The organism is Amycolatopsis acidicola, from assembly GCF_007713735.2.
Classification (GTDB): domain Bacteria; phylum Actinomycetota; class Actinomycetes; order Mycobacteriales; family Pseudonocardiaceae; genus Amycolatopsis_E; species Amycolatopsis_E acidicola.
This window is the reverse complement of the sequence record NZ_VMNW02000009.1, coordinates 113306-157983: the sequence shown is the minus strand read 5'-3', so window position 1 is coordinate 157983 and position 44678 is coordinate 113306. Positions and strand designations below refer to the sequence as shown.

The 44678-nt window shown below is 70.5% G+C and carries 43 protein-coding genes (1 of these 43 cut by a window edge); 20 read left to right on the top strand and 23 right to left on the bottom strand.

Translation table 11 applies throughout. The features are described from left to right. Positions 1-59: 59 nt before the first annotated feature. On the bottom strand, positions 60-1526 hold the full coding sequence (locus tag FPZ12_RS09320) for an aldehyde dehydrogenase family protein (RefSeq protein WP_144761221.1): 1467 nt from the start codon (positions 1524-1526) through the stop codon (positions 60-62). 239 nt (positions 1527-1765) lie between these two features. Here FPZ12_RS09320 and FPZ12_RS09315 point away from each other — a divergent pair, with 239 nt between their 5' ends. Next, positions 1766-2962: an IS110 family RNA-guided transposase gene (locus FPZ12_RS09315; protein ID WP_424923584.1), complete on the top strand. Its 1197-nt coding sequence runs from the start codon at positions 1766-1768 to the stop codon at positions 2960-2962. A 5-nt stretch (positions 2963-2967) separates the two neighbouring features. On the opposite strand, the gene FPZ12_RS09310 is transcribed toward FPZ12_RS09315, so the two are convergent. Together FPZ12_RS09310 and FPZ12_RS09305 are read right to left on the bottom strand one after the other, a co-directional pair. Next, positions 2968-3942, bottom strand: a complete 975-nt coding sequence (locus FPZ12_RS09310; RefSeq protein WP_144761215.1) for an LLM class flavin-dependent oxidoreductase — start codon at positions 3940-3942, stop codon at positions 2968-2970. 52 nt (positions 3943-3994) lie between these two features. Beyond that, complete coding sequence (locus FPZ12_RS09305; protein ID WP_144761212.1) at positions 3995-4774, bottom strand: enoyl-CoA hydratase/isomerase family protein; 780 nt, start codon at positions 4772-4774, stop codon at positions 3995-3997. 106 nt (positions 4775-4880) lie between these two features. Here FPZ12_RS09305 and FPZ12_RS09300 point away from each other — a divergent pair, with 106 nt between their 5' ends. Further along, positions 4881-6395 (top strand): class I adenylate-forming enzyme family protein, encoded by a 1515-nt coding sequence (locus FPZ12_RS09300; RefSeq protein WP_243769761.1) that lies wholly within the window; start codon positions 4881-4883, stop codon positions 6393-6395. 200 nt (positions 6396-6595) lie between these two features. Here the strand turns inward: FPZ12_RS09300 and FPZ12_RS09295 are convergent, their stop codons facing one another. Beyond that, positions 6596-7369 (bottom strand): SDR family NAD(P)-dependent oxidoreductase, encoded by a 774-nt coding sequence (locus FPZ12_RS09295; RefSeq protein WP_144761206.1) that lies wholly within the window; start codon positions 7367-7369, stop codon positions 6596-6598. Positions 7370-7496: 127 nt separating this feature from the next. On the opposite strand from FPZ12_RS09295, the gene FPZ12_RS09290 reads away from it, so the two are divergent. Both FPZ12_RS09290 and FPZ12_RS09285 read left to right on the top strand, forming a co-directional pair. Further along, positions 7497-8264: a crotonase/enoyl-CoA hydratase family protein gene (locus FPZ12_RS09290; protein ID WP_144761203.1), complete on the top strand. Its 768-nt coding sequence runs from the start codon at positions 7497-7499 to the stop codon at positions 8262-8264. Positions 8265-8313: 49 nt separating this feature from the next. Next, complete coding sequence (locus FPZ12_RS09285) at positions 8314-9456, top strand: thiolase family protein (protein ID WP_144761200.1); 1143 nt, start codon at positions 8314-8316, stop codon at positions 9454-9456. 48 nt (positions 9457-9504) lie between these two features. On the opposite strand, the gene FPZ12_RS09280 is transcribed toward FPZ12_RS09285, so the two are convergent. From FPZ12_RS09280 to FPZ12_RS09265, 4 genes are read right to left on the bottom strand one after another with little or no spacing between them, the layout of a single operon-like run. Beyond that, positions 9505-10362 (bottom strand): mycofactocin-coupled SDR family oxidoreductase, encoded by an 858-nt coding sequence (locus FPZ12_RS09280; RefSeq protein ID WP_150980236.1) that lies wholly within the window; start codon positions 10360-10362, stop codon positions 9505-9507. A gap of 49 nt (positions 10363-10411) precedes the next feature. After that, the gene (locus FPZ12_RS09275) at positions 10412-11593 is read right to left on the bottom strand and encodes an acyl-CoA dehydrogenase family protein (RefSeq protein WP_144756934.1); all 1182 of its coding nucleotides are present in this window, start codon (positions 11591-11593) and stop codon (positions 10412-10414) included. Then, positions 11583-12458, bottom strand: coding sequence for an alpha/beta fold hydrolase (locus FPZ12_RS09270; protein WP_243769760.1), 876 nt, complete (start codon positions 12456-12458; stop codon positions 11583-11585). Before FPZ12_RS09270 ends, FPZ12_RS09275 begins: the two co-directional genes overlap by 11 nt. Continuing rightward, positions 12455-13453, bottom strand: coding sequence for a VOC family protein (locus FPZ12_RS09265; RefSeq protein ID WP_144756930.1), 999 nt, complete (start codon positions 13451-13453; stop codon positions 12455-12457). The genes FPZ12_RS09270 and FPZ12_RS09265 overlap by 4 nt, the downstream gene beginning before the upstream one ends. Before the next feature lie 255 nt (positions 13454-13708). Here FPZ12_RS09265 and FPZ12_RS09260 point away from each other — a divergent pair, with 255 nt between their 5' ends. The 11 genes from FPZ12_RS09260 to FPZ12_RS09210 all read left to right on the top strand — a co-directional run bounded on the left by FPZ12_RS09260 (position 13709) and on the right by FPZ12_RS09210 (position 24925). Continuing rightward, positions 13709-15304, top strand: coding sequence for an FAD-binding protein (locus tag FPZ12_RS09260; protein WP_144756928.1), 1596 nt, complete (start codon positions 13709-13711; stop codon positions 15302-15304). 24 nt (positions 15305-15328) lie between these two features. After that, positions 15329-16063, top strand: coding sequence for a hypothetical protein (locus FPZ12_RS09255; protein WP_243769759.1), 735 nt, complete (start codon positions 15329-15331; stop codon positions 16061-16063). A gap of 34 nt (positions 16064-16097) precedes the next feature. Beyond that, positions 16098-17243, top strand: coding sequence for an amidohydrolase family protein (locus FPZ12_RS09250; protein WP_144756926.1), 1146 nt, complete (start codon positions 16098-16100; stop codon positions 17241-17243). Beyond that, the gene (locus FPZ12_RS09245; RefSeq protein WP_144756924.1) at positions 17240-17452 is read left to right on the top strand and encodes a hypothetical protein; all 213 of its coding nucleotides are present in this window, start codon (positions 17240-17242) and stop codon (positions 17450-17452) included. The genes FPZ12_RS09250 and FPZ12_RS09245 overlap by 4 nt, the downstream gene beginning before the upstream one ends. Beyond that, positions 17449-17637 carry a ferredoxin gene (locus FPZ12_RS09240; protein WP_144756922.1) on the top strand — a complete coding sequence of 63 codons (189 nt, stop codon included), beginning with the start codon at positions 17449-17451 and terminating at the stop codon, positions 17635-17637. The genes FPZ12_RS09245 and FPZ12_RS09240 overlap by 4 nt, the downstream gene beginning before the upstream one ends. Before the next feature lie 13 nt (positions 17638-17650). Then, entirely contained in the window at positions 17651-18883 is a 1233-nt protein-coding gene (locus FPZ12_RS09235; RefSeq protein WP_166462651.1) for a CaiB/BaiF CoA transferase family protein, read from the top strand. Positions 18884-18888: 5 nt separating this feature from the next. Continuing rightward, on the top strand, positions 18889-20202 hold the full coding sequence (locus tag FPZ12_RS09230) for a FadR/GntR family transcriptional regulator (RefSeq protein ID WP_144756920.1): 1314 nt from the start codon (positions 18889-18891) through the stop codon (positions 20200-20202). Between the two features lie 114 nt (positions 20203-20316). Then, positions 20317-21516, top strand: coding sequence for a cytochrome P450 (locus FPZ12_RS09225; protein WP_144756918.1), 1200 nt, complete (start codon positions 20317-20319; stop codon positions 21514-21516). Beyond that, positions 21513-22541, top strand: a complete 1029-nt coding sequence (locus FPZ12_RS09220) for an acyl-CoA dehydrogenase family protein (protein ID WP_424923582.1) — start codon at positions 21513-21515, stop codon at positions 22539-22541. Before FPZ12_RS09225 ends, FPZ12_RS09220 begins: the two co-directional genes overlap by 4 nt. Positions 22542-22550: 9 nt before the next feature. Then, the gene (locus FPZ12_RS09215) at positions 22551-23702 is read left to right on the top strand and encodes an acyl-CoA dehydrogenase family protein (protein ID WP_144756914.1); all 1152 of its coding nucleotides are present in this window, start codon (positions 22551-22553) and stop codon (positions 23700-23702) included. Beyond that, a complete protein-coding gene (locus tag FPZ12_RS09210; RefSeq protein WP_144756912.1) occupies positions 23699-24925 on the top strand; it encodes an FAS1-like dehydratase domain-containing protein in 1227 nt (408 codons plus the stop codon). The genes FPZ12_RS09215 and FPZ12_RS09210 overlap by 4 nt, the downstream gene beginning before the upstream one ends. A 475-nt stretch (positions 24926-25400) precedes the next feature. On the opposite strand, the gene FPZ12_RS09205 is transcribed toward FPZ12_RS09210, so the two are convergent. From FPZ12_RS09205 to FPZ12_RS09195, 3 genes are read right to left on the bottom strand one after another with little or no spacing between them, the layout of a single operon-like run. Continuing rightward, positions 25401-26876 carry a FadR/GntR family transcriptional regulator gene (locus tag FPZ12_RS09205; protein ID WP_144756910.1) on the bottom strand — a complete coding sequence of 492 codons (1476 nt, stop codon included), beginning with the start codon at positions 26874-26876 and terminating at the stop codon, positions 25401-25403. Positions 26877-26917: 41 nt separating this feature from the next. Beyond that, complete coding sequence (locus FPZ12_RS46320; RefSeq protein ID WP_243769758.1) at positions 26918-27172, bottom strand: hypothetical protein; 255 nt, start codon at positions 27170-27172, stop codon at positions 26918-26920. 24 nt (positions 27173-27196) lie between these two features. Next, positions 27197-28318, bottom strand: coding sequence for an acyl-CoA dehydrogenase family protein (locus FPZ12_RS09195; protein ID WP_243769757.1), 1122 nt, complete (start codon positions 28316-28318; stop codon positions 27197-27199). 51 nt (positions 28319-28369) lie between these two features. Between FPZ12_RS09195 and FPZ12_RS09190 the strand changes: the two genes are divergently transcribed. The 5 genes from FPZ12_RS09190 to FPZ12_RS09170 all read left to right on the top strand — a co-directional run bounded on the left by FPZ12_RS09190 (position 28370) and on the right by FPZ12_RS09170 (position 34230). Then, entirely contained in the window at positions 28370-29584 is a 1215-nt protein-coding gene (locus FPZ12_RS09190; RefSeq protein ID WP_243769756.1) for an acyl-CoA dehydrogenase family protein, read from the top strand. Between the two features lie 129 nt (positions 29585-29713). After that, the gene (locus FPZ12_RS09185) at positions 29714-32044 is read left to right on the top strand and encodes a xanthine dehydrogenase family protein molybdopterin-binding subunit (protein ID WP_144756908.1); all 2331 of its coding nucleotides are present in this window, start codon (positions 29714-29716) and stop codon (positions 32042-32044) included. Next, a complete protein-coding gene (locus FPZ12_RS09180) occupies positions 32041-32916 on the top strand; it encodes an FAD binding domain-containing protein (RefSeq protein WP_144756906.1) in 876 nt (291 codons plus the stop codon). The genes FPZ12_RS09185 and FPZ12_RS09180 overlap by 4 nt, the downstream gene beginning before the upstream one ends. After that, the gene (locus FPZ12_RS09175) at positions 32909-33385 is read left to right on the top strand and encodes a (2Fe-2S)-binding protein (RefSeq protein WP_144756904.1); all 477 of its coding nucleotides are present in this window, start codon (positions 32909-32911) and stop codon (positions 33383-33385) included. The genes FPZ12_RS09180 and FPZ12_RS09175 overlap by 8 nt, the downstream gene beginning before the upstream one ends. An 8-nt stretch (positions 33386-33393) precedes the next feature. Continuing rightward, on the top strand, positions 33394-34230 hold the full coding sequence (locus FPZ12_RS09170; RefSeq protein WP_144756902.1) for a mycofactocin-coupled SDR family oxidoreductase: 837 nt from the start codon (positions 33394-33396) through the stop codon (positions 34228-34230). Positions 34231-34495: 265 nt separating this feature from the next. Here FPZ12_RS09170 and FPZ12_RS09165 read toward each other — a convergent pair whose 3' ends face one another. The 12 genes in view from FPZ12_RS09165 to FPZ12_RS09110 are tightly spaced (at most 20 nt apart) and all read right to left on the bottom strand, a layout consistent with a single transcriptional unit that may run on beyond the window. Then, positions 34496-35074, bottom strand: coding sequence for a twin-arginine translocation pathway signal (locus FPZ12_RS09165; protein WP_144760577.1), 579 nt, complete (start codon positions 35072-35074; stop codon positions 34496-34498). Then, positions 35071-35607, bottom strand: coding sequence for a hypothetical protein (locus tag FPZ12_RS09160; RefSeq protein ID WP_144760580.1), 537 nt, complete (start codon positions 35605-35607; stop codon positions 35071-35073). Before FPZ12_RS09160 ends, FPZ12_RS09165 begins: the two co-directional genes overlap by 4 nt. Before the next feature lie 20 nt (positions 35608-35627). Next, positions 35628-36164 (bottom strand): hypothetical protein, encoded by a 537-nt coding sequence (locus FPZ12_RS09155; RefSeq protein WP_144760583.1) that lies wholly within the window; start codon positions 36162-36164, stop codon positions 35628-35630. A gap of 18 nt (positions 36165-36182) precedes the next feature. Continuing rightward, entirely contained in the window at positions 36183-36971 is a 789-nt protein-coding gene (locus FPZ12_RS09150; protein ID WP_243769755.1) for an MlaE family ABC transporter permease, read from the bottom strand. Then, positions 36968-37558 (bottom strand): hypothetical protein, encoded by a 591-nt coding sequence (locus FPZ12_RS09145; RefSeq protein WP_144760586.1) that lies wholly within the window; start codon positions 37556-37558, stop codon positions 36968-36970. Before FPZ12_RS09145 ends, FPZ12_RS09150 begins: the two co-directional genes overlap by 4 nt. A gap of 13 nt (positions 37559-37571) precedes the next feature. Then, the gene (locus FPZ12_RS09140) at positions 37572-39095 is read right to left on the bottom strand and encodes an MCE family protein (protein ID WP_144760589.1); all 1524 of its coding nucleotides are present in this window, start codon (positions 39093-39095) and stop codon (positions 37572-37574) included. Beyond that, positions 39095-40309 carry an MCE family protein gene (locus FPZ12_RS09135; RefSeq protein ID WP_144760592.1) on the bottom strand — a complete coding sequence of 405 codons (1215 nt, stop codon included), beginning with the start codon at positions 40307-40309 and terminating at the stop codon, positions 39095-39097. The genes FPZ12_RS09140 and FPZ12_RS09135 overlap by 1 nt, the downstream gene beginning before the upstream one ends. Beyond that, positions 40306-41430, bottom strand: a complete 1125-nt coding sequence (locus FPZ12_RS09130; RefSeq protein ID WP_166462650.1) for an MCE family protein — start codon at positions 41428-41430, stop codon at positions 40306-40308. Before FPZ12_RS09130 ends, FPZ12_RS09135 begins: the two co-directional genes overlap by 4 nt. A gap of 8 nt (positions 41431-41438) precedes the next feature. Beyond that, positions 41439-42446 carry an MCE family protein gene (locus FPZ12_RS09125; protein ID WP_144760598.1) on the bottom strand — a complete coding sequence of 336 codons (1008 nt, stop codon included), beginning with the start codon at positions 42444-42446 and terminating at the stop codon, positions 41439-41441. Further along, a complete protein-coding gene (locus FPZ12_RS09120; RefSeq protein WP_144760601.1) occupies positions 42440-43447 on the bottom strand; it encodes an MCE family protein in 1008 nt (335 codons plus the stop codon). Before FPZ12_RS09120 ends, FPZ12_RS09125 begins: the two co-directional genes overlap by 7 nt. Then, the gene (locus tag FPZ12_RS09115) at positions 43444-44625 is read right to left on the bottom strand and encodes an MCE family protein (protein WP_144760605.1); all 1182 of its coding nucleotides are present in this window, start codon (positions 44623-44625) and stop codon (positions 43444-43446) included. The genes FPZ12_RS09120 and FPZ12_RS09115 overlap by 4 nt, the downstream gene beginning before the upstream one ends. Before the next feature lie 4 nt (positions 44626-44629). Beyond that, positions 44630-44678: the end of an ABC transporter permease gene (locus tag FPZ12_RS09110; protein WP_243769754.1), read on the bottom strand. It continues 794 nt past the right edge of the window; 49 of the gene's 843 nt are visible here — the last part of the coding sequence; its start codon lies off the right edge, out of view; it ends in the stop codon at positions 44630-44632.

The window sequence follows — 44678 nt, the reverse complement described above, 5'->3', positions numbered from 1 at the left end:
GGTCCAGGGGCAGCCCAGCGCTGTTTCGGCGGCGGGCGGTCCTCCGCTGAGGCGACTCGTCAGCGGGCGGCCCAGCTGATGCTCTTCGTCTGCAGGAACTCGTCGAGCCCGAACTCGCCCCATTCGCGGCCCAGGCCGCTCTGCTTGTAGCCGCCGAAGGCCGCGCGCGGGTTCACCCCGCCGCCACCCCCGTTGATCGCCACGCTGCCCGTGCGCAGCCGTGTCGCGATCTCGTACGCCGCCGTCGTGTCGGCGCTCCACACGCCGCCGGACAATCCGTACGCGCTGTCGTTCGCCAGCCGGACGGCCTCGTCGTCCGTGCGGAACGGCACGATCACCCCGACCGGCCCGAAGAACTCCGTCTGCGCGATCGTCATCGCGTTGTCCACGCCCGTGAACAGTGTCGGCTCGACGAAGAAACCCTTGTCCAGCCCCGCGGGCCGCCCACCGCCGGCGACGATCCGGGCACCCTCCTCCTCGCCGGTGCGGATCAGCTTCTCCACCTTGTCGCGCTGCGCTTCGCTGATCAACGGGCCCATCGTGGTACTCGCGTCAGCCGGATCACCGACCCGTACGGCCGCCAACGCGGCCTGGATCCGCGAGACCAGTTCGTCGTGCACCGACTCGTGGACGATCGTGCGCGTCAGCAACGAACAACCCTGCCCGGCGTGCGTCGTGATGCCGAGCACCGCGGAGCGGGTGGCGCCGTCGAGGTCGGCGTCGGCGCGGACGATACTCGCGGATTTCCCGCCCAGCTCCAGCACCACCTTCTTCAGCGAGGCCGCCGCCTGGCCGTAGACCATCCGCCCCACCGTGTCCGAGCCGGTGAAGCTGACGAGGTCCACCAGCGGGCTCGTGGTGAGTTCGCGCCCGGCTTCGACGTCCCCGGTCACGACGTTCACCACGCCGGGCGGCAGCCCCGCGGCGTCGGCGAAATCCCCGATCAGCAGGGATTCCAGCGGGGTGAGCGGCGCCGGTTTGAGCACCGCCGTGCAACCGGCGGCGAGCGCCGGGATCAGCTTGATCATGCTGAGGAAGAACGGGAAGTTGTAGGCCGCGATGAGCGCGCACACGCCGAACGGCTCACGCCGCAGCTGGCCCTGCGACACGCCCAGCGGGCCGATCGCCGGGTCCATCGGGCGCTGCCACGGGAAGGCCGGGATCACCCGCTCGGCCATGTCCCGCAGATGCGCCACCGGCACCGCCGTCTGGATGCTTTCCGCCACCCACCGCACGGAACCGGCTTCGGCGATGTTGACGTCGACCAGGTCGGGCAGCCTGCGCTCCATCTCCTCCGCCATGCGGAGCAGGATCGCGGCACGTTCGGCGGGTTTCATCCGCGCCCACGGCCCTTCGTCGAAAGCCCTGCGTGCGGCCGAAATCGCGCGCCGGACATCGGCGAGTGAGGCTTGCGGGACTTCGGCGATCGTTTCCTCCGTCGCCGGGTTGCGCACGGCCACGTGCGTGTCGGAGTCGCCGTCGGTGTAGCGGCCGTCGATGTAGAGCTGCGAAGAGAAGGTGGTCATGGCGTCTCCATAAGGTTGTTGATGTTCAGGACGGGATGTTCTGAATGCCCAGGGCGGTGGGGTGTGGCTGATGACGTCTTGCCGTTGGGTGGCTTCGAAGGAGTAGCCGCCCCGCCGTTCTGGACGCCCTGGCCGCTGATTGAAATCTGCGCACGGTCGCTGTTTATGGAGCTGCTGACGGGTCGTCCACGGGGTTGAACTGCGGAAATGAGGGGACGGGCCGGGTGGCGGTGCGCACGATGTGGGTGGGGATCGACGTCGGCAAGGGCTTTCACCACGCCTGCGCGGTCGATGAGACCGGTCAGGTTGTGTTCTCCCGGAAGGTGGTCAACGGGCAGGCCGCGATCGAGCAGTTGATCGCTCGCACTCGGGCGAAGGCGGCCGAGGTGGTGTGGGCGGTGGACATGACCTCCGGGGCCGCGGGTCTGCTGCTGGCGCTGCTGCTCGGGACCGGGGCGCCGGTGGTGTATGTGCCGGGCCGGCTGGTCAACCGGATGGCCGGGGCGTTCGCCGGTGAGGGCAAGACCGATGCCAAAGACGCCAAGACCATCGCCGAAACCGCTCGCCTGCGCGGCGATCTCACGCCGGTGACGAGTCCGGATGAGATCGCGGCCGATCTGAAGATCCTCACCGCCCGGCGCGAGGACCTGATGGCCGACTGGGTGCGGGGAGTCAACCGGCTGCGTGAACTGCTCGCGAGCATTTTTCCCGCCCTGGAGCGGGCTTTCGACTACTCCGCGCGCTCGCCGCTGATCCTGCTCACCGGCTACCGCACCCCCGCCACCATCCGCGAGGCCGGCGCGCCCGGCCTGACCGCGCATCTGCGCGACAACGGTGCCTGGCCGAAAAGCACCTCGTCCATAGTGGACAAAGCGCTGGCCGCGGCAGGCGAGCAAAGTCTTGCCCTGCCCACAGAAGCCACCACCGCGCCCCTGATCACCAGGCTGGCCCGGCAACTGCTCGATCTCGAGCGGGAGATCAAAGACCTCGACAAGCACATCACCGAGCGTTTCGGGCAGCACCCGGCCGCCGGGCCGATTACCAGTGTCGACGGGTTCGGCCCGATCCTGGGTGCCCAGCTGCTCGCCGACACCGGCGGCGACCTGCAAGCGTCCTTCGGCAACTCCGGGCGCCTGGCCGCCTACGCAGGGCTGGCCCCCGTGCCACGTGACTCCGGCCGGGTGCGCGGCAACCTGCACCGACCCACCCGCTACCACCGCGGCCTGCGGCGCGTGTTCTACCTCGCCGCCCTGTCCGCCATCAAAGTCAAAAACGGCCCCTCCCGAACCTTCTACCAGAAGAAACGAGACGAAGGAAAGATCCACACCCAAGCCCTGATCGCCCTGGCCCGCCGCCTCGTCGACCTCATCTGGGCACTGATCCGCGACGGCCGCGAGTTCCACCACTCACCACCACCCACAGCCCAAACGGCTTGACAAATTCATTGAGACTCCCTCTCGATCAGGGCGAGGCTCGCCCGTGCGTAGGCGGCGCGGCGTCTCGCGCTCACCAGGAAGCTCGGCGGCGCGAAGTAGGCGACGTCGCGGGGGAGCGATCCGGCGCGACGGGCGAGCGCCGCTTTCGCGTCGGTTGTCCTGCCGCAGACGGCGATGTCGGCGAGCATCTCGTCCGTGACCGCGTCGGCCATCGCGTCGGTGTCCCCGGCGCGGAACGCCGCGCGCAGCCGCTCGACCGGGCCCTCCCAGCCGTGGTGCGCCACGTACGGGTCATAGGTCTTCACGGTGAGGTAGAAGGCGATCATCCGCCGGGCGTCCCTGATCGCGCGCTCGGGCGCGGCGTCGTCGACGGCCGTGATCACCCAGCCGTGTTCAGTACCCTCATCTCCCGCCGCGGGCCGGACGACGTCGCGCCACCAGGACGCGGTGAACAGCCCGTGCCCGATCACGCCGTCGGCGACCCGGCCGGCGGTGGCGGCCATCCGCCGGTTGAACGCCGCGAGCAGCACGGGGATGTCGAGCCTGCCCAGTACGGGGGCACGGACGTCGGCGTCGGCCGAGTAGAACTCGCCCGAGTACTGGACTTTCTCGCCGTTTTCCGCCCGCAGCCAGGCGCGGACGACGTCCACGGTCTCGGCGATCCGCGCCACCGGCCGGTCCGCGGGCACCCCGAACCAGTCCCGGTTGACGCGGAACGCCCCGCTGCCCAGCCCGAGGAAGAGCCGGCCCGGCGCTTTCGCGTGCAGCTGGCGCATCGCCGTCGCGTGGGCGTAGGGCGTGCGGCTGAAGGCATAGGCGATCGCGGGGCCCAGTAAGGCTCTCTCGGTGTTGGCGACCATTTCGACGAGCGTCGTGTACGGGTCGTGGTCGGCGAAATCTCCCGTGCAGAAGGCGGCGGCACCGGCCTGCTCGGCTTCGCGGGCGACCCCGGGACCAGGCCAGGGCATACCGAACCGCACCGGAAACCTCCCCGGGAAAGAGGGCACTCTTCTAAGGGAAGGTACGGCAGTTTCAGCGCAGCGTCCACTTCCCGCGGGCGACCTTGGAGCGGTCCACCTGTGCCTTGCCGATGGGGTTGCCGAGCTGCGTGTACGACAGCCCGGTGCGCAACGCCTGCGTGCGCGTGGAGTCCAGCGACTCCCAGATCGCCCGCACGGTGCCCTGGATCGCGGCGGGCGGTTTGGCCGCGATGATCGCCGCGATTTCGGCTGCCCTCGCCCAGAGCTTGCCGTCCGGCAGCACTTCGCTGACCAGCCCGATCTGCATCGCGCGCTCGGCCGACACGCGTTCGTCGAGCCCGAGCAGCGCGATGCGCAGCGTTTCGCCGAGCGGGATCCGGCGCGCCAGCCCGATCGGTTCCAGCGCCGCGGTGAGCCCGTAGCTGACGTGCGGGTCGAAGAAGGTCGCGTCCTCGGAGCAGATCACGATGTCGGCTTCGTTGAGCCAGTAGAACGCGCCGCCGGCCGTCATCCCGTGCACCGCGCACACCAGCGGTTTCCACACCTGGTTGAGCTTGGGAGAGAGGAATTCGCCGGGATCGGCCTGGCTCCAGACGTTGGGGTGGCGCTCGATTCTCTGTTTGACGTCCATCCCGGTGCAGAACGCGCGCTCGCCAGCGCCGCGCAGGACGATCACGTGCACGTCGTCGTCTTCCTTGACCAGACGCCAGATTCCGGCGAACTCGTCCAGCATCCGCTGGTTGAAGCCGTTCATCGCCTCGGGGCGGTTCAGGGTGATCGTCGCGATGTGCTCGGTGAGGTCGAAGAGGACGGTCTCGAACTCCGATCGCATGGCGGGGCCCTTCTGTCGGCGCCGGATGAGAGTACAACGAATTTCGCGGGCAGAAATACAGTACACTCTTCCCGGGAAGCCCATGCTCGACCGAAGGACTGAGGCCGTGTCGATCCCAGATCAACGCCCCCTCCCGGCCCGGCTGCGGCGGGTGCTCGCGGCCGACCCGGAGGCGATCGCCCTGACGTTCGAGGACCGCGGCTACCCGTGGGCTTTCCTCGGCAGCGCGGTGGACGAGGTCGACCGGCTGCTCACCGACGCCGGCGCCCCCGGCGCGCACCGGGTCGGCATCGTCCTGCGCAACCGGCCCGGTCACCTGGCCGCGCTGGTCGCCGTGATCGCCACCGGGCGGGAGGTGGTGACGCTGAGCCCTTTTCACGGTGACCTGGCCCTGGCCGAGGACATCACGGCGACGGCGCCGCAGATCCTCGTGGCCTCCGCCGGGGACTGGGCCCGCCCCGGAGTCGCGGAGGCCGCCGCGGAACTGGGCGCGATCCCGCTCGAGACCGGCGAGGACGACGTGCCGTTACTCCCACGCGCCGCGGCATGGCCGATCGCACCCTTTCCCGCCGACCGCAGCGATATCGCGGTCCTGATGCAGACCAGCGGGACGACCGGGCGGCCCAAGCGCGTCGCCCTGACCTACCGCAAGCTCACCGCCGCGTTCGAAGCCTCGGGCACGCCGGTCTCGTCCACGGAAGTGCGGCTGCGGCGGCATCCGTCGATCCTCTGGACGTCGCTGGTGCACATCGGCGGGCTGTACTTCGCGGTCGCCAACGTCGCCGCGGGCCTGCAAACCGCGCTGCTGGAACAGTTCGACGTGCACCGCTGGGCCGAGCTGGTACGCCGCACCCGGCCACGGCGCGTCCGGCTGGCACCGGCGGCACTGCGGATGGTGCTGCACTCGGACCTGCCCGCCGACACGTTCGAAGGCGTGGAGCAGGTTTCTTCGGGCACGGCCCCGCTGGCGCCTGAAGACGCGGACCGGTTCACGGCGCGGTTCGGCGTGCCCGTGTTGTCGGTGTACGGCGCGACGGAGTTCGCCGGGGCCATCGCGGGCTGGGATCTCGCGCTGTACCGCGAATGGTGGGAGGCGAAGCGGGGGAGCGTCGGCAGGCCGTTCTCCGGGATCGAGCTACGGATCGTGGACGGGGAAACCGGCGAGCCGGTGCCGGCAGGCGGCGTCGGCGCGCTCGAAGCGAAGGGCGCGCAGCTGCCCGGCAACGGTGGCTGGGTGCGCACCACGGATCTCGCGAGCCTGGACGCGGACGGTTTTCTGTTCATCCACGGGCGTGCGGACGACGCGATCAACCGGGGCGGGTTCAAGATCGTGCCGAGCGTGCTCGAAGACGCGCTGCGCACGCATCCGGTGGTGCAGGACGCCGCCGCGGTGGGAATTCCCGACGCGCGGCTCGGCGAAGTGCCGGTCGTCGCGGTGACGCTGCGGGACGGCGCCCGCCCGGCCGGTGGCGAGCTGCGAGCGTGGCTGGCGCAGCGGCTGGCCCGCTACCACCTGCCGACGGAGATCAGGATCGTCGACGAGCTGCCCCGCACCCCGTCGATGAAGGTGAGCCGCCCCGAGGTCCGCGCACTGTTCGAGGCGCCTGCCGTGGGGGAGTGAGGTTCATGGGGAAGCGGGCGACGGGCATGGTCCGATGCGCGCGGACGCATGCGGGGGCGTGGTGGCGTTCGAACGAGGTGCCGCGAACCTTCCGCCGCACAAGGTGAGCCGCCTCGGGGTGCGCGCGAGGTTCATGGCGGCGGGTCGCAGTGCGCGCCGTCGCGGTGCGAGCCGCCCCCGCGGCGCCCGGCGCCCGAGGGTCAGCGCGGCGCCATCCGAATCGCGCCGTCGAGGCGGATGGTTTGGCCGTTGAGATACGGGTTTTCCAGCATTTCCACGGCGAGGCGGGCGTAGTCGTCCGGAGCGCCGAGGCGTTTCGGGTGCGGTACGGACGCGGCGAGCCCGTCGCGGATGTCCTCGCGCAGCCTGCCGAGCATCGGCGTGTCCATGATGCCCGGGGCGATCGTGTTCACCCGGATCTGCCAACTCGCCAGGTCCCGCGCCGCCACCAGCGTGATGCCGTGCACCCCGGCTTTCGAGGCCGTGTAGGAGGTCTGCCCGATCTGCCCGTCGAACGCGGCCACGGACGCGGTGAGCACGATCGCGCCGCGGTCGCCCTCGTCGACGGGCTCGTTGCCCGAAATGACCGAAGCGGCCAGGCGCAGCACGTTGTAGGTGCCGATCAGGTTGACCCGCACGACTTCGGCGAACTTGTCCAGTTCGCCGGGCGTGCGGTCTTTCGCGATGATCCGCGTACGGTCACCGCCGCGGCCCGCGCAGTGCACGACGAACCGCAGCGGGCCCAGCTCCTGCGCGATTTCGAGCGCGGCCTTGACCTGGTCCTCGTCGGTGACGTCCGCCGGGACGAAGCGCGCGGCCTCGCCCAGTTCGGCGACGGCTTTCGCCCCCTGATCCTCGGAAATATCCGCGAGGACGACCGTGCCGCCCCGCTCGGCGATCCGGCGGGCGGTGGCGAGCCCGAGCCCGGAAGCGCCGCCGGTGACCACTGCCGAGGAACCGTCGTCGATCCGCATGCCGCTCCTTCGAGGCGGGGGATTGCACGTTGCCGCGGTGGCCCCGCGCGAATGGCCGTCGGCCTCTCGCTTCGGGGCGCCCGGTTAATTAGTATACGCAATAACAAGATCGCGGAGGAGGAACAAGGTGACGGACGAGGTCCTCGTCGAACGTCGCGGGTCGGTGCAGGTCATCACGATCAACCGGCCGTCGGCGAAGAACGCGCTCAACGCGGCGGTGGCGGCTCAAGTCGCCGCGGCCGTCGACGAGCTCGACGCATCGGACGAGCTGCGGGCGGCGGTGCTCACGGGCGCGGGCGGGACCTTCTCCGCGGGCATGGACCTGAAAGCGTTCCTGGCCGGGGAAAGCCCGTCGATCAAGGGGCGTGGCCTGTGCGGGATCACCGAAACGCCGCCCCGGAAACCGCTGATCGGCGCGGCCGAGGGCTGGGCGCTGGCGGGTGGGTTCGAGCTGCTGCTGGCCTGTGACCTGGTGGTCGCGGCGCGCACGGCGAAGTTCGGCGTGCCCGAGGTGAAGCGCTCCCTCGTCGCCCGCGCCGGCGCGGCTTTGCTGCTGCCCCGGCGGCTTCCGCAGGCCATCGCCCTGGAAATGCTGCTGACCGGCGAACCCATCAGCGCCGAGCGGGCCGCCGAAGTCGGGCTGGTCAACCGGCTCACCGACGAAGGCGGCGCGCTGGACGGCGCGGTGGCGCTGGCCGAGGTGATCGCGGCGAACGGCCCGCTCGCGGTCGCGGCCACGAAGGAGATCGCCCGCTCCAGCCCGGACTGGGTGCCGCTCGAAGAGGCCTGGGCGAAGCAGGCCGAGATCGCCGCGCCCGTGTTCACGTCCGAGGACGCCCGCGAGGGCGCGGCCGCGTTCAAGGAGAAGCGTCCCCCGGTCTGGAAAGGGCGCTGAGGGGAACAGTGGCAGGAATGACCGGGAACGCCGAGGGAGAGGACCCCCCATGAGAGACGCCGTCATCGTCGACGCCGTCCGCACGCCGATCGGTAAGCGGAACGGCACCCTGTCCGGCATCCACGCCGCCGACCTGTCCGCGCGGGTGCTGACCGCGCTGGTCGAGCGCACCGGCGTCGATCCGTCCACTGTGGACGACGTGATGTGGGGCTGCGTGACCCAGATCGGGGACCAGTCGAGCAACATCGGCCGGTTCGCCGTGCTCGCCGCGGGCTGGCCGGAGCACGTGCCGGGGGTGACGATCAACCGTGCCTGCGGGTCGAGCCAGCAGGCCGTGGACTCCGCCGCGCACGCCGTCATGGCCGGGCAGTACGACATCGTGATCGCGGGCGGCGTGGAGACGATGAGCCGTGTCCCGCTGGGCGCCGCGCGGGAATCCGGCCAGCCGTACGGGCCCGCGGTGCTCGACCGCTACGACGGGTTCCCGTTCAACCAGGGCAAGGGCGCCGAGCTGATCGCCGAACGCTGGGGCTTCAGCCGGCGGCAGCTGGACGAGTTCGCCGCCGCCTCGCACGAAAAGGCCGCGGCGGCGATCGACGGGGGCGCGTTCGACGACCACGTGGTGCCCGTCGAGGTCGACGGCGCCAAGTTCACCACCGACGAAGGCCTGCGGCGCGGCACGACGGCCGACAAGCTGGCGGGGCTCAAGCCCTCGTTCAAGGAGGACGGGGTCATCCACGCCGGCAACGCGTCCCAGATCTCCGACGGCGCGGGTGCCCTGCTCATCATGACCGGCGAGAAGGCGGGCGAACTCGGGCTCACGCCGATCGCCCGCTACCACTCGGGCGCGGTCAGCGGCGCGGACCCGATCACGATGCTGCTGGGCCCGATCCCCGCCACCGAGAAGGTGCTGCGCAGGTCCGGTCTGTCCATTGAGGACATCGGCGTGTTCGAGGTGAACGAGGCGTTCGCCCCGGTCCCGCTGGCGTGGCAGGCGGAAACGGGCGCGGACCCGGAGCGCCTCAACCCGCTGGGCGGCGCGATCGCCGTCGGCCACCCGCTCGGTGGCTCGGGCGCGATTCTGATGACGCGGCTGCTGGCCCGGATGCGGCAGGAGAACCTGCGCTACGGCCTGCAGACGATGTGCGAGGGCGGCGGCACGGCCAACGCCACGATCATCGAACGGCTCTGAAACGCCGGGGCCGGGCGGTTCGTGAGGACCGCCCGGCCCCGGCGCCGGTCAAAAGTCCGGCTGTGGCGGGCGCCGGGCGACGATGGCGCCGGCGTCGACCCGCAGCTGCAGGCCCGTGACGAACCGGGACGCGTCCGACACCAGGTACAGCACCGCTTCCGCGACGTCCTCCGGTTCCACGTACGGCACGTCCATCGCGCTCATCGACGTGAACGCGCCCAGCGCGTCCTCCCTGGTCGGGCTCGGCAGGTCCGGCCGGAACACCCGGTACATCGGGTCGCTGTTGAGCATGGGGGTGTTCGTGTTCGTCGGGTGCACCGCGTTGACGCGGATCTTCCGCGGTGCCAGCGCGAGCGCGAGGTCGTTCACGAACCCCGCCACCGAACGTTTCGCGAACGAGTACCCGAGTTTCCCGTTGTCCGGCTTGCCCCCGCCCGAGGGCGGCAGCAGCGCCGCGGCCGAGCCGGTCGCGACGATCGAGCCGCCGTCCGGCAGGTGCGGCAGCGCGGCCTCGACGGCGTGCACGACGCCGTTGAAGTCGACCGTCACCGCGTCGAGGAAGGCCTGCGCGTCCGGGTTGTCGATCGGCGCGATCCCGGCCTGCGCGATCACGGCGTCCAGCTTGCCCAGCTCCGCCACGCCGTCCGCGACGGCGGCGTGGAGCGCGTCGCGATCCCGGACGTCGGCCGTCCGCGTGACGATCCGGCGGCCCCGTTTTTCCACCTGGCGCGCGGTTTCCTCCAGATCTGCCAGGCTCGCGAGCGGGTAACCGACGCTGTCGATCCGCGCGCAGGCGTCGATGGCGATGACGTCCGCGCCCTCTTCGGCGAGCCGGACCGCGTGCGCGCGGCCCTGCCCCCTGGCGGCGCCGGTGATGACGACGACCTTGTCCTGCACCCGGCCCATCCGGTCTCTCCTTTGCTCCGGCAGCGAAGTACGTGTCCGGAAATCCCCGTCAGACCAGGACCGCCAGCTGCGGTGGCAGGTCCAGCCCCATCTGCGCGAGCGCGTTGCCGTGGTACGCCGTGCCCGGCACGTGGATCATGTGCTGCAACCCGGCATGCGCGTCCCGCCAGTACCGCTGCAGCGGGTTGTTGCGGCGGATCGCGTTGCCGCCCGAGCGCGCGAAGATCTCGTCGAGGGCGTGCACCGCGCGCCAGGCGCAGCGCACCTGGTTGCGCCGCACGTTCGACCTTTCCTCGACGCCGACCGGTTTCCCGGCGTCGATCAGGTCGTACAGCCTGCTGATGCCCTCGATCAGCTGGATCCGCGACGCCTCGATCTCCGCCGCGGCCTCACCGGTCGAGTACAGCACGTACGGGTCGTCGCGGATCTGCACGCCGGTGACCGCGACCCGGTCCCGCTGCTGCGCCACGTGCGCGGCCAGCCCGCCTTCGCAGATCCCGACCACGGCGGCGGTGATCCCGAGCGGGAACATCGCGCTGAACGGGAGCTTGTACAGGGTTTCGGTGGCGCCGTTGCGTTCGGCGGCCTGGCCTTCCATCACGTCGCCCTGGCCGACCGTGCGGTAGGAGGGGATGAACGCGCCCTGCACCACCACGTCCTTGCTGCCCGTGCCGCACAGGCCCATCACGTCCCACGAGTCCTCGACCAGCTCGTAGTCCGCGCGGGGCAGGATCACGTGCAGGACCTCCGGCGGGTTCACCGGGTTGCCCCCGCCGTCCCCGGCCAGCGCGCCGAGGAAGTCCCATTCGCAGTGGTCCGAGCCGGAGGAGAACGGCCACCGTCCATTGAGGACATAGCCGTCGCCGGAGGGTTCGGCGATCCCGCCCGGCATGTACGGCGAGGCGATCCACGTGTCCGGGTTCCCGCCCCAGATCTCGTCGCCCACCCGCGGGTCCATCTGCGCGACCTCCCACGGGTGCACGCCGGTCACGCCACACACCCAGCCCGCGGCGCCGTCGTGGCGGGCCACGGCCATCACCGCCTCGGCGAAGTCACGGGGATGCGCGACGTAGCCGCCGTGTTTCGCGGGCTGCAGCAGCCTGAGCACGCCGGCCGAGCGGAGCAGGGCGACGGTGTCCTCGCTGAGTTTGCCCAGCCTCTCGTTCTCGTCGGCGAGCGCCGCCAGCTTCGGCGCGGACTCTTCGATGCGGCGGAGCACCTCATGCGTCATGCCGCACACCTCCTGACGTCTTGCGGGTGAGGAACTCGAGCACGACGCGCTCGAACTCGGTCTTGCGTTCGATCTGCACCCAGTGCCCGCACCGGGCGAACGTGTGCAGTTCGACGTCGGGCATCGACCGGGTGGCGAAATGCGCCTGGTCGTAGGGGAGCATCCGGTCGTCCCTGCCCCACAACAGCAGGGTGGGCGTGGCCACCGTCCGCGCCTGTGTCCACAGTGGAACGTAGCGGGCCTGGTTCGCCGGGTTCGCCATCGAGCCGAAGATCGCCTTCGTGCGGTCGAGCACGCCGGGAGCGGTGGCGTTGCCCATGCGCTCCTCGATCAGGTCGTCGGTGATGAGGCTCCGGTCGGACACCATCGTCCGCAGCCAGCCGATCATCCGCGCCCGGCTCGGGTCGCCGAGGAACTCCGCCAGCCGCAGCATCCCTTCGCTCGGATCCGGCGCGAACGTGCTGGTGGACAAGCCACCCGAGCCCATCAGCGCCATCCGCCGCACGCGTTCCGGCGCGAGCCGCGCCAGTTCCGCGGCGACGGCGCCGCCCATCGAGTTGCCCACGAACACGGCGGCGGAAATGCCCAGCCCGTCCATGAACCGGGCGATCCAGCGCGCCGCGGCGAGCGGGTAGACCTCGTCCAGCTCCGGCAGCTCCGTGCCGCCGAACCCGGGGAGGTCCGGCATGATCACGCGGAACCGCTCGGCGAACACCGGCAGGATGCCGCGGAAGTTCGACCACGCGGACACGCCGGGCCCGGAGCCGTGCAGCATCAGCAGTGGCTCGCCCTCGCCCGCTTCGTGGTAGGCGAAGGTGAGCCCGTCGATTTCCCTTGTCCTGCGGGTGGATTCGGCGGAGGTCACGGCACCAGTCCCGCCGAGGGCGAGGTGGACAGGAACGAGCCGCCGGGGCCGACGTCGAGCACGTCGCCGTACCAGGTCTGCCCCCACTCCAGCTCCGGCAGCTTCCATTCGAGCGCTGCCCAGTCCGGGTCGAAGATCAGGTAGCCGCCGGAGTAGAGCTCGATCCGGTGACCGGACCCGGGATCGTGCACGTAGAGGTACATCGCCTGGCCGATCCCGTGCTTGCCGGGCCCGGCGCCGTAGGCGATGTCGAGGTCGCGGATCTCGTCGGCGGCGGTGAGCACGTCGTGGAAGTTCTCGACGTTGAACGCCACGTGGTGGAACTGGGCGGTGCTGTCCTCGGCGGCGACGCCGATCGCGAGGTCGTGCACCTGCGGGGTCACCGAAAGCCAGGACGCGAGGATGACGTCCGGCGCCTGCGGGACACGGGCGAACTCGCGGCGTTTGAACCCGAGCTCCTCGCGGAGCCAGGTTTCCGCCTCGTTCACGGTGCCGGCGCTGGTCTGCAGGTTGATGTGGTCGAGACGCCGCACGCCGAGCCCGCGCCGGCGCGAGCTGTTGCTGAGTACCTTGGAGCGCAAGGATTCCTCGGCGAGCGGCTTCTCGATGTCGTAGTAGAACTCGAAAGGGTGCTCGCTGCCCGGCACGAGGAAGCGGACCGCTTCGCCGCGCCCGCGTTCGTGGCCGGCGGGCAGTTCGAGCGCGCGCACGCCCGAGTTCTCGAACTGCTTGTGGAACAGTTCGACATCCTGCCTGCGTTTGACGCGGAAGCCGTAGGAGTTCACCTTCGCTTCCTCCTGCTGCGTCAGCACGAGGGAGTGGTGCGTCAGTTCCTGGTACGCCCGCAGGTAGGCGACTCCACCCACCTGCTCCACCAGCTCCATGCCGAGCAGGTCGCGGAAGAACCAGAGCGAGCGTTCGAGGTCGGGGGTGCCGAGGTTGATGCTGGCGGCGTGGGCGATCTGCGGCCCGGGATCATATTCGGGCTGGGTCATCTGCGCCTCTCCTTTGAGTCGGCAGGCTGCCGGGACGCGGCTAAAGAGTACACCAAATTAGCCGAGTTGCGAGCCGCTGTCCGAGCGGATCTGGCCAGGAAAGTCCGGCAGTGGGGTTCATGATGGACCGAGCGCGCCGGGATGAGTATCCCTAACCGGCATTGACACCGGTGGCGCGGGAAGCCACCATCCATCCAGGCGGCCCCTTCGCGCCGCGGCGAATTCCCGCGTTTCCCTCCCCACGAGGAGATGGTGATGAGTTCCGATCAGGACGCTTTCGACGTCATCGTGGCCGGGTCCGGGGGTGGGGGCCTCGTCGCGGCCTTTCTCGCCGCGTCACGCGGGCTGCGCACGCTCGTGCTGGAGAAGACCGCTCAGGTCGGTGGCACGACGGCGTATTCCGGCGCGGGCCTGTATTTCCCGGGCTCCGCCCCGATCCGGCGGGCGGGCGTCGAGGACGATGTGGAAGACGCGCGGAAGTATCTGCGGAACCTGATCGACGACCCGTCCCGCGAGGTCCTCCAGGACGCCTACCTCGACGCGGGCCCGCGCGTGATCGACGAGCTCGAACGCGACCCGTGGTTCTCGTCGTTCGTCTACGGCCCGGTGCCGGACTACTACCCGGGACATCCCGGCGCGACGGCCGCGGGCCGCACGATCTTCCCGCCGGAACTGCCGGTCGCGGAGCTCGGCGAGCGCGCGGCTCTGGTGCGCGGGCCGATCCCCACCGAGCGCTTCGGCGTGGACCAGGGCCCGGTGCTCGTCGGCGGCCGCGCGCTGATCGGCCGTGCGCTGTCGGCGTTCCTGGAAACCGGGCACGGTTCGCTCGAACTGAACACCGCGCTGGACGGGCTGATCGTCGAGAACGGGAAAGTGCTTGGCGTGGAAGCGATCCGTGACGGCGAACGAGTCACCTTCCGCGCGCGGCGCGGCGTGCTGCTGGCCGCGGGCGGGTTCGAGCGCAATGCCGAACTGCGTGCCAGATACCAGCCTCCGCTCACCGGCGAATGGTCCGACGGCGCGCCGGGAAACACCGGCGACGCCCTGCGCGCCGGGATCGCGGCCGGCGCGGCGACCGAGCTGCTCGACGAAGCCTGGTTCGTACCGGGCGTCGTGCAGCCGGACGGGTTGCCGTTGTTCCACACCGGGACGCGCGGCGGCATCTGGGTCAACGGCGCGGGGGAACGGTTCGTCAACGAGTCCCGCCCGTACGACCAGTCCGGGCACGAGATCGTCCGCCTGCACGCCACCAGCGGTGTCTCCCACATCCCCGCGCACTGGGTTTTCGACCAACGGCAGCTGGACCGCGACAGCTTCGGTGGCCCGCCGGATCAGCCCGTAGCCCCCGAGTGGTTCTCGTCGGGCGCGCTGAAGAAGGCGGACACGCTGGCGGAACTGGCCGCGCTGATCGACGTCCCGCTCGACGCGCTGCGCGCGAGCATCGAGCGGTTCAACTCGTTCGCCGAGAGCGGCGTCGACGAGGACTTCCACCGCGGCGAAACCCCGTGGGATTCGATGTTCCGGTACGTGGTCGGTTTCCCCGCGCGGCCGGAGCAGAACTACCCGGCCAAGCCCACGTCCGGCTGGCCCAACCCGCTCGTGATCCCCATCGACACCCCGCCCTACTACGCGGCGACCGTGCTGCCCTCGGACCTCGGCACGAAGGGCGGGCTCAAAACCGACGAGCACGCGCGCGTGCTGGACACCGGCGGCGCGCCGATCGGAGGGCTTTACGCGACCGGGAACACCGCGGCCGCGATGTCCGGCCACGTCTACCCGGGCGCGGGCACCCCGATCGGTTCGAGCATCGCCTTCGGCTATCTCGCGGTCCTCGACATCGCCGGTTCCTGAGTCCGCGGAGCAAAGGAGATCGCAGTGGACGACGCAGTGAAGTTCCGGCTCTACCGGCTTTCGGTGTGGTGCGGGGTGGTGGTGCTGGTCGCCTTCGTCGTCGCGTTCACCGTGCTGGGCAAGCTGACCCCGCCGGTCTCGCCCCAGGCGAGCGCGCAGTCGGTGGCCGACACGCTGGTCCGTAACCGCACCGGGATCCTCTGGGCGGTCGTGATCATGGGCGTGTTCGTGCCGCTGTTCTACCCGTTCGCCGTGGTGACGAGCCTGCAGATGCGCCGCATCGAAGGCGGCTGGGGGCTGCTGTCGATGGTGCAGCTGACCACGGCCGTCGTCGCGCCGACCGGCTGGCTCTACCCGCTCGCGGTGTACGCGACGGCGGCGTACCGGCCGGGCCGCGACCCGCAGCTGGTTTTGCTGTTGAGCGACCAGTTCTGGCTGACCTACGTCGGGGTCGCGGTGATCTTCGTGGTGAACGTGGCCGTGATCGGCCTGTCGGCGCTGCTGGACCGGCGCGCGAACCCGGTGTTCCCGCGCTGGTTCGCGTACCTGAACTTCGTCTGCGCGATCGCCCTGCTGCCCGGCGTGTTCGTCTACGCCTTCAGCAGCGGGCCCTTGGCGTGGAACGGGTTCTTCGCGATGATGCTGCCCGCGCTGGCTTTCCTGGTCTGGAAGGTCACCATGATCGTGGTGCTGCTGCGCGCGGTGAAGTCCGAGGAGCTGGAGGCCGCGGGACAACCGAAAGCGGTGCCCGCGATCTAGGTGCGGGAGCCCGCACCGGGAGGGAAGCGCGACCATGCCGTTGCAGTCGTGGATGAAGCTGATGTCGACCGATGACCACCTGATCGAACCGCCCCGGCTGTGGGCCGACCGGCTGCCGTCGAAGTACCGGGAGGCGGGCCCGCGGATCGTCGAGCAGGCCCGCGGCGAGGGCGACGCGCCGGCGGAGGTGTGGCGCTACGAAGGCCGGATCTACCCGTACATCGGGCTGAACGCGGTGGCGGGCAAGCGACCCGAGGAGTTCGGCATGGAGCCGACCCGCTACGACGAGATGATCCCGGGCTGCTACGACCCGAAGGCCCGGCTGCGCGACATGGACCTCGACGGGGTGTGGGGCGCGCTGAGCTTCCCGTCGTTCCCGCGTTTCGCCGGCACGGTGTTCCTCGACGGCGAGGACAAGGAACTCGCGCGGCTGTGTGTGCTGGCGTGGAACGACTTCGTGCTCGACGAATGGTCCGCGACCGCGCGGGACAGGCTGATCCCGCTGGTGATCCTGCCGCTGTGGGACGTCGGCGCGTGCGTGGCGGAGGTTCAGCGTACTGCCGCGAAGGGCGCGAAAGCCGTGTCGTTCCCGGAAAACCCGGTGCCGCTGGGGCTGCCGTCGTTCCACACCGGACACTGGGACCCGGTGTTCTCCGCGCTGGAGGAGACGGGGATGCCGATGTGCCTGCACTTCGGCACCTCGGGCAGCGCGCCGAAGACGGCCCCGGAGGCGCCGTTCGCGGTCACCATCGCGCTCTTCGGCTGCAACTCCATGTACTCCACGGCGGATCTGCTGTTCTCGCCGGTCTTCCACCGGCACCCGAAGCTCAAGGTCGGCCTGTCCGAGGGCGGCATCGGCTGGATCCCTTACCTGCTGGAGCGGATCGACTTCACGTGGGAGCGGCACCGGTTCTACCAGAACGTGAACCAGGACGTGCGCCCGTCCGAGCTGTTCTCCCGGCACATCCACGGCTGTTTCATCGACGACCGGTTCGGGGTCGAGGCGCGCCACCACATCGGCGTCGACCGCATCACGTGGGAGTGCGACTATCCGCATTCGGACTCGTACTGGCCGAAGAGCCGGGCGTACGCCGCGGAGGTGCTGGCCGACGTGCCGGATGAAGAGGTGCACAAGATCGTGGAGCTGAACACCCGCCGCCTGTACAACGTCCCGGCATGAGCAGGCGGCCGGAATCCGAGCGGTCCGACTGGACGGACCTCGACCTCCTGACGCGCGACGAGGCCGCGGGCAGGCTGCGCGAGGAGATCGCCGAAATCGAGCCCCGCGTCGCCGCGCTCGGTGCGGGCGCGGAGCGCGACCTGCTGGAGTCGCGCCTGCGTGCCCTCCGCGAGGCGGCCGACGACCTGGGCGGAAGGGAGTCCCGATGAAGGTCCGTGTGGACACGGCCAAATGCTCCGGGCACGCGCGTTGCGCCGCGGCGGCCCCGGACCTGTTCGAACTGGACGAAGACGGCTACGCCCTGCCCCTCGACGGAGAAGTCCCGGCAGGGCAGGAAGAAGACGCCCGCGAAGGCGCGATGTCCTGCCCCGAGCAGGCCATCACCATCGAGTAGGAAGGCAGCCGGAGTGCACCGACCGATGCAGGGCGTGCGGATCCTCGAGGTCGCCCAGTTCACCTTCGTGCCCGCGGCGGGCGCGGTGCTCGCGGACTGGGGCGCCGACGTGATCAAGATCGAACACGCCGAGCGGGGCGACGCGCAGCGCGGCCTCACTCGCGTGCTGGGCCTGCCGACGGCGAGCCCGGACTCGTCGTTCTTCCCGATCATGGAAGGCCCCAACCGCGGCAAACGCAGCGTCGGCCTGGCGCTGGAAAAGCCGTCCGCGCGCGAGGTGTTCGAGAAGCTCGTCGCCTCCAGCGACGTGTTCCTCACCAACTTCCTGCCCGAAGCGCGCGCCAAGCTGAAGATCGACCTCGAGGACATCAGGGCACTCAACCCGGACATCATCTACGTGCGGGGGAGCGGTTTCGGCGCGCGCGGCCCGGAGGACAACAAGGGCGGCTACGACAGCACGGCGTTCTGGGCGCGCGGCGGCAGCGCGGCCGGGGTGACCCCGCCCGGCTCCGAGCGGATGATGCGGATGCCGTCCGGCGCCTACGGCGACTCGATGGGCGGCATGACGATCGCGGGCGGCATAGCGGCGGCGTTGTACGCGCGCCAGACGACCGGGGAGCCTTCGGTGGTCGACGTTTCGCTGCTGGGCGTCGGCGCGTGGGCCACCCAGTACACGGTGAACCAGGCCCTGATGCTCGGCGGCCCCTTGCCCCCGCGCGAGACGCCCCAGCACGGGTCGGCGACCAACCCGCTGGTCGGCGCGTACAAGACGGCCGACGATCGCTGGCTGGAGTTCGCGATGCTGCAGCCCGGCCGGTACTGGCCCGAGTTCTGCCGCCTGGCCGGCCGGGAAGACCTCGCGACCGACGAACGCTTCGCCGACGTCGAGAAGATCATGGCGAACGCGGGTGCCGCGGCGGAACTCGTCGCCGGGATCATCGGCGAGCGGACCTACGCGGAGTGGCAGGAAATCCTGTCCCAGGGCGAAGGACAGTGGTCGGCGGTGCAGAACGCCTGGGAGGTCGGGCAGGACCCCTCGCTCCGGGCGAACGGCATGATCGCGCGGGTGGTGGACGCCGATGGCGAGGAGCGGGAGCTCGTCACGAACCCCGTCCAGTTCGGCGAAACCCCGGCGACCCTCACCCGCGCCCCGCAGTTCGCCGAGCACACCGACGAAATCCTGCGTGAGTGCGGCCTGTCCGACGAAGAGCTGCTGCGGCTGAAGATCGACGGCGCGGTGACCTGAACCCCGTGCTGGACGAGGCGGCGCCGGGCAAGACGGCGACCCAGATCGCCCGCCGGATCGAGGAAGAGATCCTCGCGCGCGGCTGGCCGGTCGGGGAGTTGCTGTGGTCGGAACCGGAGCTGCGCGCCCGCTCCGGGGTGAGCCGGACGGTGCTGCGGGAGGCCGTCCGGCTGGTGGAGCACCACCAGGTCGCGCGGATGCGTCGCGGCCCGCAGGGCGGTCTGCTGGTGACGGCGCCGGACACGGGTCCGTCGATCTGGGCGATGGCGGCGTACCTGGAGTTCACCGGTGTGCGGGTCGCCGACATCCTGCGCGTGCGCTCGCTGCTCGAACCGATGGCGGCCGCGCTGGCCGCGGAGCGGATCACCGAGGACGGGATTCTCGCTCTGCGCAAGGCTTTCGACCGTGAGCGCCCGGGCTACGCCGGGCCGATGCCGGAGGAACGGCTGCACGCCAGGCTCAGCGAGCTGTCCGGGAACCCGGTGCTGGAGCTGTTCGTCGATGCCCTCGACAGCCTCACCCGCCGTTACGTGCACCTGGCCGGGCGTACTGAAAACCTTGAAATCGGCCGTACTTCCCGGGAAGCGCACCTGCGGCACGGGCGGATTTTGGACTCGGTGATCGCGGGCCGGGCCGCGGAGGCCGAGATCGGGGTGCGCGACCACCTGGACGGGATCACCGCCTGGCTGGGTCGTCGCGGCGCGCTCGGCAGGCCCGCGCTCGGGCTTTCGTCCACGGCCGAACACCTCGGTTCGGCCTCGCTCGCGGTGTCGGTCGCCGCCCGGATGTACGACGACATCACCGGGGCGGGCTGGCCGGTCGGGACGTCGCTCGGCTCCGAAGCGGAGCTCACCGACCGGTACCAGGTCAGCCGCGCCGTGCTCCGCGCCGCCGTGCGGCTGCTGGAACAGCACGCCATCGCCAGCCCGCGCCGTGGCCGCATCGGCGGGCTCGTGGTCACCGCCCCGTCTCGTCAGGCCAGTGTGGACAGTGCCGCGCTTTACCTGGCGTACAAGGGAATGACCACCGAGCACGCTCGCGTCGTGCGCGAGGCGCTGGAGCTGGGCGCGGTGCGGGACGTTGTGGCGGGCGGAGATATGCCGGGCGAACCCTTTCACACCGGGCTCGCCGAGGCGTCGGGGAATTCGGTGCTGTGCCTGTTTCTCGGCATCGTCGGCGACGTCATGGGTGAGGCGGACCCGGAGGAACACACCGCCGCACACCATGAAGTCACCGAAGCACTCCGCGCGAACGACACCGGCCTGGCGCTGCACCGGCTGCGCAGGCACCTGAACTCGGCGCCGCGTTGCTGGAGCTAGCGCCGCAAAGAAAGTACACTCTTTTCGGAGAACCGCCGGACGGGTGTCACGGCTGGCCCATCAGGCGCCGAAATCGGTGTACATAATTGCCTCCCGACGACGAGAGGATCCGCGATGAGCACGACGCTCGAGCCCGAGGGCACCTACGACGGCGTCCCCTCCTTCTCCTACGACAACACCGCCGGCGGCCCCGTGCTGAGCCACCACCGCCGGTGGGACGAGATCTCCGCCGCGCACAGCGGGTTCCGCAGCAGCACCGCGCGCGGGTTCTGGGTCGTCACCGACGGCCCGGCGATCCAGGAGGCGCTGCAGGACTGGGAAACCTTCTCCAGCAAATCGGTCACGGCGCTCGACCCGGACCCGAAGTTCCTGTGGATCCCCGAAATGCTCGACCCGCCGCTGCACAGCAAGTGGCGAAGGCTGCTGGGCAGGGAGTTCTCGCCCAACGCGGTCGCTCGCCGTGAGCCGGAGATCCGGCAGGTCGCGGTGGAGACGATCGAGCGGTTCGCCGGCCACGGCGGGGCCGACGTGCTGGACGAGTTCGCCCGCCGCTTCCCGACGAAGATCTTCCTGCGCCTGATGGGCCTGCCGCCCGAGGACCTGGACGTGTTCCTCGGCTGGGTGCACGAAATCCTGCACCTGTCCTACGAGCAGGACCCGGACCGCGGCAGGCAGCTGGCCGGGATCAACGCCGTGTCGGCCTACTTCGGGGAGCAGATCGCGCGGCGCCGCGAGGCCCCGACCGACGACCTGCTGTCCCGCGCGATGACGTGGCAGATCGACGGCGAGCCGATCAGCGACCGCGACCTGCACGCGTTCTGCGTGCTGATGTTCCAGGCGGGCCTGGACACGGTGCCGATCTCGGTCGGGTGGTCGCTCTACCACTTCGCCACCCATCCCGGACAGCGCGCGGCCATCGTCGCCGACCCGTCACTGATCCCGGTGAGTGTGGAGGAGATCCTGCGCGTGTACTCGTTCGTCATCCCGGCGCGGAAGGCGACGAAGGACATCGAGATCGGCGGCTGCCCGGTGAAATCCGGGGAGATGGTGATGCTCCCGCTCGCCGTGAGCAACCGGGATCCCGGCCGCTACGAGAATCCGTCCGAAGTGGACCTGACACGGCGGACGAGCAACCACATCGCCTTCGGCTCGGGACCGCACCGCTGCCTCGGCTCACACCTCGCGCGGCTGGAGCTGAACGTGGCGGTCGAGGAGTGGCACCGGCGCATCCCGGACTACCGGATCGCCGCGGGCCAGGAACTGGAGGAGACCGGCAATATGTACGGCATCAAATCCCTGCGGCTCGAATGGTGACGGGAGAACAGGATCAGCTGCGGGACTCCGTACGGCGCTTCCTGGCGGACAAGTCCCCGAGCGCGGCGGTGCGGCAGTGGATGCGGTCCGAGGCGGGCTTCGACCCCGCCGTGTGGCGGCAGCTGACATCGCAGCTCGGGCTCGGGGCGCTCGCGGAGGGTGGCCTGGCCGAACTCGCCATCGTGCTGGAGGAAACGGGGCGCGCGCTGCTGCCGTCGCCGTTCTTCGCGACGGTCGCGCTGGCCGGGCAGGCGCTCGCCGCCTGCGGTGACGAGCGCCTGCTTTCCTCCATTGTGGAGGGTTCGCGGACCGCGACCCTGGCCGTATCGGACACCGGGCGGCTCGAAGATGTCACGATCACCGCGACGAAATCCGGCAAGGGCTGGACGGTGAGCGGTACCGCGATGTTCGTCGTCGACGGCCCGGCGGCCGAACTGGTGCTGGTGGCGGCGCGCACGTCGTCAGGACTGGGTTTGTTCGCCGTGGAAGACGGTTTCCGCCGGTGCCCGCTCGACGCCCTCGATCCGACGCGGCGGCTGGGCAAGCTCGAATTCGCCGGCACCCCAGCGGCGCTCGTCGGCTCGGAAGAAGCGTTGCGCGAGGCCGTGGACCTGGCGGTGATCGCCCTGGCCGCGGAACAGGTGGGCGGCGCGCAGGCGTGTCTGGACATGGCGGTGGAGTACGCGAAGACGCGGGTCCAGTTCGGGAGACCCATCGGCTCTTTTCAAGCCATCAAACACAAATGCGCAGACCTGCTGGTCGAAGTGGACGCCGCGCGTTCGGCGGCGGGTTTCGCCGCGTCGTGCCCGAAGGACGAGCGGCCCGCGGCGGCCGCGGCTGCCGGGGCGTACTGCTCGCGCGTGTACACCCGGGCGGCCAAGGAGAACATCCAGATCCACGGCGGGATCGGCTACACCTGGGAGCACGACGCGCACCTGCATCTGAAGCGGGCGAAGTCGGCCGAGCTGTTGTTCGGCACGCCCGTCGCGCACCGGGCCCGGCTCGCCGGGCTGGCCGGGATCTGAGGGGACCGGATGACCGAAAGCGACGAGGAGTTCCGCGCCCGGCTGCGGAAGTTCCTGACGGAGTCCCACCCCGGCCGGCGCCCGAAGGATCCGGCCGACCGGCTCGCGTGGCAAAAGGCCTGGCTCGCCGAACTTTTCGACGCGGGGTTCGCCGGGCCGAGCTGGCCGCGCGAATACGGCGGGATGGAGCTGAGCTTCGCCCGCCAGGTGATCTACCAGGAGGAGTACGCGAGGGCGAAGGTGCCCGGTCCGCTCGGCACCGGCCCCGGGATCGCGGCTCCGACGATCATCAAATACGGGACGGCGGACCAGAAAGAGCGCTTTCTGCGCCCGATGCTGCGCGGCGACACAGTGTGGGCGCAGGGCTATTCCGAACCGGAGGCGGGCTCGGACCTGCCCGCGCTGCGCACGACGGCGCGGCGTGAGGGGGACGAGTACGTCGTCAGCGGGCAGAAGGTGTGGAACAGCGCGGCCGATATCGCCGACATCCTGTTCACGCTCGTCCGCACGGGCACGCGGGAATCCCGGCAGAAGGGGATCAGCTACCTGCTCATCGACGCGCACGCGTCAGGGGTGACGGTGCGGCCGCTGCGCGACCTGACCGGGGACGCGCATTTCTGCGAGATCTTCTTCGAGGACGTGCGCGTGCCGGTCGTGAACCGGATCGGCGAGGAGAACGAGGGCTGGCCGCTCGTGCGCACCAGCCTCGGCCACGAACGGGCCGCGGGCGCGATGAACCAGGCGACCCGCTACCGGCGCGTGCTCGACGAGCTGATCGAACTGGCCCGCGAAACCGGCGCGGCGGCCGACCCGCTGGTGCGGGATCGCTTGGCGGACTTCGAAATCCGCGTGCGCGTGCTGCGCCAGACCGGGATGCGCACGATCTCCGACATCCTCTCCCACGGCGAACCCGGGCCCGCGTCGTCGACGTCGCGGCTGTTCCTCGTCACGTTCGAACAGGACCTGCACGAGTTCGCCGTCGACCTGCTGGGGCCGTATGGCGCGCTCGGCCGGGACGATCCGCATGCCGTGCAGGGGGGCCGGTGGGTGTGGGGATTCCTGCGCACCCGCGCGTCGACGATCGGCGCCGGTACCGCGGAGATCCAGCGCAACACCATCGCCGAGCAGATCCTGGGACTACCTCGTGAGGAGCCGCGTTGACCGCTTATGGCGTGCTGACCGACGAAGTGCTCGAACGGTCCCGGCGGCGGCTCGGAGTGCCTGTCCCGCAGAAGAATCCGCCGCACAACTACGAAGTGACCTGGGACGGGGTGCGGCATTTCGCCTACGGCTACGGCGACGACAACCCGCTCTACTGCGACCCGGACTACGCCGCCGGCACCCGCTGGGGCTCGCTCGTCGCGCCGCCCACTTTCCTGTACACGATGGGGGAGGACGCCGCGCCGGCACCGGACGCGGAGACCAAGGCCCTGCTGAAGGGCGACCCCTTCGCCGGGCTCGGTTCGTACCAGGCCGTGATGGAGTTCGAATGGTGGCGGCCGCTGGTGCTGGGGGACCGGTGCCGGGTGCTGCAGACGCAGGTGGGCGTGCAGGCCAAGGAAAGCAGCTTCGGCGGCCGCACCGCCCACGTCACCAACGACTATCTGTACACGAACGGCCGCGGCGAACTGCACGCCGTGCGGCGGGGCACGTGGATCAACGTCGAACGGCACACGTCGAAGAAGCGGGCCAAGGAGAAATGGGAGCAGCCGCCTTACACGGAGGGGCAGCTGCGGCAGATCGACTCGGCGTACGCGGCGGAGGCCCGGCGTGGCGGGGAACCGCGGTACTGGGAGGACGTGCGGGTCGGAGATGTGCTGCAGCCCAAGGTGAAGGGGCCGCTGACCACCACCGATGTCGTGGTGTGGCATCTGGGCTGGGGGATGCAGCTGACGCCGCCGGGGGCGTTCAAGATCGCGGCGAACGTCCGGCGGAAGGCGCCCGGGCTGTACCCGCCGAACGGGCTGAACATCCCGGACACCGTGCAGCGGCTGCACTGGGAGCCCGCGCGGGCGCGGGAGCTGGGGCTGCCGGGTTCGTACGATTACGGCGGGATGCGGGAGACGTGGCTGTGCCACCTGCTCACCGACTGGGCCGGCGATGACGGCTGGCTGTGGCGGCTGCGGTGCGAGCACCGGAAGTTCAACTACCTCGGTGACACGACGTGGGTGCACGGGGAGGTGGTGGACAAACGTCAGGCGGACGGCCGCGCCGAAGTGCGGGTGGCGGTGCGCTGCGAGAACCAGCGGGGCGAGGTGACCACCCCGGGCGAGGCCGTGGTGCTGCTGCCGACCCGGGAGTCGCCGGTCGAACTCCCGGCCCCGCCCGCCGACGACCTCGACGGCGCCGTGGCACACGAGCTGGCGCGGTTTCGGGTGGGTTGATCGGGCCGCGGTGGCGGTTGGGGCGGGCGTGTTTGCCGCTGGGGCTGGGAGTGTCGGCCGCTGCCGGTGGCGTGTTGGCTGCCCGTGCGGGGGTGTTGGCGGCTGAGGTGGGAGTGTTGGCTGCGGCCGCTGCCCGCGCGGGCGCGCGTGATGGTCGCCCGGGTGCGTGTGTCGGCCGCTGCCGGTGGCGTGTTGGCTGCCCGTGCGGGGGTGTTGGCGGCTGCGGTGGGAGTGTTGGCTGCCCGCGGCGCGTGGCCGCTACCCGCGCGGGGCGCGCGTGGTGACCGCTGCGGCGGCCGTCGCCGTTACCCGCGCGGGGGTGCGCGTGTCGGCTGTTGCCGCGGGTGTGTTGGCTGCCCGGGCGCGCGTGGTGGCCGCTGCCCGCGCGGGCGCGCCGACGCGCCGCGCCGCCCCGCCCCACCCCGCGCTCCTGACGGTGGCCGCCTCTCCCAGCGAACTCAGCGCCCCCGGAAACTCAATGCCACCAAGGGATCAGCGCGTCGAGGTGGCGTCGCATGCGGTGGCGGGCCACGCCGGCGTCGCCGTCGATGATCGCGTCCAGGATGCGCTGGTGCACGTGCTGCACCTCGTCCGCGGCCTTGTCACCGGGCAGGGCCTGGTTCTGCCCCGCCGCGTGCCGGCGGAACAGCTCCGTGATGATGCCGAGGAACAGCGACAGCACCGGGTTCCCCGCCAGCTCCGCCAGCTCCGAGTGGAACAGGTCCGCCTTGCGCGGCTGGTCCGCCGGGCCCTCCGTCGCCCACCGCACCGCCGACTCCAGCCGCTCCGCCACCTGCGCGTCACCCTCCGCGTGGCGGGCGGTGACCTGCGCGACGGTGCCCAGTTCGATCGCGTCCCGCACGATGCGCAGGTCGTCCCCGGTCACGCCCTGGTACTCCAGGTACAGCGCCATCGTGTCGATACTGGCCTGCGGCTCCGGCTCGGCGACGATCAGCCCGCCACCGGGACCACGCCGCATCCGCGCGACCGAGTGGTATTCCAGCAGCCGCACGGCTTCCCGCAGCACGGCGCGGCTGATCCCGTAGCGCGCCAGCAGATCCGCCTCCGAGCCGAGCGCCGACCCGACCTGCCAGCCGTGGGTGGCGATGTCGTCGTGGATGCGGGCGGCGACCACCTCCGCCAGTTTCGCGTGCGCGCCGCCGGCGGTCTCGGGCTCGATCACGGTGCCCGCCAGCCGGGTGCGGCGCACGCGGTGCTTTTCGATCCACGCCGCCGAAGCCTCCAGGTGCTCGGCCAGTTTCGTCTGCGCCCGCGCCCCGTCCCCGGCGATCACGGCGTCGACGATCGCCTGGTGCGCCCCGTAGGAAACCTCCTTCGCGGCCAGCATTTCCGACCGCGAGATCCGCCGCGACGTGTTCGCGTAGCGGGCGGTGAGCCGGTTGAGCACGTCGACGAACAGGTGCAGCACCGGGTTCCCGCACAGCCCGGCGAGCAGCGTGTGCAGCGAATCCCGCGCCCAGACGCCCTTCTCGTTGCGGCGGGCCAGTTCGTCCTCGAGGCTGGCGCGCAGCGTGGTGATGCCGTTCTCCGTCAGCCGTTCCGCGGCCAGGCCGACCGCGATCGGCTCCAGCAGCAGCCGCGCGTCCAGCAGCTCGGTGACGCTGGTGCCCACGTATTCGAGGTAGATGACCATCGACCGGGTGGCCGGGCCCGCGTCCGGCGCGCACACCAGCAGGCCGCCGCCGGGGCCGCGCCGCATCCGCGCCACCTGGTGGTGCTCGACCAGCCGGACCGCCTCGCGCAGCACCGCGCGGCTGACCCCGAACCGCTCGCGCAGGTCCTGCTCCGACCCCAGCGACTCACCGACCGGCCAGCCGCGGCGCATCACGTCCGCCTCGATGCGGTGCGCGATCTGGGCGGCGAGTTTGCCGACGGGCGAATCCGGGCTCCGCTCGCCGTCGGCCGGCTCGAGATCGACGGCGGTCGCCATCCGGGTAGCTCCTCAAACTGGGCGTTTTGCGTATCCTCAGTCTACCGGCCGGGCCCCCGGTTCCGCCCGCTACGTGCTACTGGCGGGTCGGTACCGCTGAATAGGGTTACCTCTTCACTGTCATCTGGGGCGAACCGCCGGCCCGCGTCGAGCCGGAGGCACTGCCCGTCGCGCATCGGGTCGTCCACGATCGCGAGGACGAGTTTGGCGTACTCCACGGGCAGCCCCATCCGTTTCGGGGAGGGGGCGTCCTTTGCCTCGGCGAGCGCCTGTTCGGTGCCCTCGAAGTCGGTCACGTCGACGGGGTGGAAGCTGCCGCGTCAGCGCGGCGCGCGGTCTCGCCGGATCAGGGAGCACAGCCTGTCCTGGTGGATCGCGGCGTTCCCGAGGAGCACGCCGTCCACTTCGGCCCGGCGGAGGTAGAGGTGCAGGTCGTGCTCCCAGGTGAAGCCGATCCCGCCGTGCAGCTGCAGTGCTTCGCCGGCCACTTTCCCGGCCGCGTCGCTGGAGTAGGACGCGGCGACGCACGCGGCCTTCGCCGCGTCCGGCTCGCCCGCGTCGGCTGTCATGGCCGCATAGTAGGTGGCCGCGCGGACGCCGTGCACGAACGCGGCCATGGTGGCGCATTTCTGTTTGACCGCTTGGAAAGAGCCCAGCGGCCTGCCGAACTGCACCCGTTCCTTCATGTAGGCCACCGTCATCGCGAGCAGCCTGTCGAGCACGCCGAGCGTTTCGGCCGCCAGCAACACCGACGCGTCGTCCAGCAGCCGCTGGTGGTCCACGTCCACACGGCGTCCCGCGGGCACCCGCACGGCGTCGAGCCGCACTTCGTAAAACGCGCGGGTCAGGTCCAGCACCTGCTGCCGCCGGACCGTCACGCCGGGGGCGTCACGGTCGACGAGGAATGACGCCGGAAGTCCTTCGTGCAGCGCTGTCACCAGCAGCCAGCGTGCTTGGCCCGCGTCCTGCACCGCGCTCTTGATTCCGTCCAGCACAACGGAATCGCCGTCCGTGCGGGCCATGGCGCGCACGCCGTCCAGTGTCCACGGCGCGTGCGGTTCGGTGAAAGCCCAGGTGGCCCAGGCGGACCCGTCGGCCAGCACGGGAACGACCTTGGCCCGCAGCTCCTCCGGCCCGGACCGCGCCAGCGCGCCGCCGACGAGTGTCGTCGGCAGGAACGGCCCGCGGGCGGCCGCGCGGCCGATTTCCTCGGCCACCAATGCGAGTTCGACCAGGCCCCCTCCGGCACCGCCGTACTCCTCGGGCAGCGCCAGCCCGGGCCAGCCGAGTCCGGCCGCCAGCCGCCAGAACTCGGGGTCCACGTCCGTTCCGCCGTCCAGCTGCCGCCGGACGGCGTCGATCGGCGCGTGGTCGGCGAGCAGCCCGGCCGACGCCTCGCGCAGCATCGCCTGCTCGTCGCTCAACTCGAAGTCCACATCCACCGTCCCGGGGCATAGCGTCCGTCCTGTCCAACAAAGTATCCTCTTTTACGGGTGCGGTCGACCCTGGACGACGAGGAGCGGATACCGATGCGGCTGGAGTCCACGCCGGAACTCGAAGCGTTCCGGCGGAAGGTGCGGGCGTTCGTCGCCGAGCACGCGCCCGGGGTCAAGGAGCACGCCGGGGTCCGTGCGCCCGAGTCCGGGCTGATGCCCGCGATCCGCGAGTGGACCGCGAAACTGTACGAGGCGGGCTTTCTCGGCATCGACTGGCCGGCTGAGTACGGCGGCAGGCCCGGCGCGCATCCGCTGGAACCCTTCGTGGTGGCCGAGGAAATCGCCCGCGCCCGCACGTGGTCGCCGATCGGGGCGGGCTCGCTGGCGTCGGCCGCGCTCATCGAGTTCGGCACCCAAGAGCAGCGCGCGCGGTTCCTGCCGCGCATCCGCGGCTGCGAGGACGTGTGGTGTCAGCTGTTCAGTGAGCCGGACGCCGGCAGCGACCTCGCCGCCCTGCGCACCAGGGCCCGCCGCGAGGGCGATGTGTTCATTGTGGACGGTCAGAAGGTCTGGACTACCAACGGGCAGCACGCCGACCGCGGCTATCTGCTGGCGCGCACGGACCCGGATGCCCCCAAGCACAAGGGGATCACCGCTTTCGCGCTCGACATGCGCGCCGAGGGAGTGCGCGTGCGGCCGCTGCGGGAGATCACCGGCACCACCGACTTCAACGAGGTCTTCCTCGACGGGGTCCGGATTCCGGCGGCCGACGTCCTCGGCGACGTGAACGGCGGCTGGCGCGTGGCGATGAGCAGCCTCGGCCGTGAGCGCTCGGGTGTCGCCGCACGCGGGGTGGAGCTGTTCGCGATGCTCGACGGCCTGCTCGAACTGGCCGAGGAAGCGTCCGTCGGCGGGGCGCCCGCGCTCGAGGATTCCGCCACGCGCCAACGTATCGGCGAGCTGGCGACGCGCGCGCACGTGAACGCCGCGATGGTGGCGATGGCGCAGTCCCGGCTGCTGCACCACACCGAGCAGCCCGGCGACGGCCCGCTGGGCAAGATCTTCTTCAGCGAGGTGAACCACGACCTCGCCGAGTACGGCGTGCGCCTGCAGGGCACCGAAGGCCTGCTCACGGAGGCCGATCCGGGCGCCGTGGCCGGGGGCTGGTGGCAGGACGCGCACCTGTACTCCCGCGCCTACACGATCGCCGGCGGCGCCAACGAGGTGCTCCGGAACCAGATCGCGGAGCGGGCGCTCGGCCTGCCGCGCTGAACTCCTTGCCTGCCATGGTCGCGCTGTGCTAAGCAGGTGACCAACAGATTTCAAGCGAGTGCTCAGCATTCGTTCCACGCACCGGCACTCCGCCGTTTGGACGAGCTCCACCCGATCAAGGAGGACCGAGTGACCGTCTTGAATCCGGCCGCGTCCCGGTACGCCGGGACGCGCGTGCCGCGGGTCGAGGACCCCCGCCTGCTCACCGGGCACGGGTCCTTTGTGGACGATGTCGTCCGGCCGGGAATGCTGCACGCGGCGTTCGTCCGCAGCCCGCTCGCCCGCGCCCGCATCACGGCGGTGGACGCGACCGAAGCACTCGCGCTCGACGGCGTGCACGCGGTGTTCTTCGCCGAGGACCTCAACCCGGATGTGCGGGAACAGTGGTACACGCTGATCGGCCGCGACGTGCCGGACAATCCGCGCCCGCCGCTGGCCGAGGGCGAGGTGAAGTTCGCGGGCGACCCGGTGGCGATGGTCGTCGCGACGGACCGTTACCTCGCCGAGGACGCGGCGGAGCTGGTGGTCGTCGACTACGACCCGCTGCCGCCGGTGGTGGACTACGCGACCGCCGTGCAGTCCGGGGAATCCGTCCACTCCGGATGGCCGGACAACGTCGCGGGAGAGCTGAACGGCCGCCCGCCGGAGGACCTGGCCGAGGTGTTCGACCAGGCGGCGCACGTCGTCGAAACGACGATCCGCCAGCAGGCCTGCGCCCCGGTCCCGATGGAGACGCGCGGGCTGGTGGTGGAGTGGTCGGCGCCGGAGGGCGAGCTGACGGTCTGGGCGTCCACCCAGTCGCCGCACGAGGTGCGGCTGTTCTGCTCGCGCCTGCTCGGGCTGCCGGAACACAGCGTGCGCGTGATCATGCGCGACACCGGGGGCGGCTTCGGGCAGAAGGTCGTCCCGATGCGCGAGGACATGTGCGTGCTGCTGGCGGCGCGGAAGCTGCCCGCCGCGGTGAAGTGGATCGAGGACCGCCGCGAGAACCTGCTGTCGGCGGGCCAGTCGCGCCACGGGCACGGCGACGTGCGGCTGGCGTTCGACGAAACCGGCGCGATCCTGGCCGCGCACATCGGGTACGTGGAGGACGTCGGCGCGTATCCGACGCCGTGGCCGGTGCAGAACGCCGCCGCGGTCGGCATGCTCTTCCCCGGCCCGTACCGGGTTCCGCAGGCGTCGTTCACCTGCAAGACGGTCTTCTCGAACACCACCGGCCGCTCCGCGTACCGCGGGCCGTGGCAGTTCGAGTCGGTCACGCGGGAGCTGCTGCTGGACCGGGCGGCGCGGCGGCTGGGGGTCGACGCGATCGAGCTGCGGCGGCGGAACCTGTTGCGGCAGGACGAAATGCCGTACTTCAACCCGAACGGCATGCCCTACTCCGACGTGACCCCGCTGGAGACCTTCGAGCACGCGCTGAAGCTCCTGGACTACGACAAGTTCCGCCGGGAGCAGGCGCAGGCGCGCGAGGCGGGCCGCTACCTCGGCGTCGGCACCTGCACCTACATCGAGCCAACGGCCGCCGGGCTGGGCCTGCATTCCACCGAGGGCGCGACGATCCGGATCGAGCCCTCCGGCAAGATCAACGTGTACGTTTCCGGCGGCTCCACCGGAAACAGCCTGGAGACCACGACGGTCCAGCTGACCGCCGACGCGCTCGGCGCCGACATCGCCGACGTGCACACGATCCAGGGCGACACCGCGATCACCCCGTTCGGCGGCGGCACGGGTGGCAGCCGGTCCGGGTCGATGATCGCCGGGGCGGTGGAGGAGACGGCTTCGGCGCTGCGGGAGCGGATCATCGCCATCGCGGCGCACCGGATGGAGGTCGCGCCCGAGGACATCGAGCTCGAACGCAGCCGCGCCCGCGTGCGGGGCGTGCCCTCGGAAGGGCTGCCGCTGGCGGAAATCGCGGCGATGGCGTACTTCCAGGTCGACGCGCTGCCGCCCGGCGTGCCCGCCGGGCTCGAAGCCAGCGCCCGCTACCGCGCGCGGGTGCCGATCGTCTGGGCGAACGCCACCCACGTGTGCGTCTGCGAGGTGGACATCGTGACCGGCGAGGTGAAGATCCGGCGGCACATCGTGAGCGAGGACTGCGGCCCGATGATCAACCCGGACGTCGTCGAAGGCCAGATCGCCGGCGGCACGGTGCAGGGGATCGGCGGCGCGCTCTACGAGCACCTCGCCTACGACGAGGACGGCAACCCGGTCGCGACCACGTTCATGGACTACCTGCTGCCCACCACCACCGAAGTGCCGGAAATCGAGTATGGCCACGTGGAAACGCCGAGCGGTGGACCCGGCGGTTACAAGGGCGTGGGCGAAGGCGGGGCGATCGGCGCGACGCCGGCCGTGCTCAACGCGGTGGCCGACGCGCTGACGCCGTTCGGGGTCGAGATCACCGACCTGCCGCTGTCCCCGGCCGCGATCGTCGCGCTGATCGAGAAGGGGGAAGCGTGAAACCGGCGGCCTTCGAATACCACGCGCCCGGCACGGTCGAGGAGTCCGTGCACCTGCTCGCCGAACTGGGCGACGAAGCGAAGCTGATCGCGGGCGGGCAGAGCCTGATGCCGATGCTTTCCCTTCGCCTGGCCGTTTTCGAGCATCTCGTGGACCTGCGCCGGGTGACCGGGCTGCGGGGCATCGAGCGGCGGGACGGCGTGGTGTGGGTCGGCGCGGCGACCACGCAGGCGAAGATCGAGCGCTCGGCGGAGCTCGCGGAGACCGTCCCGCTGCTGGCCAGGGCGACGCCGCTGATCGGGCATTTCCAGATCCGCAACCGCGGCACCCTGGGCGGTTCGCTCGCGCACGCCGACGCCGCCGCGGAGTACCCGGCGGTCGCCCTCACCCTGGACGCCGAGTTCGAGGCGGTGTCGCCGCGAGGCTCCCGCACGATTCGGGCGGCCGAGTTCTTCACCGGCCTGTGGAGCACCGCCCTCGACGAGGACGAGGTGCTCACCGGCATCACTTTCCCTGTGCGCACGGCAAGATCCGGGTTCGCGATCGAGGAGCTCGCCCGGCGCCACGGCGATTTCGCGATCGCCGGAGCCACGATCGCCGTCGAGCTGGACGACGTGGACCGCGTGGCCCGGTGCGCGATCGGGCTGTTCGGGCTGGGCCCTTCGGCGTGGCGCGCGCACGCCCTGGAGGAAGCGTTGACGGGCCGGGCCGCCGCGGACATCGTCGCCGCCGATGTTGGGCGGGATGCGGTGGCGCCCTTGGACTCCGTGCCTTCGGATCTGCACGGGCCCGCCGCGTACCGCACCCGCGTCGGCGCCGCGATGGTCGCCCGCGCCTGGCAGCGAGCAGTCGAGGAGGCGCGGCATGGCTGAGGTCGAGATCGAGCTGAAGGTGAACGGCGTGCCGCGCCGCGACATCGTGGAGCCCAGGCTGACGCTCGCCGATTATCTGCGCGGGAGGTGCGGGCTCACCGGCACGCATCTCGGTTGTGAGCACGGGGTCTGTGGGGCCTGCACGGTGCTGCTGGACGGCGACGCCGTGCGGGCGTGCCTGGTCTTCGCCGCGCAGGCCGACGGCGCCGAGGTCACCACCGTCGAGGGCCTCGCCACGGCCGACGGCGAGCTTTCCCCTGTGCAGGAAGCGTTTCGCGCGCACCACGGGCTGCAGTGCGGGTTCTGCACCCCGGGATTCGTCGTGTCGGCCACGGCGTTGCTGCGCGACAACCCCGAACCGACCGATGCCCGGATCCGCGAAGCACTGAGCGGGAACCTCTGCCGGTGCACCGGGTACCAGGGGATCCTCAAGGCCGTCCGCGCGGCGGCGCGGTCCGAACAGGAATGAGGTAGGCAATGGCTGGACGTGTTGCGGGCAAGGTCGCTTTCATCACGGGCGCGGCGCGCGGGCAGGGCCGCAGCCACGCGGTACGGCTCGCGCAGGAGGGTGCCGACATCATCGGCATCGACGTGTGCAAACAGCTCGACGACGTCCCGTTCCCGCTCTCGACCCCGGAGGACCTCGCCGAGACGGTGTCCCTCGTGGAGAAGGAGGGGCGGCGCATGCTCGCCACGCAGGCGGACGTGCGGGACTTCGACGCGATGAAGGCTGCGGTCGACAGCGGCGTCGAAGAGCTGGGGCGCCTCGACATCATCGTCGCCAACGCCGGCATCGGCACCGACGGCAGCACGCTGGCCGAGATGACCGAGAAGATCTGGCGCGACATGATCGACGTCAACCTGATGGGCGTGTGGCTCACCGCGAAGGCGGGCATCCCGCACATCGTCGAAGGCGGGCGTGGCGGGTCGATCGTGCTGACCAGTTCGGTGGGCGGGCTCAAGGCTTATCCGCACACCGGGCACTACGTCGCGGCCAAGCACGGGGTGGTCGGCGTGATGCGGACGCTGGCCGTCGAGCTGGCGCAGCACAGCATCCGGGTCAACACGGTGCACCCGACGCAGGTCAACACGCCGATGGTGATGAACGACGCGACGTTCAAGATGTTCCGGCCCGATCTGGAGAACCCGACGAAGGAGGACTTCGCCCCGCTGTCGCAGCTGGCGCACATGCTGCCGGTGCCGTGGGTCGAGCCGGAGGACATCAGCAACGCCGTCCTGTTCCTCGCCTCGGACGAGGCCCGTTACATCACCGGGCTGACCATGCCGGTCGATGCGGGGAGCATGCTGAAGTAGGTCGTTGCGTTGGGGTTGCGTTGGGTGAGCGGGTTGCGTTGCGGCAGCAACGGACGCGCGCGGGCGCGCTGTGTGCACCCCACCACCGCCCCGATCTGTGAGTGTTCGCGATCTTGCCGCCGCGTCAAGGCGGGAAAGATGCCTTGACCCAGCGTCAAGATCGCAAGGGACGGCTGGGGATCGGGGCGGTGGAGGGGTGTGGTCGGTGGGTGTTCCCGGGTTTCGTTGCCGGGTGCCGGTTTGGTGCGTGGTGGGGCGGCCATCCCTAGGATGAGGTCGGGGTCAGCTCACTGATCAGCCACGTGCCGGCGACCTTCGTCATGGTGACGCGGGCCGTGCTCGACGTGGCGCGCGGGTCCGGCTGGGCCTTGCTCGACGTCCGCTGGTCGATGAACACCACGACGACCACCGTCCCGGCGTCCGCGCTCACCGCCGCCGCGCGGCTCACGATCGCGACCGAAGACGTGCCCTCCTGCTTCACCGCGGGCGCGATCGCCTGCTGCGCGAAGGGAACGTAGTACTCGGCGAAGGTGCCTGCGGTGTCCTGCCGCGCCCGGTCGATGTCACTGTCGATCGTGTCCGCCTTGTACGACAGCACTTCCGCCACCTTCAGCCGCGCCTGCGCCACCGCGTCGAACCGTGCGCTCGTGATCGCCTCCGCGCGCCGCTGCGCGAAGAACAACACCGTCGCGCCTGCCACGGCGACGAGCGTCAGCACCGTCAGCAGGGCGAACCCGACCCGCCGCTTCCGGACCGAAACCCGTGTGGCACGGCGGAAAAAGGCCGCAGGCGCACGCCGGACCCAGCGCCACAACCGTGCGGGCAGCACAAGGAGTTTCTTCATGCGATCACGTCATTCGACTGGACGAGCCACTGCGCACCCTGCCGCACCAGACCGATCGCGACCCGGTAGTACCGTGTCTGCGGCGTCTTCAGCTCGGTGTTGGTGATCTGCACGGTGATCGACATCAGCACCGTGGCGGTGTTGGCGTCGTCCTTCTCCACCCCGGCCGCCGTGATCGTGGCATTGGACTTCACCTTGCCCTGGCTCAGGATCGACCCGAGCCCCTGGCTGCTGTCGAGCAGCCCCTGCCGGTATGAGCCCGTCGTCGCGCCGGCGATCTTCGACGACTGCTGCGGGAAAGTCTCGTAGTCCAGCGAGTACGAAAGCTGCGCCACGTCCTTGGCAGCGGCCAGGATCGCGTCCCGCCGATCGCCTGCCGAGCGGTACTCCTGGACCGGCCGCAGCAGGATCCCGCCGGTGACCAGCGCGGCCGTGAGGACCAGCAGGAGCACGAGCATCCCGATGAGCCACCGTTTCGGCGAGGGCGGCGGCTTCTCCTCGACCTCGGCGGGCGCCTCTTCGGTGACCGTCATGGTGGTCTCCTCTCCGTCGGTCACAGCGGCTCGAAGGCGGCGAGCAGCCACCGGCCGTCCACCCGCGCCACGGTGACCTTGGCGACGCGGCTGTCGACCCGCGGCGCGGACAGGTTCTTCCCGGTGGTGGTCTGGTTGAGGAACGCCAGCACGACCACCCGGTCGGGCTGGGCGTCGGCGACCCCGGCGGCCTGCACCACCGTGTGCGTGCTCGCTTCCTGCGCGACGACCGCGGGCTTGAGCGTGCCGGCCAGTCCGTTCTGCGCCCAGTAGTCGCCGGTCGTGACCGACTGGGCGCGCGCGAGGTCCGCGTCGATCGTCTTGTAGTCGTAGTCGAGCAGCTTCGGCGTGAGGTCCAGCGCCGCGGCCACCGCGTCCTTGCCCGCCTGCTCCGACCTCGTCGTGTCCAGTGTGGACAACGTCAGCACGGTCACCGCTCCGGCACCGGCGAGCGCGAGCACCACCGCGAACGCGGCGAGGACGATCCGCGGTTTTCCCTTCGGCAGGGCGCGATCCCCTCTGGTGACCACCGCCCGCGGGAACCCGGCGAACGCCATGGCGCCACCCCTTCCTCGTCAGAGTCCGTTGTTTCCGCCGAACTGCATGTAGATCAGCGTGATGACGGTGTTCACGACGAACAGGATCGTCACCACCAGCACCACGGTTTCGTTCACCGCCTCGCCGACGCCCTTCGCGCCCGCGCCGACCGTCAGCCCCCGGTAACAGCCCACCAGCCCGGCCGCCAGCCCGAAGACGACCACCTTCACCACGCCGACGACCACGTCGGAAAGCCCCACCAGCAACGGAAGATTGGCCACGAACTGCCCCGGGCTCGCGCCCTGCACCACGACCGAGAAGAAGTACCCGGTGCTGATGCCCACGACGCACACCAGCGCGTTGAGCCCCAGCGCCACCACCGTCGCCGCCAGCACCCGCGGCACCACGAGCCGGTGGATCGGGTCGACGCCGAGCACCTCCATCGCGTCGATCTCCTCCCGGATCTTCCGCGAGGCCAGATCGGCGCAGATCGCCGTGGACCCCGCGCCGGCCAGCACGAGCACGCTGGCCATCGACCCGATCTCGCGGATCACGGCCAGCGCGGTGCCCGCGCCGGAGAGATCGATCGCGCCGATCTGGGCCAGCAGCTGGTTCACGAAGAAGATCGTGACCCCGAGGAACGGCACGGCGAGGAAGATGCACGGCAGGATCGTGACCCTGGCCAGGAACACCGTCTGCTCCAGGAACTCGGTGACCTGGAAGGGCCGCCGGAAGATCGCGCGCAGCGTGTCCAGGCACAGGGCGGTGAACCCGCCGATCATCCGGACCACCGCGGCGGGCTTGAACGCGACCATCCCCGTGCTCACGCGACGAACTGCAGATCGGAGACGAGCCACGAACCGCCGGAGTTCTCCAGGCTCATCAGCACCCGGTAGACCGCCGGATACCCTTGTGGCGAATCGGAGTTCGCGATCACCGCGTTCGCCGAGACGAGCACCGTGGCGCGGTCGTCGGCGGCGTTCTGGATCGCCGACGCGCCGATCGTGGCCTGCGCCCTGACCTGTCCATTGTGGACGACCTGGGTGAACTGGTCGGCGTTCCGCGCGAACTCCTGCCGCCACCCGCCCGTCGCGCCGCGCAGCACGCGGTCCAGCGAAGCCTGCACGGTGGCGGGGTCGAGGCTCAGCAACGCGAGCACCTCTTCCCGCGCCGCCACCGTGATCGCGGCGTCGCGCTGCTGGTGGTCGTGCTGCGCGCGGACGTACCACAGCACACCGCCCGCGGCGGCCAGCGCCACGATGAGCACGACCGACACCAGGAACGTCCACACCAGACCGCGGCCGTGGCGCACGCTCCACTTGCGGGGCCGGGGCGAAGGCCGCCACGAGTCCGGGCGCTCCTTCTTTTTCGCCACCCCGGGTTCGTCGTCGAGCGTGGTTTCTTCGACGGTCACTCGGCTCTCCTCCTCACGATCCGGTCGGCGTCAGCAGCGGGGCGAGCAGGAACTGCGCCGCCCCGGACACGGGGCTGCCATCGGCCAGGCCGACCTCGGGCAACGGCAGCGCGGCCCCGTTGAGATAGGTCTTGCCGTCGGTGGCGAACAGCCCGTTCGGTCCCTCGTGCGAGGTGTTGCCCGCCCCGTTGACCGCCCCGGGCTCGGGCGCCGGATCCTCGGTGGTGAAATCGTCCTTGCCGATGAACGCCTCGTTTTCCGCGCGTGTCTTCGGATTCCGCGCGGCCACCTCGAGCATGTGCCGCACCGCGGCGTCGGTGGCGGCCTTGGCGTCGGCCGGGCTCTGGAAGTTCCACCCGCACTGCGCCGCCGTCGCGCCCGTGCTGCCAGTGCCCGCCGGACTGCCCTCCGGGCAGGGCGCGTTGCGGAAGCCGCGGACCTCGATGTCCGAGCTCTTCGGTTCCTTGCAGTAGGCGTCGGTCGGCGGCGGGCGCGAGTTGGACAGGTCCGTCGGCGCGATGCGGTCCGGGTCGTAGCCGGTGGTGCACGGCGGCGGCTGGTTGAAGGTCAGCTTGAACCCCATCGCCGAATAGGGCGGCGGGTTGCGGCCGGAGTCCTGGATGCCCCAGCCGGTCGTACTGGTCAGATTGGACGCGGCGGCCGGGAACACCACGAGCACGTGGTTGAGGTTGGGCAGATACGCGCGCAGCACCTGACCGGTCGAGGACAGGTCGGTGAGCAGCTGCGGCAGCGTGGGCCGGATCTGGTTGAGCAGCGAGTCGAGCGCGTCGGCCATCGGCCCGGTCTTGTCGATAGCGCCCCGGATGTCGGAGTCCGAGGAGCGCAGCGTGTCCGTCACGGCCGCCAGATCCCCGGTGAACCCGCGCACCTGTGGACCGATCTCGTGCTGTGTCGCGAGAACGGGCACCAGGTCCCGGACGAGCTTGACCGTGGGATCGAGGTTGGCGTCCGCCAGCTGCTGCAGTTGCGCGGCCGAGCTCAGGAACTGCTGGAGGTACGGGCCGGTGCCGTCGAAAGCGTGGTACAGCTCGTCGACGGTCCCGTTCAGCTTGTCCAGTGGGAGCGTCGAAGCGAGCTGGGTCACCGAGGACAGCATGTCCCCGGCCGGCGCGGGGAAACTCACCTGATCGGCCGGGATCACCTGCCCGTCCCGCAACGCCGGCGCGGCCGTGGCGCCGGGCTCGAAGTTCACGTACTGCTCGCCGATCGCCGAGGTGCTGCGGATGGACACGGCCGCGTTCCCGGGTACCGTGATGCCGTCGTCGATGCCCAGCACCACGCGCACCCCGGTCCGGCTCAGGTCCAGGCGGTCCACCTTGCCGATCTCCACCCCGCGCAGAGTGACCAGCGCGTTCTCGTACAGGCTCCCGGTGCGGGGCAGGTCGAGGGTCACGGAGTACGTGCCGATGCCGAGCATCCGGGGGACCTGGACGTACCGCACGCACACGAAAGCCACGCCGAGCACGGTCACGATGACGAAGGCGATCAGCTGGCCGCGCACCATCCTGCCGAGCATCAGTGACCTCCGGGCACGAGGACGTCGAGCAGCCCGCCGAGCAGCCCGCCATCCGGCCGGGGAGCGGGCGTCGGCGCCGCCGGAACGGGGCCGGGCTGCCCGAGCGGCAGCGGGATCACCTGCGCCAGGCCCGCGGTCAGCGGGTTCGACTGGACGAGCGCGCCGGCCAGCGACGAGCCGCCGAGCAGCGGCACCCCGGCGAGGGTGAACCCGCGCAACAGGTTGTCGCTCAACGTTTTCGCGTCCAGGTCGATGGTGATGTAGAGGTTGCCGTAGTCGCCGTTGACCACCGCCGGGAACGACGTGTTGGAAGCGAACGGGAAGGTGGGCAGGATCCCCATCGACTCGGTGAGGTCCTTGCCCGAGTCGGCCAGTTCGCCCAGGACCGGTTGCAGCGACTGGAGATTCGCGTGCAGGTCGGCACTGCTCTGGTTGATCACCCTCGTCGCGACGTCACCGAACGCGGACACCGAGTTCAGCGTCTGGACGAGGCTCGCCCGCTGCCGTTCGAGCGCGGCCAGCCCCGGCGGGATCGTGCGCAGTGCGTTGTCGATCACCTGGGTCTGCCGGCTCAGCGTGGCGGTGAGCCGGTCCAGGTTCTGCAGCGCGGTGACGATGTCTCCCTTGCGGGCGTTGAGTTCGGACACCAGCGAATCGACGTTGTGCAGCAGATCCCTCGCGTCGCCCTCGTGCCCGCCGAGCGCGTCGTTCAGCTCGGCGGTGATCGTCTGCAGCTGCGAAAGCCCGCCCTGGTTCAGCAACGCGGACAGCGCGGCCAGCAGCTGTTCGGTCTCCGGGTACTGGCCGGTGCGGTTGAGCGGGATGTCGTCCCCGGCGCGCAGCGTGCCGACGGGCTGCCCTTGCCGTGGCGGGGAAAGTTCGAGGTATTCCGCGCCCAGCAGGCTTTTCTGCGCCACCCTGGCTTCGGCGTTCGCGGGCAGGATGACCGAGGTGCCGAGGCTCACGGTGAGCTTCGCGGTCCAGTTGTCGAAATCGACCCCGGTGACCGTGCCGACGGTGATGTCGCCGACCTTCACCTCCGCGTTGGGCACCAGGTTGCCCAGATCCGCCAGGTGCACGGTGATCTGGTAGCTGTCGTCGCCGGTGCCCGCGCGGAAGGGCAGCGGGAGCGAGTTGAGCACGCCGCCGTCGCAGCCCGTCAGCAGCAGCGCCGCGGTGAGGACGGCGGCGACCAGGCGCGCGGTCCGCTTCATCGTCCGCCACCCCCGTCGGTCCGGGGCGACGTCTGCAGCGGGTCGACCACGAGCGGGACGTTGTTCATCTTCAGCACCTGCACGAACGGCGCGATCGCGGCTTCGCAGGTGGCGTTGGTGTTGTCGTTGTGCCCGCCCGCGGCGAAGATCAGCGAGCAGATGAACGTCGCGGGGTCGCCGAAGTTGGTGATGGCGAAGGCGCCGGCCATCAGGCTGCCGGTCGGGTCGTAGGAGTTGGCGAAGTTCGAGACGCCGAGCGGGGCGCGCTGCAGGAAGTCGGCCAGCGCCTGCCGGTTCCCGGCGATCTGCCGGGCGATCCCGGCGAGCCCGTCGACATCGCCGCTGAGCGCGTTCTGGTTGTCCTGCACGAAGGTCCGCACGAGCCCGGCCACCTGGTCGAGCGTGCGCAGCACGGTGGCCAGCTGGTCGCGGTTGTCCGCCAGCACCGAGGAGACGTTCGCCAGCTGCTGGCTGAACGCCTGCACCGCCGCGTCGTTCTGGGCCAGGCTGGTCACCATCGACTGCACGTTGCGCACGGTGCCGAAGAGATCCTGGCCGCCCGCGGCGAGCGTGCTCATCGCGGCCGACGCGCTGGCGATCGTGTCGTGTACCTGGTCGCCCTGACCGGCGAGGTTCGCCTGCGCCGAGTCGACCACGCGGCCCAGCGCGCCCGTGACCTGGCCCGGCTGCGGGCCGAGCTGGGTGGCCAGCCGCGTCATCTGCTGCACGGTGCTGTCCCATTCGACCGGGGTCACCGTGCGGGACAAGGGAATCGTCGCGTCGGCGGGCAGCGCGGGCCCGCCGGTGTAGACGGGCGTGAGCTGCACGAAGCGGCTGCTGACGAGCGTGGGGGAGACGACGGCGGCGGTCGCGTCGGCGGGCACCTGCAGCTTGGAGTCGTAGTGCAGGGTCACCTTCACCCCGTCCTGCCGCGGGGTGATCGAATCGATCTTGCCGACGTCCACGCCGAGAATCCGCACCGGGTCACCGGCGTAGAGCCCCGGCGTTTCGGAAAAGTAGGCGGTGACGGTCTTTTCGGCCGGCTTCACGGTCAGCAGCGTCGCGGCGGTCGCGGCGGCCAGCGTCAGGATCACCGCGATCACCAGGACCGGGTAGCTCACCAGTTTCCTCACGGTCCCACCGCTTTCAGCACGTCCGGGAGCAGCGGCACGATGTTCGTCGGCGGCAGGTCCGGGATGAACCCGTAGAACCAGGGCCCGCCGCCGACCGACTCGCCCAGCGAGCCGGCGTAGATGTTCAGCCCCTGCAACACGGACCCGAACAGCTGGTTGTCGGAGTTCAGCAGGTCGACGACGCCGCGGAGCTGGTCCAGCGCGGGCCGCAGCTGCTGCTGGTTGTCGTGCACCAGCCCGCTCAGCTGGTCGAGCATCGTGGTGGTGCTGCTCAGCACCTGCGCGATCACGTCCTTGCGCTGGTTGAGCTCGCCCAGCAGCAGGTTCCCGTCGTCGAACAGCTGGGACAGCTCGCGGTTGCGCTGCGCGAGCACCCCGGTCACGGTGTTCGCGCGGCTCAGCAGATCCCGCAGTCCCTGGTCCTCTTCGGACACTGTCCCCGCGAGCCGGTTCACGCCGTCGAGCGCGTTCCGCAGATCCTGCGGGGTGTCGCGCAGCGTCGTCGCGACCGTGTCCAGTGCCGTGGCGAGCTTCCCGGTGTCGAGCTGTTGCGTGCGCTGGGTGAGCTGGCCGAGGACCCCGGCGAGGTCGTACGGGGAACTGGTGCGGCTCAACGGGATTTCGGCGCCCGACGCGAGCTGCCCGGTGCCGGACGGCAGCACGGCGAGGAACTTCACGCCGAGCGGGGTGGCGGTCTTGATCGCCGCGCCGGTCTGCTCGCCGAGATTTCCCGGTCCCTGCACGGAAAACTTGACCCGCACGTGGCCGCCCTCCAGCTCCACGCTGTCCACTTCGCCGACCGCCAGGCCGCCGATGCGGACCTCCGCGCCCGACGCGAGCCCGGCCGCCTCGGTGAACACGGCCGAATAGGACGCGCTCGTGAGCGAGCGGTAGATGGTGCCGGACGTCAGCGCCAGCACGAGGAGCACGACCACGAGCAGCAGGCCTGCCACCCCGACCTTGCGCGGGTCCAGCTCGCGGAACCTCTTCTTCATGATCAGCATCGCTGCACGTTCCCGCTGTTGATGAACGGAGTGGTGATCTTCCCGGCCGGGGTCGTGAGCCGCAGCTGCACGCCGCAGACGTAGAACTGGAAGGCGCTCTGGTTCGCGCCGATCCGCCCGAGCGAGACGTAGTACCCGGGCAGCCGCCGGATCAGGTTGTCCAGCGCGGCCTGATCGCTGGTGATCACCTGGGAGAACCGGCTCAGCTGCGCCACGTTTCCCTGCAGGCCCGGGCGTTCCCTGGCGAGGAGGTCGCCGACGGTCGTGGTGAGGTCGTCGATCCCGGCCAGGTCGCCGCCGAGCTGTTCGCGGTCCTGTGCCAGCCCGCTGACGAGGGTCTGCAGGTTGACGATCGTGTCGTCGAGCTCCGGGGCCCGCTGCACCAGCGTTTCCAGCACCGTGTTCAGCTGGTCCACCACGCCGCTGATCAGCGTGCGGCGGTCCGCGAGCGTGGTGGTGACCGAGCCGAGATCGGACAGCAGGGAATCGACCGCGCTGCCCTGTCCCTGCAGGACGGCGATCAGCGAGCTGGACAGCCGGTTGACCTGATCCGGTTGCAGGCCCTGGAAAAGCGGGGTGAACCCGTTGTACAGCGCGTCGAGGTCGAGCGCGGGCCGCGTCTGCGTCTTGGGGATCTTCCCGCCGGCGGGGAGCGGCGCGCCCGGGCCGGGACCGAGCTGCAGGTAGCGGTCGCCGACCAGGTTCTTGTAGCGGATCACCGCGGTGCTGCCGGTGGTGAGCGGGATCTTCGTGCCGACGGAGAAGGTGACCAGGATCGTGTTGTCCGGCAGGCGGTCGGTGGATTCGACCCGGCCCACGTCCACCCCGGCGGCGCGCACCTCGCTCGCGGTCTTCATCCCGGAGATGTCGTCGAACACGGCTTCGTAGGTGTTGGTCGCCTCGAAGCGGAACCCGCCGAACACCACCACCAGCGCGCCCGTCATCACCACCGTCGCGGTGACGAAGGCGAGGACCTTGACCAGCAGCCCGGCGCGCTTCATCGGCCGGTCCCCACGAAGGGCACGATCCCGGGGCCCAGCATCTCGCGCGCGAGGTCGAGCGGATCCACGACTTGTGTTGTCTGGCGGTAGAAATCGGGCGTCGTGGTGCCGTCGGGGAACTCGTAGTGCTGCCCGTACGCCTGCAGCGTGGGATAGCACTTCGGGCCGCCGCCGGTCACCGTCTTCGGGTCGTCGATGCCCTTCTGGTAGCCCGGCTGGCCGGGCATGAACGTGATGATGCCGTGGATCCCGTTGTACTGGCCGCCGACGGCCTGCGCGCTGGCTTTGCGCAGGTTGTTGATGGTGGAGAAGGTGCACGGGAACTCGGGGGAGAAGTACGCGAGCAGCTGGGTGGTCGGGCGCATCGTGTCGAGCAGGTTCACCAGCTGCTGCCCCTGGTCGGCCAGCAGCGAGCGGCCGTCGTCGGAGACGCGGCCGAGGCTCAGCAGGAGCGCACTCAGCCCGGGTTCCTTGTCCTGGACGGTCTGGCTCAGCGTGGTGGTGTTGCCCGCGATCTTGAGGATGTCCGGCGCGACGTCGGCGTAGGTGTTCGTGACGCCGGGCAGTGCCTTGAGGTCCTGGTCGAGCGCGGGCAGGGTCGGGTTGAACCGGGTGAGGTAGGTGTTGAGGTTCGTGACGAACCGGCCCAGTTCGGCGCCTTTCCCTTGCAGTGCGGTCGCGATCGCGCCGAGCGTGGCGTCCAGTTTGGCCGGCTGCACGGTGGTCAGCAGGTTCATCAGGCTGTCGAACATCGAGTCGGTCTCGGTGGACACGCTCTCCGCCCGGATCGTTTCGCCTGCCGTGATCGCTTCGGCGCTCGGCGCGGACGGCGGTACGAGGTCGATGTACTTCGCGCCGAAGACCGTGGGCGCGATGATCCGGGCCGTCACGTTGTGCGGCACGGCGTCGGCGTATTCGCTGTCGATCGCGATCTCGATGCGCGCCTGTCCCTCCACGAGATCGACGCTCCGGGCCTCGCCGATCGTCATCCCGTGCAGGGTCACGTCGGCCTTGTCGTCGAGCAGCAGTCCGCTGCGGTCGGCGATCACTTCGGCCCGCACGACGGGGACGAAGGTCTCGTTGTAGCTGGCGTACACCAGGAAAATCGCGAGGCCGAGCACGCACACGCCGAGTAGCCCGAACAGCTTGTAGCGGAGCGGCCGCGCCTGGGGATTCACGCGGTCACCTCGAAATGTGCAGGGTGTCGGAGTTGCCGTACAGGATGAGGCTC

Excerpts from the sequence above, each read along its gene's own strand:
- FPZ12_RS09170 (WP_144756902.1), top strand. The coding sequence starts at position 33,394 with ATGGCTGGACGTGTTGCGGGCAAGGTCGCTTTCATCACGGGCGCGGCG.
- FPZ12_RS09285 (WP_144761200.1), top strand. The coding sequence starts at position 8,314 with ATGAGAGACGCCGTCATCGTCGACGCCGTCCGCACGCCGATCGGTAAG.
- FPZ12_RS09250 (WP_144756926.1), top strand. The coding sequence starts at position 16,098 with ATGCCGTTGCAGTCGTGGATGAAGCTGATGTCGACCGATGACCACCTG.
- FPZ12_RS09245 (WP_144756924.1), top strand. The coding sequence starts at position 17,240 with ATGAGCAGGCGGCCGGAATCCGAGCGGTCCGACTGGACGGACCTCGAC.
- FPZ12_RS09295 (WP_144761206.1), bottom strand. The coding sequence starts at position 7,369 with ATGCGGATCGACGACGGTTCCTCGGCAGTGGTCACCGGCGGCGCTTCC.
- FPZ12_RS09275 (WP_144756934.1), bottom strand. The coding sequence starts at position 11,593 with ATGACGCATGAGGTGCTCCGCCGCATCGAAGAGTCCGCGCCGAAGCTG.
- FPZ12_RS09215 (WP_144756914.1), top strand. The coding sequence starts at position 22,551 with ATGACCGAAAGCGACGAGGAGTTCCGCGCCCGGCTGCGGAAGTTCCTG.
- FPZ12_RS09305 (WP_144761212.1), bottom strand. The coding sequence starts at position 4,774 with ATGCGATCGGAGTTCGAGACCGTCCTCTTCGACCTCACCGAGCACATC.
- FPZ12_RS09125 (WP_144760598.1), bottom strand. The coding sequence starts at position 42,446 with ATGCTGATCATGAAGAAGAGGTTCCGCGAGCTGGACCCGCGCAAGGTC.
- FPZ12_RS09315 (WP_424923584.1), top strand. The coding sequence starts at position 1,766 with ATGTGGGTGGGGATCGACGTCGGCAAGGGCTTTCACCACGCCTGCGCG.
- FPZ12_RS09280 (WP_150980236.1), bottom strand. The coding sequence starts at position 10,362 with ATGGGCCGGGTGCAGGACAAGGTCGTCGTCATCACCGGCGCCGCCAGG.
- FPZ12_RS09175 (WP_144756904.1), top strand. The coding sequence starts at position 32,909 with ATGGCTGAGGTCGAGATCGAGCTGAAGGTGAACGGCGTGCCGCGCCGC.
- FPZ12_RS09165 (WP_144760577.1), bottom strand. The coding sequence starts at position 35,074 with ATGAAGAAACTCCTTGTGCTGCCCGCACGGTTGTGGCGCTGGGTCCGG.
- FPZ12_RS09140 (WP_144760589.1), bottom strand. The coding sequence starts at position 39,095 with ATGCTCGGCAGGATGGTGCGCGGCCAGCTGATCGCCTTCGTCATCGTG.
- FPZ12_RS09120 (WP_144760601.1), bottom strand. The coding sequence starts at position 43,447 with ATGAAGCGCGCCGGGCTGCTGGTCAAGGTCCTCGCCTTCGTCACCGCG.
- FPZ12_RS09265 (WP_144756930.1), bottom strand. The coding sequence starts at position 13,453 with ATGACCCAGCCCGAATATGATCCCGGGCCGCAGATCGCCCACGCCGCC.
- FPZ12_RS09205 (WP_144756910.1), bottom strand. The coding sequence starts at position 26,876 with ATGGCGACCGCCGTCGATCTCGAGCCGGCCGACGGCGAGCGGAGCCCG.
- FPZ12_RS09135 (WP_144760592.1), bottom strand. The coding sequence starts at position 40,309 with ATGAAGCGGACCGCGCGCCTGGTCGCCGCCGTCCTCACCGCGGCGCTG.
- FPZ12_RS09240 (WP_144756922.1), top strand. The coding sequence starts at position 17,449 with ATGAAGGTCCGTGTGGACACGGCCAAATGCTCCGGGCACGCGCGTTGC.
- FPZ12_RS09225 (WP_144756918.1), top strand. The coding sequence starts at position 20,317 with ATGAGCACGACGCTCGAGCCCGAGGGCACCTACGACGGCGTCCCCTCC.
- FPZ12_RS09260 (WP_144756928.1), top strand. The coding sequence starts at position 13,709 with ATGAGTTCCGATCAGGACGCTTTCGACGTCATCGTGGCCGGGTCCGGG.
- FPZ12_RS09160 (WP_144760580.1), bottom strand. The coding sequence starts at position 35,607 with ATGACGGTCACCGAAGAGGCGCCCGCCGAGGTCGAGGAGAAGCCGCCG.
- FPZ12_RS09155 (WP_144760583.1), bottom strand. The coding sequence starts at position 36,164 with ATGGCGTTCGCCGGGTTCCCGCGGGCGGTGGTCACCAGAGGGGATCGC.
- FPZ12_RS09320 (WP_144761221.1), bottom strand. The coding sequence starts at position 1,526 with ATGACCACCTTCTCTTCGCAGCTCTACATCGACGGCCGCTACACCGAC.